Here is a 46824-nt window from a genome sequence, read left to right on the forward strand (position 1 = left end):
CCCCACGCCCCGGTGTTAGAAGACTCCCCAGTGTGGTGTTCGGGGTGGGGGACACACCAACCGCCACATTGGGTGCGTGGGACGCACCGAACGCCACATTGGGTGCGTCTGACGCACCCAATGCCACATTGGGGCGCTGGCCTTGCGCTGTGGACAACCTCAGGCGCCGGCCTGACGCTGTGGACAACTCGCGCCGAGGCTTCCGGAACTGTCGGTGCTCGCCGGTAGCGTGGAATCGGGGGCTGCTCAGCCCGGAAAGCCGTGAAGGCCTCCTTACCGGCCGTAGAAGCCGGTAAGGAGGCCTTCACGGCACTCGGAAGAGCCTCAGGAACCCGGCTTGCTCGCCGTCGGCGACAGCGGCTTCACGCCGTTTCCGTTGCCGTTCGCCGGCTTGGTCGCCGGGCCGTTCTGCTTCGGGGCGTTGGCCGGCTTCGCGGTCTGGGCGGGCTTGGGCGCCGCGGCCTTCACCGCCGGCTTCGCCGAAGCCGGGATCGACGGCTGGACCACCGGCACGACCGGTGCCGACGGCGTCGTGGGGGACTCCGCACCCGAGTCGCCGCCCACCAGCTTGGACGCCTGGGGGATCACCGCTTCCTCCGGCAGCGTCGCGAGCTGCGTCTCGCTGCGGTTGAGGATGTCCTCCGCCGCCGCCAGGCTCTTGCGCGCCTGCTCGCGGATCTCCGCCAGCCGCTCGACCTTGCGGTTCGCCGCCGTCGTGCGCTGGGCCGCCTGGGTCGTCGCCTCGTCGAGCCGGCGACGGGCCTCCGCCGTGGCCTCGTCGAGGCGCCGCTTGGCCTCCGCCGTCGCCTCCGCGAGCCGGCGCTCGGCCTGGTTCTTGCTCGCCGTGCGCTGGTCGGCGACGTGCTTCTCCAGCGCCGCCTTCTGGGCCGCCTGGGATGCGTCGAACTCGCGCTCGAGCTTCCGCCGCTTCCGCTCCGCCTCGTTGTCCAGCAGCTCGCGCCGCTGGGCCGCCTCGACGGTCAGCCGCTGCACCTCCGCGCGCGTCTCGGCGAGCGCGTTCTCGTGCTCCGAGTGCAGCAGGTCGGCCTGCTTGTCCAGCTCCGCGACGAGCTTCGTGTACCGCTCGCGCAGCTTCGTCGACGCCGCGGTCGAGCCCGCCCACGTCTTCTCCGCGGCGGCCTCGGCGCGCTTGATGATCTCGTCCGCACGGGCCTGCGCGAGCGTGACCGTCCGCTGCATCCGCTCGTCGAGGTCCTCGAGCCGCTCCGGCGGCTTCTTCAGCTCCTCGATGCGCGCTTCCAGCGAAGCCACCTGCGAACGGATCGACTCGGCCTCGCGGGTCGCGGCGGCGGCCTGCGCCACCGCGGCGTCACGATCGCTGATCACGCGGCGCAGCTGGGCCTCGACGTGGTCGAGGTACTGCCGGACTTCGTTGCGGTCGAAGCCGTGCCAGGCCTGCGTGTATTCACGACGAAGGGGGAGAAGGCCGTTGAGGGCGGTTGCGGCGGGGTCGCGCTCAGGAACCATGCGCCCGACCGTACCCGGGCACAGTGCGCTTACGCCGGTCGGCTTAACAAATCACCGACACGTGTCGCGACCTCGGCGGCGCGTCGCCGGAATGGCCGCAGCCGGAAAACGCAGAGTCACCAGTGCAGTGTCACCAATGGAAGCCGCGCGAAAGCCGGGCGAGCGCCATCGCCGCGCGCGAGAGGTGTTTCTCGCCACGCCCGATCTTCAACTCGCCCGAACCGCCCGCCGCGGTCGAATCCGGGAAGATCCGGAAACCCTGGTACGCGACGGCGTCGGTGAGGCCCGGCGTGAGCGTGTAGGCCAGCCCGATCGCCTGCCCGGCCGGCGTCCCGATGTGCTTGGGCCGTTCGACGAGCGCCTTCATCACCATGTCCGCGGCCTGTTCCGGCGACTTCGTCGGGAACGCGTCGTAGATCTTCGTCGGGCGGATCATCGGCGTGCGCACGAGCGGCATGTGAATGGTGGTGAACGTGATCCCGTCGCCGTGCGTCTCGGTCGCCGCGATCCGCGAGAAGTAGTCCAGCGCCGCCTTCGACGCCGCGTACGCCGAGAAGCGCGGCGCGATGCCCTGCACGCCGATCGACGACACGTTCACGATGTGCCCGAACTTCCGCTCCGACATGTGCGGCAGCACCGCGAGGATCAGCCGGACCGCGCCGAAGTAGTTGATCGCCATCGCGCGCTCGTAGTCGTGCATCCGGTCGTAGGACAGCTTGATCGACCGGCGGATCGACCGGCCGGCGTTGTTGACCAGCATGTCGATCCGGCCGTGCTCGGCGAGCATCGCGTCGACGGCCTTGTGCACCGAGTCCTCGTCGGTGAGGTCGGCCGGGTACACCGACGCCGTGCCGCCGGCGGCGACGATCTCGTCGCGGACCTCTTCGAGCTCGTGCTGGCGGCGCGCGACGAGCAGCGGGACGCCGCCGGCCGCCGCGACCTTCAGCGCCGTCGCGCGGCCGATGCCCGAGGACGCGCCGGTGATGATCACGCGGCGGCCGTCCAGTTCGCCGCGCGGGCCGTGCTTGCGCGCGCGGAAGGGGTCGAGGTGCTCGCGCCAGTAGCGCCACAGCGTCGGCGCGTACTCCTCCAGCCGCGGCACCTCGACCGTGCCCGCGAGGGCCTTGCGCGTCTCGGCCGAGGAGAACACCGACGGGAACGCCATGGTGTCCAGCAGCACCGGCGGGATGCCGAACCGCTCCATGACGGCGTCGCGGGCGATGGTGACGCCGGGGATGTGCTCGGTCAGCTTGACCAGCCCGACGATCCGCTTGGAGAGGCCTTCGCCGAGCTGCGCGGTGATCGTCGGCGCGCCCGCGGCCTTCGCGAAGGCGTTGTACACGGACACGACCGGCTGCGGTTCGGGGTTGACCAGGTGGAAGGCGTGGCCGTCGAGGCCGGGCTTGACGACCAGTTCGAGCAGCGCCTTGGCGACGTAGTCGACCGGCACGATGTTGGTGTCGCCGAGGTCGGGGCCGACGAGCGGCAGGACGTCCGGCAGCCCGGCGAGCCGGTTGATCGCGGGGAAGAGGTAGTACGGGCCGTCGATCTTGTCCATCTCGCCGGTCTCGGAGTGCCCGACGACGACCGCGGGCCGGTAGACCCGCCACGGCACCTCGTCCTGCTCGCGGACGATCTTCTCGGCCTCGAACTTGGTCCGGTGGTACGGCGTGACCAGCCGCTGCCCGGCGTCGAACATCTCCTCGGTGAACACGCCTTCGTGGTCGCCCGCGACGGCCACCGAAGACACGTGGTGCAGGCACCCGGCGCGCAGGTCCGCGGCGAGGGCCACGACGGCGCGCGTGCCGTCCACATTGGCCTTGATGCTTTCTTCGTCGTCGGCGGTCAGGTCGTAGAGCGCGGCCAGGTGCACGACGTGGTCGACACCGCCGCGCAGTGCGTCGCGGTCCGCTTCGGACACGCCGAGCAGCGGCTCGCCGAGGTCGCCGGTGACCAGCGTGACGCGGTCGGAGTGCGGCCACTGGTCGACCAGCGCGGCCAGCTTCGCCTTCGAGGACGCGCGCACGAGCAGCGCGACGCGGTCGTCGTCGGGGCGGGAGAGCAGCAGCCGGGTGAACTGGCGCCCGATCAGTCCGGTCGCCCCGGTCACCAAGAACGTCGCCATCGTCTTCACACCTCTCGCCCGCATCCCTGACCCTGGGCATTCTGCTGCATCCGGGCGTCAGTGACCACCTTGCGGCGACGTGAAGTTACTCACCGGTAACTTAGGCGGGGTCGGCGACGACGACGCGGTTTTCCTCGTAGCCGTCCGAGCCGCCGACCCAGCGGCCCCCGCACGTCACCAGGACCACGCGGTGCGGGCCGGACTGGCCGAACAGGTCCTCGGCCCGCGCGGGCAGGTCGTCCTTGTGCACCGTGACCAGCTGGGAGATCCGGTAGCGCCGGGGTTTGCCCGCACTGTCCACAATGGTCACGACGGCGCCGATCTCCGCGCTCCAGAGCTCGGCGAACGGCCCGGTGGCGCCCCGCCAGTTCACGTGCCCGGCGAAGACGCTCGCCCCGCCGGCGGCGTCCAGCTCGGCGCCCCACCAGGTCGCTTGGCCCAGGTCGTCGGGGATCGGCAGCTCGCCGCCGGGGCCGAGGTCCTTGCGCACCAGGGTGGCCGTGCCGCCGGCGGGCAGCCGGACGGTGCCGGGTCGCTGCGCAGGCGGTGGCGGTGGTGACGGTGGCGGCGCGGTCGAGGTCTGGGCGGCCGGCGCCGCGCTCGTCGTGACCGGCGGTGGTGGCGCGGGAGTGGACGGACGCGCCGCCGGAGCGGCGGCGCCCGCGGCGGGCAGCGCGGTGCCGGCCACGACGGCGACCGGCGCCGAGGTGACCACGGTGCTGCCGAACTGCACCGCGAGCACCGTGGCCGCGCCGAGTGCGAAACCGGCGATCAAGCGGTTTCGGCCGGCCTTCGACGAGGCTGCCTTCCGGCGGCGGCCGCTCTGCCGGAAGTCGGCGGCTCGCCAGTCGGTGCCCCGCCGGTCGCCGCCGAGCTGCCCGTCGCCGCCGGTTTGCCGGTCACCGCCTCGCCATTCGTCGACGAACCAGCTGTCGTCCTGCCAGTCGTTGCCTGCCATCCCGGACTACCTGCGCGAAGCCCGCCGCGCGGCGAAGCCGGCCAGTCCGGCGCCCACCAGCACCAGCAGGCCGAGCCCGGCCAGGCCCGGCACCGAGTAGCTCGTCTCGACCGCGCCCCGGGCCTGGACGACCGGCGCGCCGCCGGCCGGGATCGCGCGCGGTACCTCGTTCGGCTTGTTCGCCACGGTCAGCGCGAGAGTCTCGCCCGGCTTGACCGTGCCGCACGCCGACGGCGGGTTTTCCGGGTCGTACGCGTTCGTGTACCCCGGCGGCGGGCCGGCCTCCACGACGCAGATGTCCTGCGGAGCGCGCAGGTTCTCGATCGTCACGCCGCCGGTCGTGCCGTCGGTGGTGACCACCGCGGGCTTCCCGTCGGCACCGGTGAGCGGCTTGCCGTCCTGGCCCAGTGCCGCCGACGTCTTGTCCTTGCCGGTGATCCGCAGGACCGTGCCGCCGACGCCCTTGCCCGTGTTCGCGTCGGTCTTGGTCACCTTGACCTGTCCCGGCTTGGTGAGCGCGACGACACCCTGCGCTGTCAGAGCCTTCTCGCCGCCGGTGGAGACGACGCGCTGCTTCGCGGTGTCCACCGGCGCCCGCACGTACGGGCGGTCGGCCGGCGCGGACAGCGACGCCACGAGCTTCGGCCGGTCGCCGGTCGGCGTCAGCTTCACCTGCGCGGTGCCGTCGGCGCCGGTCTCGAGCGTGACGTCCTTCGCGGCGGCCTGCGGGCTCGCGTTCCCCGCGGTGGCGGCGGCGTCCTCGCCGACCGTCGCGGCGGTCGCCGTCAGCTTCACCGGGACGCCCGGGACGCCCTTGCCCTTCGCGTTCTTGACGGTGACCGTCCAGGCGGCGGGTTCGCCGAGGCGCTGGTCGCCTTCGGGGACGGTCACCGACGCCGTCCACGGGCCGCGGTTGGCCGCCGCCTCGGTCTTCAGCGTTTCGACGGCGGCCTGGGCGCCCGCGGGCAGGCCCTTGAGGTGGAACGGGGCGTCGTAGCCGAGCTTCGCGGCGGGCAGCGACGCGTCGAGGTCCGCGGGGGTGCGCGGCGCCGAGGTCCAGGAGTGCAGCAGGTGCGCCAGCGCCGCGGCCTCGTCCGGCTTCTTCGTGTCGCCGTAGCGCAGCAGCAGGTACGAGATGTCGGCCGCCTGGTCGGTGGGGAGCTTCGTGCCCCACTTGGTGAGCAGCTCGTCGCCGGGCCGGTAGACCTCGTCGGTGTCCGGCGCCTTCAGCTGGAAGCTCACGCAGAAGACCTGCTGCCCGCCGACGACGTAGGAACCCAGCCAGTTCCGGCTACCGGTGCCCGCCTGGCCCGGCTCGACCGCGTGGCCGATGCCTTCCCGGCTCGCGGCGGACGCGGCGGGGGCGCCGACGGTCACGGAAAGCGTGCTCAGCACGGCCGCGGCGACCAGGCCGGTGAGCGCGCGGGGGCGTGTCGACCACCTCATGGTGTTTAGGCTCCTTCGTCGGCCGCGCGGCGACGGCACAGGCGTCTCCGCAGGTCACACGATTGATCAGCTCCCCGACGCGCGTACGGTGAACGACCGGGCACGCCAGGTGAGCGTCGCGCCGAGGGGGCCGGACTGTCTACCGCCCTTCGGGTGGCGGTCGCCGAACGGTCGTGATCCCGGTCGCATACCGTGTCTGCCGTGGCCACGGACTCGCCGTCGAGTAAAGTCGTCTTTACTCGACGGGAACCGCACGTACCCGGCGGTCGTTGAACCCGATGCAGCGTCGATCCATGAAGCAGCAGATCCAGGAGGATCAGGTGCGTTCCAGTAGCAACCCGGCGTTCCGCAACCTGCCCCGCGGCGGAACCCAGACTCACGGGCAGTACGGGCCCCCGGTGGGCTTCAACCAGACCCAGGGCGGTGTGCCCGGGTACGGTCCCGGCCAGGTCACCTCCGGCGACGACGACCGGCCGATGACCGTCGACGACGTCGTCGTCAAGACCGGCATGAGCCTCGGCGTCGCGCTGCTCGTCGGGATCGTGACCGCGATCTGGGCCCAGAACCAGCTGGCCGAAACCGGCCGGCTCTCCGGTGCCCTGATCGGCGCGATGATCGGCGGCCTGGTCGTCGGGCTCGTCATCTCGCTGGTGATCATCTTCCGGCAGAAGCCGAGCGGCCCGCTGACGCTGGTGTACTCGGCCGCCGAAGGTCTTTTCCTCGGCGCGCTGAGCGGCGTGTTCGAGGTGATCTACCCGGGCATCGCGCTGCAGGCGATCATCGGCACCGTCGGTGTCTTCATCGGCATGCTGGTGCTCTACAAGACCGGCGCGGTCAAGGTGACGCCGAAGCTGACCAAGTGGATCGTCGGGGCCGTCGTCGGCGTCGCGATCCTGATGCTGTTCAACCTGATCAGCTCGTTCGCCTTCGGGTTCAACCCGCTGCGCGACGGCAGCCCGCTCGCCATCGCCTTCAGCATCCTCTGCATCGGTATCGCGGCCTTCAGCTTCCTGCTCGACTTCGACCAGGCCGACCGGATGATCCGCGAGGGCATGCCGTCGAAGTGGGCCTGGTACACCGCGTTCGGCCTGATGACGACGCTCGTCTGGCTGTACCTGGAGATCCTGCGGTTGCTGTCCTATCTTCGTGAGTAACCTGGCTCACAGTCCTGCAGTGAAGGCGCTCCGTAATCAACGGGGCGCCTTTTCTGTGGGTAATTCGTGCATCGGGGGACCCCGGTGCCGACCGTGCTCACCCTGCGTGTTGGATGGCCCGGTCGGTTCTTCATTTCACATGTGTGAGGTTCACAGTGAGCGTTCCCCCTCCGGCCCCCGGGGGCCAGCAGCCGGTGGGTCAGCCCGATCCCTACGGGCCGCCTCCGGGCGGTCAGCCGCGGCAGCAGTACGGCCAGCAGGGCCAGTACGGCGCGCCCGGCACCCCGCCGCAGGGGCAGCCCGGTCAGTACGGCCCGCCGCCGGGCCAGTACCCACCGCCGCCCGGCCAGCCCGGCTTCCCGCCCGCACCGCCGGCCCCGCCGAAGAAGTCGAAGGCCGGCCGGTTCATCGGCCTCGGCATCGGCCTCGTCGTGCTCATCGGCGTCGTGGTCGCCGGGATCGTGGCGTTCACGAACTCGCCGGCCAGCTCCAACGTCGGTGACTGCCTGACGATCACCCAGTTCACCACCGGCGGCGACGACCCGGTCAAGGCCGACTGCGCCGACGTGAACGCGAACGTGAAGATCGGCGCCAAGCGCGACAACGCGAGCGACGAGTGCCCGGGCGGCGCCGAATCCCCCTACGACACCTACTCGGTCACCGGCCGCAGCTCGTACAAGCTGTGCCTGATGGTCAACGCCAAGCAGGGCGACTGCCTCGCGAACCTCACCTCGAAGACCGAGGGGTACAAGAAGGTGCCCTGCACCGACCCGACCGGCGAAGCCGAGGTCGTGAAGGTCGTCGACGGCCAGGCGGACAAGACCGCGTGCGGGACGGACGAAAACGTCATCGCCGTGGCGTACCCGGAGCCCGCCCGGACGATGTGCTTCAAGGCCAAGAAGTAAGGATCCGCGTCGAACGGCCCCTCGCCCACCGGTGAGGGGCCGTTCGCCGTTCGGGGCAGCCGGACTGCTCCGTTCGTCCCACACCGAGTTCGTCCCACACTGTGCGACGGGCTGCGGCGAAGCGATCATCGGACCTAACTTGGGTCGTCCTTCCCGCGCGAGCCTGGAGTACTGGTGGCGACGACCGAATCCCCCGCCGGCGAAAAGAAGTTCCTCGAGTTCCCCACGTCCTGCGCCGCGCCCGTCCCGCGGCCGGAAGAGCCCGTCCGCGTCGTCCCGCTGGCCGTCGCCGGCGTCCTCGCGGCCGGCCTGACCTGGTACGCCTGGGCGAGCCAGGGCGCCAAGTTCGGCGTTTTGCTGCTGCTCGGCCTGGGCCTCGGGCTGGCGCTGTTCCACTCGCGGTTCGGCTTCACTTCGGCGTGGCGGCAGCTCATCGCCGTCGGCAACGGCCAGGGCCTGCGCGCCCACACCCTCCTGCTCGGCACCGCCGCGACGCTGATCGCGCTGATCGCGGGCACCGGCGCCGGGCTCTTCGGCAGCAAGCCGGCGCTGACGGCCGGCCCGCTCGGGCTCGCCCTCTTCGTCGGCGCCACGCTCTTCGCGATCGGCATGCAGCTCGGCGGCGCGTGCGCGTCCGGCACGTTGTTCGCGGTCGGGTCGGGCCAGTCGACGATCGTCCTGACGCTGGGCGGATTCATCACCGGGTCGGTGCTCTACACGTGGGCGTACCCGGCGCTGAGCGGCTGGCCGGAGCTCAAGGGCGTGCTGCTGGCCGACCACGTCGGCTGGTTCGGTTCGTGGGCGATCACGATCGCCGTGCTCGCCGGGATCGTCCTGGTCACCCGCGCGGTGCAGCGGCGCCGCACGCCACCGCCGGTGGACGTCGTGCCGACCGCGCACGGCTTCGCGCGCGTCTTCCGCGGCTCGTGGCCGATCCTCGTCGGCGCGGTCGTGCTGGGCGTGCTGGCCGGCGCGGTGTTCCTGGTCTCCGGCGGGATCTGGGGCGTCACGAGCGCGTTCTCGTTGTGGGGAGCCAAGATCCTGCAGGTGTTCGGGCTGCACCCGGAGTCCTGGGAGTTCTGGCAGCAGAAGTCCAACGCGACGTCGCTGGCCGGCCCGATCTGGAAGGACAAGAACAGCCTCACCGACATCGGGATCATGATCGGCGCGGCGGTGGCCGCCGCGGCCGCGGGCGCGTGGAAGATCCACAGCTCGATCCCGTGGCGCACGGCGGTCGCCGCCATCCTGGGCGGGATCATGATGGGCGTCGGCGCGCGGATGGCGGGCGGCTGCAACATCGGCGCGTACCTCGGCGGCATCTCGACCGGCAGCCTGCACGGCTGGCTGTGGGGCGTGTTCGCGCTCGGCGGCACGTGGATCGGGCTGAAGCTGCGGCCGCTGTTCGGGCTCGCGAACCCGGTGCCGACCGACAGCATCTGCTGAGTTTTTTGTCGGAGTCCCCCGGTACTCTCGCGGACGAATCCACGAACTGGGGGACTTCTTCCTTATGACTACGCAAAGAACCGGCTCGGCGCCGAACGGTGACGCGCTCGACGCCGGTGTCCTGAAGGTGGCCTCCGTGGTCGTCCTCGGCGCCATCATGGCGATCCTGGACACCACGGTCGTCAACGTCGCGCTGCAGAAGCTGACGATCGAGTTCTCGACGTCGTTCGACGTCATCCAGTGGGTCGCCACGGGCTACCTGCTGGCGCTGGCCACCGTGATCCCGGTCACCGGCTGGGCGTCCGACCGCTTCGGCACCAAGCGGCTCTACATGCTCGCGATCGTGTTGTTCCTGGCCGGGTCGATGCTCGCGGGGGCGGCCTGGAACATCGAAACGCTGATCATCTTCCGCGTCCTGCAGGGCTTCGGCGGCGGCATGCTGATGCCGTGCGGCATGACGATCCTGACCCGCGCGGCCGGCCCGCAGCGGATCGGGCGCGTGATGGCGGTGCTGGGCGTGCCGATGCTGCTCGGCCCGATCGGCGGCCCGATCCTGGGCGGCTGGCTCGTCGACGCGGTGAGCTGGCGCTGGATCTTCTTCATCAACGTGCCGATCGGCGTCGTCACGCTGCTGCTGTCGTGGCGGCTGCTGCCGAAGGACGACCCGGAAGCCACCGGGCGCTTCGACTTCGTGGGCATGCTGATGGTGTCGCCGGGCCTGGCGGCGCTGATCTTCGGCGTCTCGAAGGTCCCGTCCGCGGGCGGGTTCGGCGCGGTCGAGGTGTGGCTGCCGGTGCTGGCCGGAGTGGCGCTGCTGGTCGCTTTCGTGGTGCGCGCGCTGCGCGTGGCCAACCCGCTGGTGGACCTGCGGCTGTTCAAGAACCGGTCGTTCACGATCGCGATGGTGACGATGTCGCTGTTCTTCGTCGCGTTCCTCGGCGGGATGATGCTGCTGCCGACGTACTTCCTGCTGGTGCGCGGCGAAACGACGCTGCACGCGGGCCTGTTGCTGGCCCCGCAGGGCTTCGGCGCGATGCTCATGATGCCGATCACCGGCCGGCTGGCCGACAAGGTGGGCGCGCGCAAGATCGTGCTGCCGGGCATGGTGCTGCTCGTCGGCTCGATGGCGATGCTGACCCAGGTCACCGCGACCACGCCGTATTGGGTCCTGCTGTCGGCGCTGTTCGTGATGGGCCTCGGCATGGGCTGCACGATGATGCCGATCACGACGTCCGCGCTGCAGACGTTGCAGCCGAAGGACATGGCCCGGGCCTCGACGGCGACGAACATCGTCCAGCAGACGGCGGGCGCGATCGGGTCGGCGGTGATGGCGACGATCCTGGCGGCCCTGCTGGCGGGCAAGTTCGGCGTCCCGACGGCCCAGGGCCAGCTGGCGGCGACGGCGGCGATCCTGAACCCGGCATCCCATGAAGCGGCGACCGGCTTGGCGGCGGACGCCTTCTCGACGACGTTCGTGTGGTCGCTGGTCCTGGTGGTGCTGTGCGTGATCCCGGCGTTGTTCCTGCCGAAGTCCCGCCCGGTGGCCCCGGCCCCGTCGGAAGGCGACGAGATCACGCCCCCGGTGATGGTCCACTAGCGCCGAAGCGCCCCAATGTGGCGTTGGTTGCGTCTGACGCACCCAATGTGGCGTTCGGTGCGTCAGACGCACCGAACGCCACATTGGGGCGCATGGGCCGGGGTCTCAGGAGAGGCGCTCGATGATCAGCGCCATGCCCTGGCCGCCGCCCACGCACATCGTCTCCAGGCCGAACTGCTTGTCGTGGTGCTGCAGGGAGTTGATCAGCGTCGACGTGATGCGCGCGCCCGTCATGCCGAACGGGTGGCCGACCGCGATCGCGCCGCCGTTGACGTTCAGGCGGTCCAGGTCGATGCCCAGGTCGCGGTACGACGGGATGACCTGAGCCGCGAACGCCTCGTTGATCTCGACCAGGTCGATGTCGCCGATCGACAGCCCCGCGCGGGACAGCGCCTGCTTGGACGCCTCCACCGGCCCGTAGCCCATGATCTCCGGGGAAAGACCCGTCACGCCGGTCGACACGATCCGCGCCAGCGGCGTCAGGCCCAGCTCGCGCGCCTTCGTGTCGGACATGATGACCAGCGCCGCCGCGCCGTCGTTGAGGGCGCAGCAGTTGCCCGCCGTCACGCGGCCGTCCGGGCGGAACACCGGCTTGAGCCCGGAGACGCCGTCCAGGGTGACGCCGGCGCGCGGGCCGTCGTCCTTGGAGACGACCGTCCCGTCCGGGAGGGTCACCGGGGTGATGTCCTTGGCCCAGAAGCCGTCGGCGATGGCCTTCTCGGCGAGGTTCTGGGAGCGGACGCCGAACTCGTCCATGTCCTCGCGCGTGACGCCCTTCAGCCGCGCGAGGTTCTCCGCGGTCTGGCCCATCGCGATGTAGACGTCCGGGACGTCCCCGGAGGTGCGCGGGTCGGTCCAGCTGTCGGTGCCGGACTCGGCGGTCGCGGCGGTGCGCTTCTCGGCGTCGGCGAACAGCGGGTTGTGCGTGTCCGGCCAGGAGTCCGAGCTGCCCTTGGCGAACCGCGAGACGGTCTCGACGCCGGCCGAGATGAAGACGTCGCCCTCGCCGGCCTTGATCGCGTGGAACGCCATCCGGGTGGTCTGCAAGCTGGACGAGCAGTAGCGGGTGACGGTGCAGCCGGGCAGGTGGTCGTAACCGAGCTCGACGGCGACCGCGCGGCCCATGTTGAACCCGGACTCGCCGCCCGGCAGGCCGCAGCCCAGCATCAGGTCGTCGATGTCGGCGGGGTCGAGCTGCGGCACCTTGGCCAGCGCCGCCTGGACCATCTGCACGGTGAGGTCGTCGGGCCGCATGCTGACCAGCGAGCCCTTCCCGGCGCGGCCGATCGGCGAGCGAGCGGTGGAGACGATGACGGCTTCAGGCATGACGTGACACATCCTCGTATCGCGAGCTAAGCGGCTAAGCGGTTGCTCACTAGTGTGCCGTGAACCACGCTCCGGGCAAAGCCGAACGCGACCAACGCAACAGCCGGCTGGCAGGATCACCCCGTGGGGAACCAGGTGGAGCGAGTGCTGCGGACCAGGACCATCGTGCTGTGAGGAGCCGGGCTGCTGGTGGTCGCCGGGGCCGCGGCCACCCTGCTGCTCACCCTCCTGGGCGGCGGGCACCCCGAGGACTCCGCCTGGCGGCAGCGGTCGGCCGAACTGGATCTCACGCAGAAGGACCACGACGCCACCGAACGCCGGATCACCGAGATCTACGGCAAGGCCGCCGACCAGCTCGGCAGCGACAAGGCGCCGGTCCGGCTCGCCGGGCTGTACTCGCTGGAACGGCTCGCCGGCGGGTACCCGGAGCACCGGCAGACCATCGTCAACGTCCTCTGCCCCTACCTGCGGATGCCGTTCAAGAACAACGCGAAGAACGCGGAGGAGCTGCAGGTCCGCAAGACCGCCCGGACGCATCCTGCACCTGCGTCCGGGCCCCGTCGAACGACCGAACGACGGCTTCTGGCCGGACGCCGACCTCGACTTCTCCGGGGCGACGCTCGTCGGGCTGACCCTCACCCACTGCTCGATCCGGTCGATCGGGTGCTTCGAAACCAGGTTTGTCGAACCCGCTTCCTTTGACGACACCGAATTCCGCACCAAACCGGATTTCAGCCAGGCGCACTTCGCCGGCCGTGCCGATTTCCGCGGAACCGTTTTCGGTGGTCGCAAGGCTGGGAAGAACGCCCGATCCCGACCGGACGGGTGGTCGCAATTGACACGAAAGGCCGATCCGGGGCGACCGGAGGGCCGGTAAGATTGTCGCACCAAAGGAAAGGTCGCCATTCCTCATGCGGCCCTCGGGCCGGTACGAGCAGCTTGGTGGCTGCCGGCGGTCTCCTCCGGGCGGCCCGACCTCGCGGACGCTGCCCGGCATCGCCGACGCGCACCCGGAGGCCCCCGGAGCCGGGGTCTCCCCGCGAGTGGACAACGCCACCGGTCGGCCGTTTAGGCTGGCGGCGTGGAGTACGCAGAGCACATCGCAGACCTCGTGGGCAACACCCCCCTGGTCCAGCTGAACTCGTTGACCAAGGGGCTCAAGCCGCTCGTGCTGGCCAAGGTCGAGTACCTGAACCCGGGTGGCTCGGTCAAGGACCGGATCGCGCTGCGCATGATCGAGGCGGCCGAACGCTCCGGCGAGCTGCGCCCCGGCGGCACGATCGTGGAACCGACGTCCGGCAACACCGGCGTCGGGCTGGCCATGGTCGCGCAGCGCAAGGGCTACCAGTGCGTCTTCGTCTGCCCGGACAAGGTCAGCGAAGACAAGCGCAACGTCCTCAAGGCCTACGGCGCCCGCGTCGTGGTGTGCCCGACCGCGGTGGCGCCCGAGCACCCGGACTCCTACTACAACGTCTCCGACCGCCTGGTCCGCGAGATCGACGGCGCCTGGAAGCCCAACCAGTACGCCAACGCGCAGAACCCGGAGAGCCACTACCTCTCCACCGGCCCCGAGCTGTGGAAGCAGACCGACGGCAAGATCACGCACTTCGTCGCGGGCGTCGGCACCGGCGGCACGATCTCCGGCACCGGCAAGTACCTCAAGGAGGTCAGCGACGGCGCCGTGCAGGTGGTCGGCGCCGACCCGGAAGGCTCGGTCTACTCCGGCGGCAGCGGCCGCCCGTACCTGGTCGAAGGCGTCGGCGAGGACTTCTGGCCGGACACGTACGACCGGAACATCGCCGACGAGATCATTCCGATCTCCGACGCCGACTCGTTCCAGGTCACGCGCCGGCTCGCCCTCGAGGAGGGCCTGCTGGTCGGCGGCTCCTGCGGGATGGCCGTCGCGGCCGCGCTGAAGCTCGCCGAGCGGCTCACCGAGGACGACGTCGTGGTCGTGCTGCTGCCCGACGGCGGCCGCGGCTACCTGACGAAGGTGTTCAACGACACCTGGATGTCCTCCTACGGCTTCCTGCCGCCCGACTCCTCCGGCGCGACGGTCGCCGACGTCCTCACGAAGAAGAGCGGCTCGCTGCCCAACCTCGTCCACTCGCACCCCAACGAGACGGTCGCCGAGGCCATCGCGATCCTGGCCGAGTTCGGCGTCAGCCAGATGCCCGTGGTCAGCGCGGAGCCGCCGGTGATGGCCGCCGAGGTCGTCGGCGCGGTCAACGAGCGTGACCTGCTCGAGGCGCTGTTCACCGGCAAGGCCCAGCTGGCCGACCGGCTCGACCGGCACATGTCGCCGCCGCTGCCGACCATCGGCGGCGGTGAGCAGGTGGGTGCCGCGATGACGGCGCTCGAGGGTGCCGACGGCGCGCTCGTGCTGGTCGACGGCAAGCCGGCCGGGGTCGTCACCCGCCACGACCTGCTGGGCTTCCTCGCCGGTCGCTGAGCGGGAGCTGTGAAAGTACCTGATCGGCGCACCCGGCCGGGGCGTTACGAGCGCCCTGCCGGGTGATCCGATAGCGTGAGCGCAAATAGAACAATTTCGCGTCCTCGTCAAGGGGGTTCAAGACCCACATGAGTGCACCGCAGCCACCGAACCAGCCGTGGGGTGGCGGCCAGCCACCTCAGGGCCCGCCGAGTGGCCCCCAGCCGCAGCAGGACAACCCGTTCGGCAGCCCGGAACCGACCCAGGTCGTGCAGCCCGCCCAGCCCCAGGGCGGTTCCCCGTTCGGGGAGACGCCCGAACCGACGCAGGTCGTCCAGCCGGGCCACCCGGGTGACGGCGGGGCGGGCGCGACCCAGGCGATGCCGCCGGTCGACGCGAACGCGACGCAGTGGGTGAACCCGGCCGGCGGCGACGCCCCGGTCGCGGACTCCACGCAGCTGGTTCCGCCGGGCTCCCAGCCGCCGGCGATCCCGTACACCCCGCCGCCGAGCGCGGCGGACAACCCGGCCGCGGCGTTCGGCCAGCAGCCGGGCGGGTACGGCCAGCAGGGTGGCTTCGGCCAGCCGGGCCAGCAGGGCGGATACGGCCAGCAGCAGCCGGGCTTCGGCCAGCCGGGTCAGCCCGGCCAGCCGCCGCAGGGCTTCGGTGGTCCCGGGTTCGGCGGCCCCCAGCAGCCCGGCTTCGGTGGTCAGCCGCCGCAGTTCGGCGGACCGTCGGCCGGGGGCAACGGCCTGTTCGGCTACATCGCCGGCGGCGTGGTCGCTCTCCTGGGCCTGGTCGCGCTGATCATCGCCTTCAACTACATGGGCGACGCGAGCGACTACTCGTCGCTCGTCGGGGACACTCGGAACCAGGAGCTGATCCAGAAGGCGCTCGACGCCGCCGGGATCGTCGGCCCGGGCCTGGTCTGGTTCTACGTGGTCATGATCCTGCTGGGCGCGCTGATCTCCCTCGCCGGCGGTGTCGGGCTGGCGCTCGTGGGCAAGCTGGGCGGGCTCAAGAAGTTCGTCCCGATCGCGATCGTTGCGGGCGGTGCGCTGCTCGCGATCTTCGCGCTGCTGCTCAAGATCGGCATGACGCCGAACGCCGGTGTGCTCGCCGGGGCCTCCGCGTCCGAGCGGGACACCTTCGGCCTCGGGCTCCCGCCGCTGATCCTCGGCGTGCTGATCCTCATCGTGGGCGTGCTCGGGCTCATCCCGGCGACGCGGCAGTTCGTCGGCCTCGGTGGCGGCGGTGCCGCGCCGGGCGGCCCGCAGGGCTTCGGCGGACCGCCGCAGGGTGGTTTCGGTGGCCCGCAGCAGCCGGGCGGCTTCGGCCAGCCGGGCCAGCAGGGGCAGCCGGGCGGGTTCGGGCAGCAGCCGGGCTACGGCCAGCCGGGACAGCCGCCGCAGGGGTACGGCCAGCAGCCGGGCTACGGCCAGCCGGGCGGGCCGAACCCGTCGAGCGGCGGGTTCCCGCAGCCGTCGAGCGGCGGCTTCCAGCAGCCGGGCCAGCCGCCGCAGCAGAGCGGGTACGGCCAGCAGCAGGGCTACCCGCAGCAGCAGCAGCCGGGGCAGCCGCCGCAGGGCTGGGGCCAGCCCCCTGGCCAGCAGGGACCGCCCAGCGGCGGGTTCGGCCAGCCCGGCCAGCCGCCGCAGCAACAGCAGTGGTGAACTAGTACACCAAAGCGTGCCCCGGAGCCCATTCGGCTCCGGGGCACGCTGCATTCACAGCCCGATGCGCAATTGTCCGAAATGGACAACAGTGCGGTATCGCCGGCCATTCGGATCACGTGACAGCATTTCTGCCGCTACCGCAGGAAAATGATCTTGGGTTCCGCCGTCCGGCCGAATTCCGTTCTCTTCCGGAGTCTCTTCCCCCTTTCCCGACTAGGGTGAACGCCGTAGTCCCGCTCTGCTGATGGGGGAGTTGTGACCGGTCCACGCGGAAATCCGGTGTCGCGTTCGCATTCGTATTCATCGACTCGGCCGTCCGGAGTAACGGCGATCCTCGCCGGCCTGCTCGGACTGGCCGCCGCCGTCGCCGCGGGATATGTACCGGTCCGGATCTTTCTGGACATGCCCGCCGAATTCAGCCTCGGTGCCCTGCCGGGCTGGGTCCTCGTGGACCTCGCCGCCTACCTCGGTGCCGGGCTCGTGCTCCTGCTCGGCGCGTTGACGACGCTGTTCCGCGCGACGGCGGGCGCGATCCTGCTCGGCCTGGGTGCCCTGCTGGCCATCGGGGCGCTGCTGGTGGAGCCGCTGTCGGTGGGCGTGCCGCTGGCGCGGTTCACGGACGCGATGTTCACCCACGGCGGGTTCGCGATGGTCGACCGGGTGGGCCTGGCCGGCTTGGCGGTGCTGGTGCTGGTGCTGGCGTTCCTGCCGCCGACCTTCCGCTACCTGCGCTACCGCACGCCGGCCGTGCCGATGTGGGCCGGCCAGGAGGCCTATTCGACCCGGAGCTGGTGACCCGCGCCGATCACGGACCGTGATCGACCGTATCCTCGGCCACCGTGATCCGAACCGAAGGCCGGACGGCGCTCGCCGCCGCGGTGCTCGCCCTGCTCGGCGGGCTGCTCTACCTGGCCGGGCTCGTGCTGGACGTCGTCGCGCTCGTCCGGTTCCCCGGTGACGCCGGCCGCGTCGCCGTCCACGCCGCGGTCGACGCCGTGCTCGCCTCGACGCTGCTGCCCGGCGGCGTCCTGCTGCTGCGCCGGCAGCCGGCCGGCCGGATCGGCTGCATCGCCGGGAGCTCGGCGGCACTGCTCGCGACGCTGACGTCGGCGGGCCTCACGGCCGCCGGGCTCACCTTCGCCGACTTCGGTGGTCCGGGTTCCCTGGCGATGGGCGGGCTGGCCGCGCTGGCTCTGGTGGCGCCGCCGGCCGTGGTCACGCTGCTGCTCGCGGTGTCGGAGCCTGCGGCCCGGTGGTGCGGTACTGAGATCCGTCCCACCTGACGGGAATGCCGGGGCCGCGCCGTACGCTTACGCCATGGTGGACGACTACTCCGTACTGGGATTCGAGACTCGCGCGATCCACGCCGGTCAGAAGCCAGACCCCCGCACCGGCGCCGTGATCGTGCCGATCTACCAGACCTCGACCTACGCGCAGGACGGCGTGGGCGGGACCCGCGAGGGCGACTACGAGTACTCGCGCACCGCGAACCCGACCCGCTCGGCGCTGGAGGAGGCGCTGGCCTCGCTGGAAGGCGGCCGGCACGCGCTGGCCTACGCGTCCGGCATGGCGGCCTCCGACGTGGTGCTGCGCAGTACCCTGCGCCCCGGCGACCACCTGGTGCTCGGCAACGACGCGTACGGCGGCACGTTCCGCCTGATCGACAAGGTGCTCAGCCTGTGGGGCGTCGAGCACACGGTGGCCAACCTGGCCGACCTCGACGACGTGCGCGCGGCCATCCGGCCCGAAACCAAGCTGATCTGGTGCGAGACGCCGACCAACCCGCTGCTCGGCATCGCCGACATCGCCGCGCTGGCCGGGGTCGCGCACGACGCCGGCGCCCGCCTGGTGGTCGACAACACCTTCGCGACGCCGTACCTGCAGAACCCGCTGTCGCTCGGCGCGGACATCGTCCTGCACTCGACGACGAAGTACCTCGGCGGCCACTCCGACGTCGTCGGCGGCGCGGTGATCACGAACGAGGACGAGCTGCGCGAGCAGCTGTTCTACCTGCGCAACGCCGCGGGCGCGGTGCCCGGGCCGTTCGACGCGTGGCTGACGCTGCGCGGCATCAAGACGCTGGCCCTGCGCATGGAGCGGCACAGCGACAACGCCGAGCTGATCGTGCAGGCGCTGGTCAAGCACCCGAAGGTCGCGAAGGTCTACTACCCGGGCCTGCCGGAGCACCCCGGCCACGAGACGGCGGCGAAGCAGATGCGCCGCTTCGGCGGGATGGTCTCGTTCAGCCACGCGGACGGCGAGCAGGCGGCGCTGGAAGTGGCGTCCCGCACGAAGCTGTTCATCCTGGCGGAGTCGCTGGGCGGCATCGAGTCGCTGATCGAGCACCCGGGCAAGATGACCCACGCGAGCACGGCGGGCTCGACCCTGCAGGTCCCGGCGGACCTGCTGCGCCTGTCGGTCGGCATCGAAGACGGCCGTGACCTGGTCGCGGACCTGCTGACCGCCCTCGGCTGAGTCTCCAGCGCCCCAATGCGGCGTTCGGTGCGTGGGACGCACCGAACGCCACATTGGGTGCGTCTGACGCACCCAATGCCACATTGGGGCGGTTGGGGTGAGGGGCACAGCGAGGTGAGCCGGCCGGTGCGAAGCTCGGCCGGCGGTTGGCGTCGGAGAGCCTGCGGTCAGGGGTTGTAGTTGCCGTGCACGACGCCGCCCGACTTCGGGGTGCCCGTCGCCGGCAGGGTCGCGCCGTCCACGCAGCCGCCCACCAGCTCCACGTGGCTGTCGTGGCGGATGTACTGGGCCGGGGAGCCGCACGAGGCGCTGTCCACCGTGAAGTACGCCGCTCCGGTGAGGGCGGCCGCCGAGGCCACGCCGATCACCAGCGGGAGCAGGCCGGCCGACCGGGTCGCGCGACTCCGCCGGGTGGCGTCCGCGTCGTTCCCCCGTGCCATGGTTGCTCCCTGTTTACCGTGTGTTGACACGCCCAGAGTACCCGGCCTCCGGTCCGGTCAACCTGTGGAGTTCCTGAGTGGCATAACCTCCGGCCATGGAACTCGTGACCATCGAGCGGATCCAGGCCGCCCGGGAACTCTTACGCGGAGTGACCCGGGTGACGCCGATGGAGCACGCGCGCGACCTGCGCAAGCTCCACGGCGGTCCGGTGCACCTGAAGTGCGAAAACCTGCAGCGCACGGGGTCGTTCAAGATCCGCGGCGCCTACACCCGCATCCACGGCCTGAGCCAGGCCGAGCGCGACCGCGGCGTCGTTGCGGCCAGTGCCGGCAACCACGCGCAGGGCGTCGCGCTCGCGTCGTCGTTGCTCGGCGCCCAGTCCACTGTCTTCATGCCGCTGCGGGCGCCACTGCCGAAGCTCGCCGCCACCCGCGGGTACGGCGCCGACGTCCACCTCCACGGCGCGCTGCTGGAAGAGACCCTCGCCGCGGCGATCGAGTTCGGCGAGCGGACCGGGGCGGTGTTCATCCACCCCTTCGACCACGCGGACGTCATCGCCGGCCAGGGCACCGTCGGCCTCGAGATCCTCGAGCAGGTGCCGGGCGTGAAGACGATCCTGGTCGCGACCGGCGGCGGCGGGCTGGTCGGCGGGGTCGCGTCGGCGGTCAAGGCGGTGCGCCCGGACGTCCGCGTCGTCGGCGTGCAGGCCGAAGAGGCGGCCGCGTACCCGCCGTCGCTGGTCCAGGGCGCGCCGGTCCGGCTGAGCTCGACCTCGACGATGGCCGACGGGATCGCGGTCGGCGAGCCGGGCCCGGTCAGTTTCGCGCACGTCGCGTCGCTGGTGGACGACGTCGTGACGGTCTCCGAGCAGTCCCTCTCCCGCGCGGTGCTGCTCTGCCTGGAGCGCCGCAAGCTGGTGGTGGAGCCGGCGGGCGCGGCGACGGTCGCGGCGCTGCTGCAGCACCCCGGCATCTTCGAGCCCCCGGTGGTCGCGATCCTCTCGGGCGGCAACGTCGACCCGGTGCTGCTCCTGCAGATCATCCAGCACGGCATGACGGCGGGCGGCCGCTACCTGCGCCTCCACCTGCGGGTCCCGGACCGCCCGGGGTCGCTGGTCGGGGTGCTGTCCTGCGTGAGCGAACTCGGCGCGAACGTCCTCGACGTCGAGCACTCGCGAATCTCCGGCAGCCTCGACCTCGGCGAGGCGGATGTCGTCCTGGCACTCGAAACCCGCGGACCCGAGCACTGCAAGGACCTCGAGATCGCGCTGACGAACGCCGGCTACACGGTTGTCTGACACTTCTTTCGGGGGTTCCGGATGGCGGAGCCCCCGGCCCGGGGCGAAGCCCCCGATGTCACGGTTGTTCGCCGGTGATGGCCGCGAGGGCCAGGTCCTTCGCCGGCTCGGGCACGTCCGTCGGCGCGGTGAAGCGGCGGGCCCGGATGTGGGCGACCAGGTCCGGGTCCGGCGGCACCCCGTGTTCGCGCAGGTAGTACGCCACCGCGCCGGGCCACGCCCACGCGCCGTCGGTGCGGAAGTTCATCGGCACCGCGTCCGCGCGGTCCGGGGCGAACGCGTCCGGGCCGTTGCTGCGCGAGGCCAGGATGACCGGCGCCGCGTCGAGGTACGCCAGCACCCGCTCGGCCTCGGCCGGGATCAGCTGCTGACGGCGGACGAGCGGCTTGCCCGACGCGTCGACGCCGTCGTAGATCCGGGGCGTGCGGACTTCGCCGCCGGAAACCGGCGGGGTCAGCCCGGCGCGCTCACGCAGCCAGCCGGGGATGCGCTCGTCGGCGCGCGGGAAGAAGCGCAGCTCGTCCTGGAAGCCGAGGGGCGGCGGCTGCTGCCGGAACGGCGGTTCGAGGTCCGGCCGCACGAAGTCGACGTCGGGCGGCTGCCCCGGCGCGAAGACGAAGATCGCGCCGAGCCAGGTGCCGAGCCCGGGCTGGTACATGCCCGACCGCAGCAGCCCGAGCAGGCGCACTGCCTCCGGCGGCGGCTGCACCGGCCGGGGAAGCCCGTCCGGGCCGGTCACCAGCAGCTCGGTTTCGACGTGCCGGCCGGCGGCGCGGTACTCGACGCGCAGCTGCTGCCACCCCGGCGGCACCTGCGCCGTGAGCGCCGCGCCGATCTGCCGGACGAGCTCGTGGCGCTGCTCCGGCCGCAACGGTCCCGGTGGCTGGGTCATGGTCAGGCCCCTTCGGCGCCTTGGCGCAGCCAGTCCGGCGTGCGCCGCTCGGAACGCGGGTAGCGGCGCAGCTCTTCGGCGAACGCCTCGGCCGGCGGCCGCTGCCGGAAGTCCGGCTCCTCGTTCGCGGTGAACTGCGCCTTGACCGACTCGGGGAAGCTCATTTCGTACTTCAGGCTCACCCAGGTGCCCCGGCCGTCGGACAGCGAAGCCGCGCGGTGGCGCCGGAGCAGGTCGATCACCTGCTCCGGTGGGGTCCACGGGTAGACCGTGCCGGTGATCGAGTGGACGACCGCGCCGGACTCCTCGTGGTCGCCGACCGCCCGGTACTGCAGCTGGACGTAGTCCCAGCCCGCGGGCAGGGTGAACTTCAGGTAGTCGGCGACGTTCTTCAGCAGCGCGTTGGGCTCGTCGGGGGTTCGCTTCCCGCCGGTTTCGCCCTTGACGCCCTCGCGGTACCAGGCGGGCGTCCACTCCTCGTCGCGGAAGAAGGCTTCGAAGTCCTCGTCCCAGACGGCGGCGTCGAGCGGCGGGTCCCACAGCGGATCGAGGTCGAAATTGTAGGAGACGCGGTAATCGCCGTCGGGCTCGATGACCAGCCGCAGCGACAGCCAGGTACCGCGATCGCGCATGTACTTCTTGTTCCGCAGCTCGAACAGCAGCGGGCTCACGTCGGGCGGCGGTTCCATGCGCGCCGCGGCGCCGTCCGGCATGACGACGGCCAGCGAGATCTCCTCGGCCGCGGTGGTCAGCCGGACGGTCATGTCGATCCGCCGCCAGCCTTCGGGAGCGGCGTCCATCAGCCAGCCGCCGATCCAGCGGACCACCTGGTCCTCGTCCGCCTCCCGGAGCTCAGGTCCGGGTGGGGGGTACCACGGGGGCTGGGTTCGCGACATTCGGGAAGCTCCTGTAGTTGTAAGTGCGGGTGCCGTCGGGGTGGATTCTCTCGGACATCACGTGCAGCCGGTCGGGAGTCTCCCCGGTCGACGGCGCGTCGGCGTAAACGCGCACCGGGCCGTGGTCCCCGCCGTGGCGTTCGAACGTCTGGCGGTCGATCTCCATCCGCCGCCAGTTGTCCGGGTCCGCGCTCACGCTGTGGTTCTGGTAGTAGTCCTGCGGCACCATGCCCAGCCGTCCCTGCAGGCCGCCCGAGCGGTGGTCGGCGGTGTGGCCGCCGCGGTTCACCGTGCTGGTGGCGTCGTCGGCTTGGCCGATCTTGCCGACCCGGTCCTGTACGTCGGTGTTGACGCGCTTGGTCGCCGGGCTGGTGTAGTCGGGCTCCCACGAGACGGCGGCGTTCCCGTGCTCGTCGGCGTGGTAGTGCATGTCGCCGATCTCGTACTTGGCGCCGCGCACCGGGACGCCTTCGGAGCGGCCCGCGTGCTGGTCGTGCATCGTGTGCTTGTCACCCGTCTCCGGGTTGATCATGCCGCGCTCGTTGTCGTGCCACGTCTTGATGTGCGTGAACTCCGGCGGGTTGTCGCCACTGGTGTAGAAGGTGCCGTGCCACTGGTCGGTGCCGTCGGGTGCCTTCGAGTAGATCTCGTACCGGCTGTTCGGCTTGAGGTCTTCCGGGGGTGTGGCGCCGAAGGGGCCGTCGCCGTTGTGGCTCGGGTCGTACCCGGTGATCCGGCGTTCGACGGGGGGCGGGGTCATCGGCGGGTCGAAGTGGTCGATGTCCAGCTCGGGACGGCCGTCCGCGTCGGTGTGGAACTCGAAGTGCCCTTCGCCGGTGTTGACCCGGTAGTCGACGTCGCCGTGCAGGTGGGTCACGTCCGGGTTGCCGACCTCGACGCTGCTGTTCCCGACGCGGGTGTTCGGCACGTCGGCGTCGACGTGCGTGATCCGCGGCGGCTCGTCCCCGTTCGTGTAGACGCGCGTGAACCGCCCGTCCGGGTCCGTGACCTCGTAGCGCGTGTTCGGTTCGAGGTGCCGGGGGTTCGCCGGGTCGTGGAACCGCTCGTGCCGCCCGAGCGTGACGTCCTCATGGCGCTTGAACTCGGGTTCCTGCCAGCCTTCGTCGAGGTCGTGCATGTCCGGGTGGTCCTTGCCCCGGGCGAGCGCGCTGTCGGCGTCGACGTCGTGCGCGTCGCCGTGGTGGCTGTCCGGGGCGAAGCCGTCGTCGCCGGCGCGGTGGGTCGAACCGTCCGGGTGGTGGGTGTTCCACTCGCCGTCCGGCGGGATGCGCGGGCGCATGCGGCCGTCGGGCCCGATCTCGTAGTCGGAGGAGAAGACGCGGCCGTGCGAGTCGGTCCACGCCGGCTTCGTCGGGGCCATGACCTCGGTGTCGAGCTCGCGCGAAAGCCGGTGCGCGAAGTCGTTCGAGCTCGCGTCGCAGCCGATCAGGCGGACCGGGCGGCCGTCGTAGTCGCCGTTGCGGCGCAGGATGTCCGCGAACTCCTCCGGCGTGTACAGCCGGTCGCCGATGCGGGCGTGGCCGTCCGGCGTGACGTGCACGTCGACGGTGTAGCGGCCGTCCGGGTCGGGCTGCACGCGGTGCGGCAGGTCGCCCATGTCGGGGTCGCCGGCGTGGTACGAGCTGCCCGACGGCGTGCTTTCCGAGTGCCGCGCGTTGACCTCGTCCGGGGTCAGCGGCTCGTCGTGGTGGGGCGGGCCGCCGGCGTCCGGGCCGTTTTCGTGAGGAGCGTTCTCGTGCGGGCGGTGGGCGCCGCCGTCGGGAGTGTGCGGCCGGTTGTCGGGGGCGTGCGTGCCGGGGGCGTAGCCGCGGGCGGCCGGAGCGGGGGCGTCCGGCGTGCGCGGACGGGCCGCGGGCAGGTCGCCGCCGGTGCGGGGAGCGCGGGGCGCGTCGACGTGCGGGGCGTGCGCGCCCGGGCTGCCCGGAGTGCCGGTCCAGCCGGGGCCGCCGCCGGTGCGCGGGCCGCCGCCGCCACCGGGTGCGCCACCACCCGGTGCCCCGCCGGGCGGCATCCCGCCGCCGCCCATCATCGGCGCGCCACCCTGCGGCGGCACGCCGGACGCGGCGCCGTCCCCGCCCCGCGGCGACGGGACCGTGCCCGGGTCGCCGGTTCGCGGAGCGGTGGGCGCGGTGCCGCTGGCGGAGGTGGTGCCGTCGGCGCGGGGCGGTGCGGCGGCGCTGCTCGGGGTGTCGGTGCCGGCGTGCGAGCCGGGCGCGTCGGACCGCGCGGCGGGCGAGGAGCCGGAGTGCGGGGGGGACGGGCTGTTGTCGCCCCCGCGCGAGGGAGAGCTGTCTCCGGCGTGCGAAGGCGTGTTGTCGCCTGCGTGGGAGGGCGTGCCGTCGCTGCCGCGGGTGGGCGACGGGCTGCTGTCTCCTGCGTGGGACGGGGTGCTGTCGGCGCCGCGCGTCGGCGAGGGGCTGCTGTCCCCAGCGTGCGAAGGCGTGCTGTCGGCGCCGCGGGTGGGTGACGGAGAGCTGTCCCTGGTGTGCGAGGGAGTGTTGTCGCCTGCACGGGTGGGCGAGGGGCTGCTGTCGCCTGCGTGCGACGGCGTGCTGTCGGCGCCGCGGGTGGGTGACGGACTGCTGTCACCCGCGTGCGAGGGCGTGCTGTCGCTGCCACGGGTCGGCGATGGGCTCGAATCGCTTGCGTGGGAAGGAGATCGCGTCGGCGAAGGGCTGCCGTCGCCCGCGTGCGACGGGCTCGAGTCCCCGGTGTGGGAAGGCGAGCTTTCACCCGAGCGCACCGCGGAGGGGCTGCTGTCCGGCGAGCCGTCACCACTGTGCGCCGACGGGGCATCGTCTCCGGCGTGCGATGGTGAGCCGTCCGAACGGGTTCCGTCACCGCTCGAACTCCGGCGGGAGGCCGCGTCCGGCGACGAGCCGGTGTTCATCGGGTCGGAGCTCGGCGAGTCGCCGTCCGGCGAACCGTCCCCGTCGCCGGAGTGCGAGCTTTCGCCGTCACCACCGGAAGAACCGTCGCCGTGGGCGCGCGTGTGGACGCCGCCCTCGCCCTTGGGGACCTTGTGGACGAAGCCGCCTTCTTTTACCTTCAACCCATCCAGGCCGCTGACCTTGCCCAGCACCTTGCCGAAGACCTTGGCGATCTTCTCGAAGAGGTCGACCAGCTTCGACAGCAGCGGCGACACCTTGCGGATCGTGTCGGTGAGCTTCTTGAGCAGCTCCCCGATCTTCTTGCCCCACTTGGCGATCGCGGCCGACGCCTGCGCCACCACGACCGGCGTGCCGAAGCCGAGGGAGAAGACCTCCTCCATCACCCAGGCGATCAGCTTGCCGACCAGGTCCGCGATCAGCTGCCGCACGGTCTCGCGCACGAACGAGACGACCTGGCCCATGATCATCGTGACCGTGCTGATCGCGCCGGCCACCGTCGCCGCACCGGAAAGGGCGTCGCTGTGCTCGGCGGCGAACTTGCGGTACGCGTCGGCGCCCTGGCCGGTCCAGCCGGCCGTGCCGTTCTTGACCGCGTTGTCGAAGTCGGTCTTGCGTTCGCCCAACGCCTTCGAGACGTTGCCCCAGGTGTCGGCGTAGGACTGGATCACCGGCGGGTTGCCCGCGACGGAGTCGAGCATGTCCTTCAGCGGCTGGATGTGTTCCATCAGGAACGACGCCACCGACGACATCAGGTAGCCGAACGGGTCGATCGCGGCGCCCGCGATCTCGCCGGCCAGGCTGAGCCCGCCCAGCCCGCCGGAAACCCAGTCGCCGTCCTTGATGCCGTTGAACGCGTCCATCGACGACTCGGCGATGCCGATGCCGCCGGCCCAGCCGTAGTCACCGTTGCCGGCGGTGAACGCGCCGGGCCCGTCCGGGTCCTGCTTGGCGTCGGCGACGAGCGGGTTGCCCTCGGGCATCACGCACCGCCCGCGGACTTGTTCAGGTCGTCGGCCACCCCGGCCTCGTACTTGTGGTAGGCCGCCGCGGCTTCGCGGACCTTGCCGGAGACGGCGGTCATCGCCTGCACGGCGTCCTTGAGCGCGTCGATCCCGTACTGCTCGACCGGGTCGAGCATCATCCGGAACGGCTGGCAGAGGATGCCGTACGCGTCGGTCGGCATGCTGACCTGGTTCGCCGCGTCGACGGCCTGCTGCAGCCCGTCACCGATGGCGTCGAGCTGGTGGGCGTGCGCCGTCAGGTCGGTGCTGAGTTCCACATCCGTCATCGGTTCCCCCTCAGGAAAGAATCGGTCCGCCGAAGTCGTCGTCATCGTCGTCGGCCGGCCGCCGGCGCCGCGGTGGCTGTTGCTGCTGCGGCGGTGCGGGCGGCGGAGTGCGCGGCGGCGGCTGCTCGTCGTTGTCCTCCGGCAGGAACCGGCGGACGCGGTCGGGCTCCGGGAACGCGGGCTCGGACTCCGGTGGCGGTTCCGGGAAGGTGCTCTGCGCCTCGCGGACGATCTCCGCCGCGGCCTGGTCGCCGGTGCCGGTGGTCTCGGTCATGGCCTGCTGCAGCAGTTCCGGGATCCGGGCCTGCGCGCGCTGCACCAGCTGCATCACCTGTGCCGACACCTCGGCCATCCGCTTGCCGGCCGCCGTCTCGGCGATGACGAGGTTCTTCAGCAGGCCGCGCGAATCGACGGTCACCTGGACCGTGCCGTCCTTCGACCGCTCGGTGACCGACTGACCCTGCATGCGATCGGCCAGCGCCTGGTACCGGGCGGCATTCTCCTCGAGCCGCTTGGTCCAGTTGTCGATCATCGCGTCGCTGGCGTCGATGCTGTCCGGCATCCCGGCCCCTTCTCTCTGCTTCCCCACACTGACGGATCCGAGCCGCCCGCGGTTCCGTGCGTCCCGAAAACGCGCCAAAGGCCACCATAGGGGACCCGCAGGTCCGCCATGGTGGCCTTCGCCGTTTCGTGGAACTACAGGTTGCCTCGGCGCTCCTGCTCACGCTCGATCGCCTCGAACAGGGCCTTGAAGTTGCCCTTGCCGAAGCCGAGCGAGCCGTGGCGCTCGATCAGCTCGTAGAAGACGGTCGGGCGGTCGCCGATCGGCTTCGTGAAGATCTGCAGCAGGTAGCCGTCCTCGTCGCGGTCGACCAGGATGCTGTGCTCCTTGAGCGTCTCGATCGACACGCGGACGTTGCCGATGCGGGCGCGCAGTTCGGGGTCGTCGTAGTAGGAGTCCGGCGTGTCGAGGAACTCGACGCCGGCGGCGCGCATCGCGGTGACCGTGGCGATGATGTCGTTGGTGGCCAGCGCGATGTGCTGGCAGCCGGCGCCGCCGTAGAACTCGAGGTACTCGTCGATCTGCGACTTCTTCTTCGCCACGGCGGGCTCGTTCAGCGGGAACTTGACCCGGTGGTTGCCGTTCGAGACGACCTTGCTCATCAGCGCCGAGTACTCGGTCGCGATGTCGTCGCCGACGAACTCCGCCATGTTCACGAAGCCCATGACGCGGTGGTACCAGTCGACCCAGTAGTCCATCTTGCCGAGCTCGACGTTGCCGACGCAGTGGTCGACGGCCTGGAACAGCCGCTTCGGCGCGCCTTCCGGCCGCTTGATCGTGCTCTCGCGCGGCTCGTAGCCGGGCAGGTAGACCCCGGTGTAGCGCGACCGGTCGACCAGCGAGTGGCGGGTTTCGCCGTAGGTCGCGATGGCGGCCATGCGGACGGTGCCGTGCTCGTCGGAGACGTCGTGCGGCTCCTCGAGGATGGTCGCGCCCTGCGCGCGGGCGTGCTCGACGCACTTGTCGACGTCGGTGGTCTCGAGCGCCAGGTCGATGACGCCGTCGCCGTGCTTGCGGTGGTGGTCCAGCAGCGGCGAGTCCGGCCGCACGCCGCCGGTGATGACGAACCGGGCCGAGCCGGACTTGAGGACGTACGACTTGCGCTCGAAGTCGCCGGTCTCGGGGCCCGAGTACGCGACGAGCTGCATCCCGAACGCGATCTGGTAGTACCAGGCGGTCTGGGTGGCGTTGCCGGCGATGAACACCACCGCGTCCATGGCCTTGACCGGGAACGGGTCGGTCGAGGCGTCGTGGTCGACGAGCCCGACGAGCTGACGCAGCTGGTCATAGCTGACGTCGTCGAGCGCGCCCTGAGGTTCGGCAGTCTGGGTCATACCTCGAAGGATCATCCTGTACGGCAAAATGCGCAATAGACTCAGATTTTGCTAAACAATATGCTCGGTGACTGCCGGACATCGGCTGTCATCGTGGACAACTTGTGCAGGGAAGAGGGCAATGTCGGAGAACCTCGACGCACTGGACGCGCGGCTCCTGTTGCTGCTGACGGACTCCCCGCGGCTGGGGGTGCTGGAGAGCGCGCGCCGGCTGGGGGTGGCGCGCGGGACGGTCCAGGCGCGGCTGGACCGCCTGACCGAACGCGGCATCCTCGGCGGCTTCCCGCCGGAGCTCGACCTGGCGGCGATGGGCTACGGCCTGACGGCGTTCGCGGTGCTGGAGATCGCCCAGGGCCGCCGCGCGGAGGTGGCGGAAGCGCTTTCGGCGATCGACGAGGTGTGCGAGGTCCACGCGACGACCGGCGTGGGCGACCTGTTCGTCCGCATGGTGGCGCGGGGCAACGACGACCTGCAGCGGGTGATCGACGAGGTGGTGGGGGTCCCGGACGTGCTGCGGACGTCGACGTCGATCGCCTTGTCGACCCCGGTGCCGCCGCGGGTCCGTCCGCTGCTGGAGCGCACCGCGCGGGGCTAGGACCGAGCTTTCCCTAGGAAAGTGCGCTTTTGTACTCTCGGCGCGAAAGTGGGTTCGCCGCGTTCGGTGGCAGGCCCCGGCGAAGTCGGTGCCGACCCCGCGCCGGCTCGTGGCCGGTGCAGTGAATGACTCATTCCTGGCGCCAGGCGCCAGGAATGAGTCATTCACTGCGTCAAGTTCGGGTTTGTGCGACTGGCCTGGCTCAGGCTTCGTCGATGACCTGGGCCAGGTAGCGCTTCGCCGAGCGCTGGACCACCTCGAAGCCGTCGGTGCGCACGATCGCGTCCCACCAAGCTCCGTAGATCGCCTCGAAGCGGTACCCCGCCAGCAGCTCGGCCGCCCGGCGCACGATGTGCGGGCGCTCGGGAACCAGGTTCGGGTAGCTGTACATGAAGCCCACGTGCGTCCGGTCGGGGATCACCTGCACGATGTCGCCGGACAGCAGCGCGCCGCGGCCCTCCTCGCCGTCCGGCCAGTGCAGGACCGTGCCGCCGGTGAAGTGCACGCCGAGGTTGATCAGGCGCAGGTCGTCCGCGACGTCCAGGGTCGTGCCGGACCACAGCTTGATCGCCGGGTCGGGCCGGCCGATCCACTGCTGGTCGCCTTCGTGCAGGTAGATCGGCACGTCGAACGCGTGCGCCCACTCCACCATCGTCGTGTAGTAGTGCGGGTGGCTGATCGCGATGCCGGTGATCCCGCCCAGGTCGCGAACCTGCTGGACGAGCGTGTCGTCGAGGTAGGCGGCGCAGTCCCAGAGGAAGTTGCCGGACCGCGCCCGCACCAGCAGCGCGCGTTCGCCGATCGCGAAGCCCGGGTTCGAGCCGACGCCGATGATGCCCGGGCCCTGCTCTTCGATCCGCGGCGCGTACGTGCCGCTCTCACGCAGCGAAGCGAGGTTCGTCCACTGCTGCCCGGACTGCGGGACGTATTGGCGTTCGTCCTCGCAGACCGGGCAGTCGTCGCGGGCCACGGCGTACTGCATGCCGCAGGCCAGGCAAATAGGTTCGGTGCTCACGACAATGTCCTCCCAGAATGTGCATCCTGGGAGGACACGCTAGCCGTGACTACTTGGTGTCGGCGTAGGGAACCGCCTTCACGAGGGTGACCTTCTGCAGCTTGCCGTTGGGCAGCTCGTACTCGCGCGACTCGCCCTCCTTGGCGCCGAGCAGGGCCTTGCCCAGCGGCGACTCCGGGGAGTACACGTCGAGCTCGCCCTCAGCACCCTCTTCGCGGGTGGCGAGCAGGAACTTCTCGTCCTCGTCGTCGCCCTCGTAGCGGACGGTGAGGACCTTGCCGGGGCCGGCGGTGCCGTCGTTCGCGGGTGCTTCGCCGACCTTGGCCGAGCGCAGCAGCTCCTGCAGGTGCCGGATGCGCGCCTCGGCCTGGCCCTGTTCCTCACGGGCGGCGTGGTAGCCGCCGTTCTCCTTGAGGTCGCCCTCTTCGCGGCTGTCGTTGATGCGCGCGGCGATGACCGGACGATTCTCGATCATTTCGTCGAGCTCGTGCTTGAGCCGGTCGTAGGCATCCTGGGTCAGCCAGGTCACCTTGGTGTCGCTCACGGTCACCATCTCCTCGTCGGGCCTGCCAGGCTTGCGTGTTCAAGCCGGCCCACACGGGCCTAGGTGCCCGCGTGGCTGAGATAAAGGAAAAACACGGCCCGTCGTGGGCCGTGCTGAGGGGTCAGGCTATCACGGCGCGACAGGTCGACGCCCGTTAATTCCACGCGCCGTGGGCGTTGGGCGCGCGGTTCACCCCGTTGGCCGCTATGGGGTTGACAGGTAGTCTGGTATGTCGTACGAGCAGCCGTACACGTCGGCCGTCACCGGTTCCCCGATGCTCTTGATCGTCGTGGTCATCCTGCTGTACTTCGCGCCGGCGGGGATCAGGAGCTCTTTGCGGCCGCTCTCGGCGCCGGTCTTGTCGCGGACCCGGACGATGCAGACGCCCGGCCGGTTGTCGTCGTCCCGCGTCACGTTGATGGTGATTTGCATCGCGTTGCCCGGTTCGCCGCTGAAGGCGACGCGCTCGGCGTCGATCGGCGTGGACCCGAGGTTGACGTACGCGACCCACGCGATCACGCCGCTGACCAGCAGGGCGATGGCCAGGAAGAGCCACCGGCGCCAGCGCCGGGGCGCCTTCGCCCGCGCGGTGCCATACCGGCCTTCGGGCAGCACGGGCGCTGCCGTTTCCGCCGGTCCGCCTGCCAACGCGGGGCCTCCTGCCCGTTCTTGTCGTACCCGTGGGGACAATGGTGGGGCGGGTACGGCATCGAGTATCCGCCCGCTGGGTGGGCGGCCCGCAGGTGGGTCGCGGAATACGGGTAGAGAAGGAGTCGTTCGCAGCATGGTGGACCAGCTGACGAAGACCGCCAAGCCGCGCCTGCGGATGATGGCCGTGCACGCGCATCCGGACGACGAGTCGAGCAAGGGCGCCGCCACGATGGCGCGCTACGCCGCCGAAGGCCACGAGGTGCTGGTCGTCACGTGCACCGGTGGCGAGGCGGGCAGCATCCTCAACCCGGCCATGGACCGGCCCGAGGTGCTGGCGAACATGAGCGAGATCCGCCGCGAGGAGATGGCCCGCGCGGCCAAGATCCTCGGGGTGAGCCAGCGCTGGCTGGGCTTCGTCGACTCCGGCCTGCCGGAGGGCGACCCGCTGCCGCCGGTGCCCGAGGGCTCGTTCGCGGTGGTGCCGCTCGAGGAGTCGACCGAGGCCCTGGTGCGCGTGATCCGGGAGTTCCGCCCGCACGTCATCACGACGTACGACGAGAACGGCGGCTACCCGCACCCCGACCACATCCGCACGCACGAGGTGTCGATGGCGGCGTGGGACGCGGCGCCGGACCCGAGCCGCTTCCCCGACGCGGGGGAACCGTGGCAGCCGCTGAAGCTGTACTACATGCACGGCTTCTCGAAGGCCCGGATGATGGCCTTCGACGAGGCGCTGAAGGAGGCCGGGCTCGAGTCGCCGTACACCGAGTGGCTGGCGAAGTGGGACCCCGACCGCGCCGATGTGATGGAGCGGGTGACGACCCGCGTCGAGTGCGGTGAATACTTCGAGGTGCGGGACGAGGCGCTGAAGGCGCACGCCACGCAGATCGACCCGAACAGCCGCTGGTTCTTCGTCCCGTTGGAGATCCAGCGCCAGACTTGGCCGACCGAGGAGTACGAGCTGGTCAAGTCGCAGGTCGACAGCACGTTGCCGGAGGACGACCTGTTCGCCGGCATCGGCATCGAGGAGAAGGTGAACACATGAGTCTGACGCTGCCGGCCGGCGTGGCGCTTCCGGTGACCGCGTCGGCCCTGGTCTTGACGCAGCAGCCGGGTGACGGCGACAACGGCGGGCAGGGGGAGGACTTCGGCAAGTCCTCTCCGGTCGGCTTCCTGGTGCTGATCCTGTTCCTCATCGCGGTGGCGTTCCTGGTCCGCTCGATGACGAAGCACCTGAAGCGCGTCCCGGCCAGCTTCGACGACCCGCCCGCGGAGGAGACCGCCGCGGAGCAGCCCGAGGCGAAGGCCGACGAGCCGGCGGCGGCCGAGAAGCCCGCTTCGGCGGACTCCCCGGCCACCAAAGCCGACAGCTAGCTCACAGCGCAACCACGGCCGGCGCCCCAAGGCGGCCTTGGTTGCGTCAGACGCACCGAAGGCGGCCTTGGGTGCGTCTGACGCACCGAAGGCCACATTGGGGCGCTGCTCAGAGCCGCGGGTCCACCGGGTCCGACTCCAGGGCGAGCACCGCGAACACGCACTCGTGCACCCGCCACAGCGGCTCGCCCCGCGCGACGCGCTCCAGGGCCTCCAGCCCCAGCGCGTATTCGCGCAGCGCCAGCATGCGCTTCCGGTTCAGCCCGCGCTTGCGCAGCCGCTCGAGGTTCTCCGGCAGCGTGTAGTCCGGCCCGTAGATGATCCGCAGGTATTCGCGCCCGCGGACCTTCAGCCCCGGCTGGACCAGCCCGCGCGTGCCCAGGGTCAGGTTCGCCGCCGGCTTGACGACCATGCCCTCACCGCCCGACGCCGTCAGCTCCTCCCACCACGCGACCCCCTGGGCCACCGACGCGGCGTCCAGCACGTCCACCGCGAGGGTCCGCGTCCGCTGGAAGCGCGGGCCCGCGAGACGGTCCAGCACCGACAGGTGCCACGAGTGCGGCCGGTCGTGGTAGGTCGCTCCCTCCGACGCCAGCAGCTGGAACGGCGCCAGCCGCACGCCTTCCAGCCCCGACGTCGGCCAGCAGTAACGCCGGTACGCGTCGCGATAGGACTCCACTGTGGACGAGCGGGAAGACGTGCGTGCCAACAGGTCCGAGACGTCGATGCCCCGCGCGGACGCCGTCGTCAACGCCGAAACCGCCGCCGGCAGCACGGCCTCGGCGGCCGCCCCCACCGAGGCGTACTGGGAAGAGATGAGCGAGCCCGCCTTCGCGCTCCACGGCAGCAGCTCGGTGTCGAGCAGCAGCCAGTCCGACTTCAGCTCGTCGAACAGCCCGGCCGCCGCAGTGCGCACGTCGGTCAGAAGCGCATCGTTCTGCGAAGCCGGGAAGAACGGCCGCCCGGTGCGCGTGTACACCGCGCCGCCACCCTCGATGCCGAACCGTGAGACGCCGCTGTCCCGGCACACGAGCACCACGGCCCGCGAGCCCATGTGCTTCTCCTCGCACAGCACCGACTCCACACCCGCCGCGCGGTACTCGGCGAACGCCTCCTCGGGACGCTCCAGGTAGTCGGAGTGCGACGACGTCGAGCACGGCGCCATCGTCGGCGGCAGGTAGGCCAGCCACCGCGGGTCGACCGCGAACCGGCTCATCACCTCCAGCGCCGCCGCCGACTGCTCCGCCGAGACGCCGACGCGGCCGTGGTGCGCGGTCTGCACGATCCGCTTCCCGGTGACGTCGGCCAGCTCCAGCACCGCCGGCTCGCGCCCGCCCAGCGGCCGCGACGCGTCGAGCGGCCGCGCAGGCTCGTACCAGACGCGGTGCGCCCGCACGGAGACGACTTCCCGCTCCGGGTAGCGCAGCGCGGTCAGCTTCCCGCCGAACACGCACCCCGTGTCGAGGCACATCGTGTTGTTGACCCACTCCGGTTCGAGCGTCGGCGTGTGCCCGTAGAGGACCATCGCCGACCCGCGGTAGTCGCGGGCCCACGGCAGCCGCACGGGCAGGCCGTACTCGTCGGTCTCGCCGGTCGTGTCGCCGTAGAGCGCCATGCTCCGGACCCGTCCGGACGCGCGCCCGTGGTACCGCTCGGGCAGCCCGGCGTGCGCGACGACGAGGTTGCCGCCGTCGAGGACGTAGTGCGCGATCAGCCCGTCGCAGAACTCGTGCGCCTGCCGGCGGAACTCCTCCGTCTCGGCGTCGAGCTGCGCCAGCGACTCCGCGAGCCCGTGGGCGGCGTTGACCTTCCGCCCGTGCAGCGCGCGGACCAGCTTCTGCTCGTGGTTGCCGCACACGACCAGCGCGTCGCCAGACGCGGCCATCCCCATCACGCGCCGCAGCACGCCCGGGGTGTCGGGGCCGCGGTCGACGAGGTCGCCGACGAACACCGCGGTCCGCCCGGCCGGGTGGACGCCGTCGACGTACCCCAGCTCGGCCAGCAGCTCCTCGAGCTCGGCCGCGCAGCCGTGGGCGTCGCCGATCACGTCGAACGGCCCGGTCAGCTCGCGCTTGTCGTTGCGCAGCGGCTCGAAGACGATCTCCGCCTCGGCCACTTCGGCCTCGCCGCGCAGCACGTGCACGCGCCGGAAACCCTCGCGCTCCAGGGACTTCAGCGACCGCTGGAGCTCGCCGCGCTGCCGCCGGATCACGTGGTCGCCGAAGTCGCGGTCCGGCCGGGAAGCGTTGCGCGCCGCGCAGACCGCGATCGGCAGGTCGAGCACGATCGCCGTCGGCAGCACGTCGTGCTCCTTCGCGAGCTTCACCAGGGCCGCCCGCGAGGCGCGCTGGACGTTCGTCGCGTCGATGACGGTCGTCCGGCCGGCCGCGAGCCGCTTCGCCGCGACGTAGTGCAATGCGTCGAACGCCTCGGCCGACGCCGACTGGTCGTTTTCGTCGTCGGCGACGAGCCCGCGGAAGAAGTCGCTGGAGAGCACCTGCGTCGGCGCGAAGTGCGTGCGCGCGAACGTCGACTTGCCGGAGCCGGAAGCGCCGACGAGCACGACGAGCGACATGTCGGGAACGGTCAGCTTCACGCGGTCACCTCCTCGTGGGTGGTGAAGACCGCCAGCTGGGTCGGCGGTCCCGATTCCTGGTCCTCCGGTCCGATCGGCACGTACCGGACGTCGTAGCCGCGCCGGGTCGCGACGCCGTCCGCCCAGGCGCGGAACTCGGCTCGCGTCCATTCGAACCGGTGATCGGCGTGCCGGAAATGCCCCATCGGCAGGAACTCGAACAGCCGGTTGTACTCCGCGTTGGGCGTCGTGACGAGCACCGTCCGCGGCGCCGCGACCCCGAACACGGCGTGTTCCAGGGCCGGGAGCCGCTCCACGTCGACGTGTTCGACGACCTCCATCAGCACGGCGGCGTCGTACCCGGCCAGCGCCGGGTCGGCGTAGGTGAGCGCGGACTGCCGCAGCGTGACGCGGGAGCCGCCCTTCAGCCGCTTCTCGGCGATGTCCAGGGCGCTCGCGGAGACGTCGACGCCGACGATCTCGGTGAACGACCGGTCCTGCTCGAGCACGCGCAGCAGCGCGCCGGTCCCGCAGCCGAGGTCGAGCACGCGCCGCGCGCCCGCGGCCCGCAACGCGGCGAGCACGCTGCCGTGGCGCTGCGACGCGAGGCTCTCCGGGTGGTCCGGCACTTCGGTCACCAGCGCCCCGGCTTCCGCCGGGACGTCGTCGGCCTCGGCCAGCCGCGAAAGCGCGTAGTGCACGACCGGGCGGCGCCGCTCCAGGTAGCGGGTGGTGATCAGCGTCCGCTCGGGGTGCCCGGCGAGCCAGCCTTCGCCGGCGCGCAGCAGCTTGTCGGCCTCGTCCTGCCCGACCCAGTAGTGCTTGCCGCCGTCCAGTGCGGGCAGCAGGACGTAGAGGTGGCGCAGCGCGTCGGCGACGCGGTGCGTGCCGGTGAGCGTCAAGTCGACATAGCGGCTCTCGCCCCACTGCGGGAATTCCGGATCGAGCGGGATCGGCGCGGTCGCGACGCGCCAGCCCAGCGGCTCGAACAATTTGCGCACCACTTCGGCGCCGCCCCGCGCAGACAGCGACGGCACCCGGATCTCCAGTTCGAAAAGCTCGTCGACGAGTTCCGGACGCGCGGCGCAGCGGCCCGCGAGCGCCGTCGTGAACGCGCCCCGCAGCGCGACCGCGAGGTACGAGCCACCGGCGTACGGCCGGTCGTTGACGTACTGCGTCAGCGAAGTCCCGCCCCCGCGCACGAGCGCGATCGGGTCGATTTCGACGAACAAGGCGACGGTGCAGCGATCTTCCGACGCCTCCGGGTAGAAAACGTGCGCCGAACCGGCCGACAACGCGACCGACTGCGCTTTCTCCGGGTGCTTGTGCAGGAGAAAACCCAAGTCGGTAGCGGGGTTCCGGGTCGTCGAGATCGTGAGGAGCACGTGCCCAGTGTGGACGATGACCGTCTCCGGCGCGTCCCGTTTTTGGCAGAAACGGACAGTTGACGATTCTTCGGACGTCGGGCAAGCTGGCGTCAGCACTGGGGGAGAGGCCGGGGGGCCAAGTTGACGTTTCTCGAAGAAGTCGCTGCGCTGCTTGAGGAACTGGGGCTGGGGAACTACGAATCCACCGGAACCGGCGGGGACATCTTCCTGCTCGCCATGCCCGCCACCCCGGACGCCGCCCTCGTCCTGAGCCGGCTTCCCGGCGCCGAGTCCGACGCGCGGCTTCCCTACGACGAACCCGTGGTCCAGATCCGCGTGCGCGGCGTCGCGAAGAACGCCGTCGCGGCCGAGGCGAAGGCCCAGGCCGTCTACGACGCCGTGCACGGACTGGGAAACCGGCGGCTGCCCGGGAACACCTGGCTCGTCTCCAGCGTCGGCACGCAGGCCGGCCCGGTCTACGTCGGACGCGACGCGGGCGACCGCGACGAATGGTCGGTCGCGCTGCGGATGGAGCTGCACCGGCCCGTCGGCAACCGAGCCTGAACCTCGCTTTTCCGCATCGCACAAGCAGTATCGAAAAGGGGAGCGTCGATGCCCACTGTCAAGATCAACGCCCGGGACATCATCATCCAGGTCGCCGAGACGAACGGCACCACCTGGACGCCGATCGGGGGTCTCAACTCCGCCGTGCCGAACGCCGGCGAGAACGAAGAAGTCGTCGACACCACGACGTTCGACTCGGCGGGCAACTACGAGCAGGAGGTCATCCAGCGCGGCGCGACGCTCGCCCTGGAAGGGTTCCTGTTGAAGGACCCCGCGAACGGCGCGCAGGACCCGGGGCAGGCGCGCGTCGAGGCGCTGGCCACGCAGGTCGGGTTCGCCAGCGTCGGCAAGATCCGCTTCCGGCACCCGGTGGACACGCAGTGGAAGGTCTGGAACGCGACCTTCAGCCTCGGCGAGCACGGCGGTGGCAACAACGACAAGTACGCCTGGGTCGCCACGGTCACCCGGTCCGGCCCGTCGGCCACCGCGGCCGTCAGCGCGAGTGTCGCGGAGGACGGCGAATGACCGAGCCGACCGGCGTCCCGGACGCCCAGCTCACCGTCGACTACGACTTCGACGAGGCCTGGCGCGAGCGCAAGGCGGCCCGCGTGGCGCCGCGCATCCGCATCCTCGGCAAGGTCTACACGCTGCCGCATTCCTTGCCCGCCAAGCTGATCCTGTTCGCGGTGTCCGCGAAGAAGAACGGCCGGGCGGCCGCGGACGAGGTCAGCGCCGAAGAGGCGTTCGACATGCTTTCCGCGTTGCTGGGCGAGCAGAACCTGGTCGACATCCTCAACCGCGGCCTGGAGATCGACGACCTGCCCGACGTGCTCGGCACCTGCCAGCAGCTCTACCAGAACCGGCAGCAGAACCCGGGAAACGGTCAGGCCCCCGCGCCGAGCGTGACGGGGGCGACGGCGAACACGCCATCCGCCTGATCCTGCGCCACTGGCGGCTGCTCTACGCGGACTGGCTGCGCGAGTACGGCCGCGACCTGATGGCCGACCTCGACGACGGCCTGTCCTGGTGGGAGTTCGCCGCGCTGGTTTCCGGGCTGTCCCCGGAGAGCGTGTGGCGCCAGGTGACCAAGGACGAGCCGGTCGAGGTCGACGGGGAGACGGCCCGCTCGGTGATCGGCAACCTGTAGGGAGGGGGTGTGCGATGGCGTTGACGATCGGTGACTTCACCGCGAACCTGAGCATCAACGACGAGCAGTTCAAGGCCGTGCTCGGCGAAATGCAGAAGAAGTTCGACGAAGCCAAGAACTTGATGCTCAAGAGCGCCGACGACTGGGGCGCGGGCGTATCGCAGCGGCTGAGCGCGGCGCACGGCCCGGTGGTCGGCACCGCGGCGAACATCGGGATCCAGGCCGCGACGGCGCTGGGCGGCGGGCTGCTGTCGATCCTCAGCGGACCCGTGATCGCGTTGCTGGGCCAGGGAATCCAAGCCGGCTTGAACGCGGCGCTCGGCTTCATCTCCCAGAACTTCCAGCCGGCGCTCGCCGCGGTTTCCGGGTTCATCTCCGGCACGGTGGTGCCGGTGTTCCAGGCCCTGGCGAGCTGGATCGAGGCCAACAAGACCCCGATCATGATCGTGGGCGGCGCGCTTCTCACGTTCTTCTTGCCCGCACTCGTCCAAGTCGGGATCCAGGCCGCGATAGCCGCGGCCGGGATGATCGCCTCGTTCGCCACGATGGCCGCTTCGGCGGTGGTCTCGGCGGCCACGACCGTGGCTTCCTGGATCGCCATGTCGACGCAGGCGGCGATCTCCGGCGCGATCTCCCTCGGGACGATGATCCAGCAGGTCTTCCAATGGGGACTGATGGGCTGGGCCGCGCTCGCCACCGCCGCCCAGGTGGTCGGGGCCTGGGTCATGATGGGCGTCGAATCGCTGATCGCCGGGGCCAAGATGGCCGCGGCGTGGCTGCTGGCGATGGGGCCGATCCCGCTCATCATCGCCGCGGTCGTCGCGCTCGTGGCGTTGATCATCGCGAACTGGGACACGATCGTCGCGTGGACGAAGGCCGCGTTCCAGGCCATCTGGGACTTCCTCGTGACGGTGTGGAACGCGATCGTCGCGGCGATCCAGGTCGCGATCAACGGCGTCATCGCCGCGATCGGCTGGCTGGGCCGGCTGCCCGGGATGGTGCTCGGCTGGTTCGGCTCCATCGCCAGCGGCGCCGTCGGGAAGCTCGGCGAGCTGCTGTCGTGGCTCGGCGGCCTGCCCGGGATGATCCTGGGCGCGCTCGGGAACCTGGGGAACCTCCTGGTCGACGTCGGCCGGTCGATCCTCGAGGGACTCTGGAACGGCATCAAGAACGCGGCCACGTGGATCAAGGACAAGATCATCGGGCTGATCAAGGACATCATCCCCGGCCCGATCAAGTCGATCCTCGGCATCAACTCCCCGTCGAAGGTGGCCGCCGAGCTCGGCCGCTGGGTGCCGCTGGGGCTCGCGCAGGGCATCGAGCAGACCAGCGGCGCGGTCGCGCGGGCCTCCACCCAGCTGGCCGGCCTGGTGGCGAGCCGGCTCGGGGACCTCGCGACCGTCCAGCCGCGGGCACTGGCCTTCGCCGGCGCCGGGTTCGCCGCGGACGCGCCGCGGCCGGACCGGGCCGTGGTGCACATCGAGAACTTCTACGCCACACCCAGCCAGACCCCGGCCGACATCGCGGGCGATCTGGACTGGATGTCCCGAGGGGGTGGCTGAGTGAGCGCGGGGGACCTGATCACCGCCGACGGCCAGCTGGAGTGGCGGGGTACGCTGCTCGGCTCGGGCAGCCCGTTCCGGATGAGCAAGCTCGAAGGCTGGCTCGACCTGCCGGAGATGCGCGCCGACAACCCCGACCGGCCCGGCCGCCACGGCGGGTTCCAGGGCAACCAGCTGGCCGGTCAGCGCACGGTCACGTTGTCCTACCTGGTCAAGGGCGTGCCGGCGGCCGAGTTCGGCGCGGTCGTCACGACCCTCCGGACGATCACCGCACCGGCGGAGCGCCCGCTGGAGGAGCCGCTCGTCGTGCGGCTCGACGGCGAGAGCTGGCTGGCGAACGCCCGGTGCGTCCGGCGGACCATCAACGTCGAGAAGTACTACGCGCTCGGCTACACCACCGGCGCGATCCAGTGGCAGGCCACGGATCCGCGGCTGTACTCGGTCGCGGAGCAGCGCGACGTCACCGCGCTGCCGTCGCCCCCGGCCGACGGCCTGCCGTTCCCGCTCACCTTCCGGCTGGTGTTCGGCACCGGCAAGCAGGGCGGCCGGCTGCGCGCGGTCAACGCGGGCGGCGCGGCCAGCTGGCCGGTGTGGGAGATCCGCGGCCCGGTCACCGGCCCGGTGATCGCCAACCGGGACACCGGCGAACGGCTGGTGTTCGACGACACCTTCACCGTCGGGGACGAGCAGGTGCTGACCATCGACACCGACGCGCGGACGGTGCTGCTCAACGGGGTCAACCGGAGCGACCGGCTGCTCACCCGCGGCTGGTTCCCGATCCCCGCGAACGGCGCGGTCCAGGTCGACTTCACCGCCGCGTCCTACGACCCGAAGGCGTCGCTCACCGGGCGCTGGCGGCACGCCATCATCTGACTTGAGGGGGAACACCATGGCCGAGCGCAATTCGTGGGCCGTGTCCGACTCGCCGAACGGCGTCATCACCACCGAAGACGCGCGGCTGGCGCTGAGCGCGGCCCTGCAGCCCGGCCCCGGCCCGGTGCTGGCCCGCAACGGCATCCGGCCCGCCACCGGCGATCCCGGCAAGGTGGCCGCGGCGTCGCCGACGCCGGACGGAACGGTGACCGTCCAGCCGTTCCAGATGTTCATGCGCGCGAGCCGCGGGGTCGGCAGCTACGTGCAGACGCTGGACGCGGTCAAGACGCTCGACCTGCTCAAGGACAACCCGGCGCACTCCTCCAACGCGCGGATCGACCTGATCGTCGCGCAGCAGGCGGACAAGTTCTACGGCGACACGTCCAACGCCTTCGTGGTCCGGCAGATCGTCGGCGAACCGTCGTCGACGCCGGCCGAACCCACGCCCGCCGGCGACCACATGCAGCTGGCCAGGGTGCGCGTCCCGGCCGGGACCAAGGCCATCACGCCGGACCTGGTCGAAGACCGGCGGCCCGGCTGGGTGGTCGGGCTCGGCGGAGTCGTGCCTAGCCGCGGGGTCGGCGAGCGCGACGCCGTCCACGCCTACAACGGCACCACCACCTACCGGCAGGACCGGCGCTGGCTGGAGGTCAACGACGGCGAAAAGTGGCGGGTGCCGAGCCTGCCCGTGTGCACGTCGCTGGCCGACATCCGCGCGATGATCACCGACCCGCTGCCCGGCCAGCTCGTGTTCAGCACGCAGGACAACCTGGTCTACCGGTGGAACGGCGCGGACTGGGTCGGCTCGGTCGCCACGGGCGGCGGCGCGGTCGGCACCACCCCGGCGGCCACCCGGCACGAGGCCCGCTACGAGACGCGCGGCAACGTCCAGACCTTCCCCTCCGGGACGGACACGCGCAGCAGGTTCCCCACCACGGTCTACGCGTCCCCGGACATCACGCCCTCGGCGAACAACGACACCTTCACGCTCAACCGGGCCGGCATCTGGAGCATCGATGCCGCCTTCCGGATGATCGCCCCGATGGGCAGCGGCGAGTACCACACCTACATGGCGATCACCGACGGCGCGAACACGGCGATCCGCTACACGAACACGATGTCGCGCTGGTACGCCACCTCGCCCGCCACGATGAGCTGCGCCACGACGAACTTCTTCCCGGCCGGGACCACGGTGAGCGTGATCTTCTGGACCGACAACGCCGGGCGGGTGCACAGCGGTGAGTGGGCCAACATCAACCACGTCTCGCTGACCTGGCTGCGGGCCTGACATGGCCCAGGACCCGGTCCACACCTACCTGATCTCGGACCTGGTGACGAACCGGACCCTGGCCGAGGTGCCGCTCACCGGCGTCAAGTACTCGAAGAAGCTGGGCGCGTCCGGGACGCTGTCCGCGACGCTGAGCCTGGGCGACGCGCGGATCCGCGCGATCGACCCGTACGACCTGAGCACGCCGGGCCGCCGGGTCGTCTACGTGCTGCGCGACAGCCGCCCGGTGTGGGGCGGGCTGGTGTGGACGCGGAAGTTCGACTCCGAGTCCCAGCAGATCTCCCTGGGGTGCGCGGACTTCTGGTCGTACTTCGAGCACCGCAAGGTGCTGCCGGTGCTCCCGGCGGCCGCGTTCACCGACCCGCACTTCGTCGCGAAGCAGAAGGTCGAGTGGAAGAACACCGACCAGAACACGATCGCGCGCAACCTGGTCGAGCTGGCGCAGTCGCACCCCGGCGGGAACATCGGCGTCACCTTCCCCGACCGCGACCTCTCCGGCATCCGGCTCGACCGGACGTACTTCGGCTACCAGAACGCCAGCGTCGGCGACGCGCTGCGCAAGCTCTCCCAGCTCTACGACGGCCCCGACGTGATGTTCGACGTCGGCCCGCCCGACCGCGACGGCCGCCCGACCCGGCTCATGCGGCTCGGCACCCCGAGGCTCGGGCAGCAGGGCTCCGCGCACGTCTGGGAGTACGGCGGGAACCTGCTCGGGTACGGCTGGCCGTCGGACGGCACCCGGATGGCCACCCGGACGTTCGCCTCCGGCGACGGGATCGAGACCGGCATGCTCGTCGCCGTCGCCGAGGACCGCGTCCGGTACCCCGACGGCTGGCCGCTGCTGGAGACCGAGTACGGCTACAGCTCGGTCACCGACCCGGACCAGCTGGCCTCGCACGCGCGGTCGGACCAGGCGGTGAGCAGGCTGCCCGTCGTGCTGCCGACGCTGACCGTCCACGGTGGACTCCCGCCGACCGTCGCCGAGATCGGGCTGGGCGACGATGCGCGGGTGGTCATCAAGGACGACTTCCACGCCGGCGGGCTCGACACGCTGATGCGGATCGTCGCGCTCGACGTCACCGTCGGCGACGACGGGCGCGAGGGCGTGGTGCTCACCATGAACCCCCTGTTGGAGGACGCGGCCTGATGGCACAGATCAACCAGCCGTCGAACCTGATCGACCAGGTCGTGGCGCTGCGCCGGGAGGTCGACGAGCTGCGCAAGCGCGTCGGCATCGGCAACGCGACCATCTCCGGCGGCACGTTCACCGTGCAGGACAACGGCGTGATCCGGATGGTCGACCAGGACGGGCACCTGATCCTCTACTTCGGGCCGGGCACCGACGGCAAGCAGATCATCCGGATCCGCCGCGACGGCGGCTCGGACGTGATGTACACGTACACGACCGACAGCGGGCGGCAGTTCTGGGCGCTGACCGACGGCGGCAGCGACATCGTCGCCTCCGACGACGCCGTGTCCGGCAGCGGCCTGGCGCGGCCGTGGATTCCGGTGTCGTTCGAGAAGGTGCGGTTCGGCGACTGGCCGAAGATCACCAGCGCCTCGTTCGAAACGGTGTGGGAGGCCAACTTCCAGAAGACGCACCCGTTCATCCAGCTGTTCACCGTCGAAGGGTGCGAAGGCGCGACCAACGGCGAGGGCCAGGTCGTCATCACCGACGCCGCCGGGCAGGCGAGCGTCGCCGAGTCGTGGTCGCTGGGGCCCGGCCTCGGCCGCAACCGGCGGGGCCCGTACGCCCTGCCCGGGCGGCCCTACGCCGGCGAGGTGCGGGTCGCGGTGAACTACCGCCGGACGTCCGGCACCGGCAACGTCGTGGGCGTCGCGATGGACGCCACCCAGCGCCAGACGTGAACCCGGACCTACGCTGGGAGGCATGAACCGTCTCGCCGATGCGACCAGCCCGTACCTGCTCCAGCACGCGGACAACCCGGTCGAGTGGTGGCAGTGGGGGGCCGGCGCGCTCGCCGAGGCGCGGCGGCGGAACGTGCCCATCCTGCTCTCGGTGGGCTACGCGGCGTGCCACTGGTGCCACGTCATGGCGCACGAGTCGTTCGAAGACGCCGAGACCGCGGCGGTGATGAACGAGCACTTCGTCAACATCAAGGTCGACCGCGAAGAGCGGCCGGACATCGACGCCGTGTACATGGCCGCCACGCAGGCGATGACCGGGCAGGGCGGCTGGCCGATGACGTGCTTCCTGACCCCGGACGGCGAGCCGTTCCATTGCGGCACCTACTACCCGCCGTCGCCGCGGCCGGGGATGCCGTCGTTCCGGCAGCTCCTGTCGGCGGTCGCCGGGGCGTGGCGGGAGCGGCCGGACGAGCTGCTCGACGGCGCCAAGCAGATCGTCGCGCACATCGCCGAGCAGACCGGCCCGCTGCAGGAGTCCGTCGTGGACGAAGCCGTGCTCGCCGGTGCGGTGGCGAAGCTGCGGCAGGAGGCGGATCCGGTCAACGGCGGGTTCGGCGGCGCGCCGAAGTTCCCGCCGTCGATGGTGCTGGAGTTCCTGCTGCGGCACCACGAGCGGACGGGCTCGGCCGACGCGCTCTCCCTAGTGGAGTCGACCGCCGAGGCGATGGCCCGGGGCGGTCTCTACGACCAGCTCGCCGGTGGCTTCGCGCGGTACTCCGTGGACGCTTCGTGGATCGTGCCCCACTTCGAGAAGATGCTGTACGACAACGCGTTGCTCCTGCGGTTCTACGCCCACCTCTGGCGGCGCACCGGCTCGGCGACGGCGTTGCGCGTCGCTTCCGGGACCGCGGAGTTCCTGTTCGGGTATCTGCGGACGGCCGAAGGTGGCTTCGCGTCTTCACTGGACGCGGACACCGACGGCGTCGAAGGCCTGACGTACGTGTGGACACCGTCGCAGCTGCGTGAGGTCGTCGGTGACGATTCCGCGGCCGCGCTGTTCGGGGTCACCGAGGAGGGGACGTTCGAGGAGGGCGCGTCGACGCTGCGCCTGTTCGGGGACCTGCCGGAACCCCTTCGGGTCAAGTTGCTGGAGGCACGCGCGAAGCGGCCGCAGCCCGGCCGGGACGACAAGGTGATCGCGTCCTGGAACGGTTTGGCGATCACGGCGCTGGCCGAGGCCGGGGTCGCGCTGGATCGTCCACAGTGGATCGAAGGGGCGGTCTCCGCGGCGGAGTTGCTGCTCCGGGTGCACGTCGTCGACGGCCGGTTGCGGCGCAGTTCGCGCGACGGCGTCGTCGGCGAGTCCGCCGGGGTGCTGGAGGACTACGCCTGCGTCGCCGACGGGTTCCTGGCCCTGCACCAGGCGACCGGCTCGCCGGAGTGGCTCACCGAGGCGACCCGGCTGCTCGACCTGGCGTTGACCCACTTCGCGTCCCCGGACGTCCCGGGCGCGTACTTCGACACCGCCGACGACGCCGAGACGCTGGTCCAGCGTCCGGCCGACCCGGGCGACAACGCGAGCCCGGCCGGAGCGTCGGCGCTGGCCGGGGCGTTGCTGACGGCGTCCGCGCTGGCCGGGCACGCCGACTCGGCGCGGTACCGCGAGGCCGCCGAGCAGGCGCTGAGGCGCGCCGGCGTGCTGGCCGGGCGGGTGCCGCGGTTCGCCGGGCACTGGCTGTCGGTGGCGGAGGCGCTGCAGGCCGGCCCGGTGCAGGTCGCGGTGGTGGGCGCGGACCCGGCGTTGCGCCTGGCGGCGGCGCGGGGCGTGCACGGCGGCGGCATCGTCCTGGCCGGCGAGCCGGACGCCCCGGGCGTCCCGCTGCTGGCGGAGCGCCCGTTGGTGGACGGGTCGCCCGCGGCTTACGTCTGCCGCGGGTACGTCTGCGACCGGCCGGTGACGACGGCCGAGGAGCTGGCCGCCCAGCTCTGATCGCCCTGGGTGAACGCGGTGCTCTTCCGCGGGGATTCGGCGTAGCGTCAGCAGCGTTGTAATCATGTAATCGCGGAGGTGGAGTCATGGGACGAGGCTGGAAGGGCAGCCGAGGCTGGCAGCAGGCCGAAGTGCCCCCGGCGGACGACGCGGCGGCCTGGTTCGGCGGGCGGCTGCCCGACGGGTGGTTCACCGGCGCGCCGGAGGTGACGGCCGACCGCGAAGAGATCATCGTGGTGGGCGAGCTGCCCGCGTTGACGGAGGAGTACGCGGACGACGCGGCCCGCGCGGCGGCGGAGGAGGGCCGGATCAGCCGCTACCGCGAGGAGACGCGCGACGAGCGCATCGAGATCGCGCGCCAGGCGGAGCACCGCTACCAGCGCAAGGTGTCGTGGGGCGCGCGCCTGGGCGGGACGACGGCGCTGTTCACGACGCATTCGGCCCCGGTGATGACCCGGCTGCGCCAGCCGGAGCGGCTGGTGCTGGACACGCTGGTGGACGCGGGAGTGGCGCGGTCCCGTTCGGACGCGCTGGCGTGGGCGGTGCGGCTGGTCGGCGAGCACGCGGACAGCTGGCTGGGCGAGCTGCGGGAAGCGATGACCAAGGTCGACGACCTGCGCGCGAAGGGCCCCGACCTCGCCTGAACGCGGCAGGGGGGGGGGGGGGGGGGGAGGGGGGGGGAGGGGAGTTCGCCCCCTCACCCCGCCCCCCCCCACCCCCACCTCCCCCCCCCCCCCGCGCCACACCACTCCCCCCCCCCCCAA

Annotated in this window: 42 protein-coding genes; 25 read left to right on the forward strand and 17 right to left on the reverse strand. The window is 71.3% G+C overall.

All coding sequences use genetic code 11. The annotated features are described in order from the left end of the window. Nucleotides 1-324: 324 nt before the first annotated feature. The 4 genes from ACZ4TR_RS07520 to ACZ4TR_RS07535 form a co-directional block, all read right to left on the reverse strand. The gene (locus ACZ4TR_RS07520; RefSeq protein WP_465286197.1) at nt 325-1488 is read right to left on the reverse strand and encodes a cell division protein DivIVA; all 1164 of its coding nucleotides are present in this window, start codon (nt 1486-1488) and stop codon (nt 325-327) included. Nucleotides 1489-1618: 130 nt separating this feature from the next. Further along, nucleotides 1619-3613, reverse strand: coding sequence for an SDR family oxidoreductase (locus tag ACZ4TR_RS07525; RefSeq protein WP_364528150.1), 1995 nt, complete (start codon nt 3611-3613; stop codon nt 1619-1621). A 100-nt stretch (nt 3614-3713) separates the two neighbouring features. Beyond that, nucleotides 3714-4571 (reverse strand): class F sortase, encoded by an 858-nt coding sequence (locus ACZ4TR_RS07530; protein WP_465286198.1) that lies wholly within the window; start codon nt 4569-4571, stop codon nt 3714-3716. A gap of 6 nt (nt 4572-4577) precedes the next feature. Further along, nucleotides 4578-6017 (reverse strand): hypothetical protein, encoded by a 1440-nt coding sequence (locus ACZ4TR_RS07535; RefSeq protein ID WP_465286199.1) that lies wholly within the window; start codon nt 6015-6017, stop codon nt 4578-4580. A 320-nt stretch (nt 6018-6337) separates the two neighbouring features. On the opposite strand from ACZ4TR_RS07535, the gene ACZ4TR_RS07540 reads away from it, so the two are divergent. The 4 genes from ACZ4TR_RS07540 to ACZ4TR_RS07555 all read left to right on the forward strand — a co-directional run bounded on the left by ACZ4TR_RS07540 (nt 6338) and on the right by ACZ4TR_RS07555 (nt 11116). Then, nucleotides 6338-7171, forward strand: a complete 834-nt coding sequence (locus tag ACZ4TR_RS07540) for a Bax inhibitor-1/YccA family protein (RefSeq protein ID WP_465286316.1) — start codon at nt 6338-6340, stop codon at nt 7169-7171. A 155-nt stretch (nt 7172-7326) separates the two neighbouring features. Further along, nucleotides 7327-8076 carry an LppU/SCO3897 family protein gene (locus tag ACZ4TR_RS07545; protein ID WP_465286200.1) on the forward strand — a complete coding sequence of 250 codons (750 nt, stop codon included), beginning with the start codon at nt 7327-7329 and terminating at the stop codon, nt 8074-8076. Between the two features lie 174 nt (nt 8077-8250). Then, complete coding sequence (locus tag ACZ4TR_RS07550) at nt 8251-9519, forward strand: YeeE/YedE family protein (RefSeq protein WP_465286201.1); 1269 nt, start codon at nt 8251-8253, stop codon at nt 9517-9519. A 64-nt stretch (nt 9520-9583) separates the two neighbouring features. Next, on the forward strand, nt 9584-11116 hold the full coding sequence (locus ACZ4TR_RS07555; RefSeq protein ID WP_465286202.1) for a DHA2 family efflux MFS transporter permease subunit: 1533 nt from the start codon (nt 9584-9586) through the stop codon (nt 11114-11116). A 105-nt stretch (nt 11117-11221) separates the two neighbouring features. On the opposite strand, the gene ACZ4TR_RS07560 is transcribed toward ACZ4TR_RS07555, so the two are convergent. After that, on the reverse strand, nt 11222-12442 hold the full coding sequence (locus tag ACZ4TR_RS07560; protein ID WP_465286203.1) for an acetyl-CoA C-acetyltransferase: 1221 nt from the start codon (nt 12440-12442) through the stop codon (nt 11222-11224). Nucleotides 12443-12631: 189 nt separating this feature from the next. On the opposite strand from ACZ4TR_RS07560, the gene ACZ4TR_RS07565 reads away from it, so the two are divergent. From ACZ4TR_RS07565 to ACZ4TR_RS07590, 6 genes are all read left to right on the forward strand, one after another. Further along, complete coding sequence (locus ACZ4TR_RS07565) at nt 12632-13144, forward strand: hypothetical protein (RefSeq protein ID WP_465286204.1); 513 nt, start codon at nt 12632-12634, stop codon at nt 13142-13144. A 379-nt stretch (nt 13145-13523) separates the two neighbouring features. Further along, nucleotides 13524-14894: a cystathionine beta-synthase gene (locus ACZ4TR_RS07570; protein ID WP_465286205.1), complete on the forward strand. Its 1371-nt coding sequence runs from the start codon at nt 13524-13526 to the stop codon at nt 14892-14894. 128 nt (nt 14895-15022) lie between these two features. Then, nucleotides 15023-16546, forward strand: coding sequence for a hypothetical protein (locus tag ACZ4TR_RS07575; protein ID WP_465286206.1), 1524 nt, complete (start codon nt 15023-15025; stop codon nt 16544-16546). Between the two features lie 405 nt (nt 16547-16951). After that, nucleotides 16952-17344, forward strand: coding sequence for a hypothetical protein (locus ACZ4TR_RS07580; RefSeq protein WP_465286207.1), 393 nt, complete (start codon nt 16952-16954; stop codon nt 17342-17344). A gap of 44 nt (nt 17345-17388) precedes the next feature. Next, a complete protein-coding gene (locus tag ACZ4TR_RS07585; RefSeq protein ID WP_465286208.1) occupies nt 17389-17832 on the forward strand; it encodes a hypothetical protein in 444 nt (147 codons plus the stop codon). Nucleotides 17833-17866: 34 nt separating this feature from the next. Further along, complete coding sequence (locus ACZ4TR_RS07590; protein ID WP_364529230.1) at nt 17867-19024, forward strand: cystathionine gamma-synthase; 1158 nt, start codon at nt 17867-17869, stop codon at nt 19022-19024. 167 nt (nt 19025-19191) lie between these two features. On the opposite strand, the gene ACZ4TR_RS07595 is transcribed toward ACZ4TR_RS07590, so the two are convergent. Next, nucleotides 19192-19464, reverse strand: coding sequence for a hypothetical protein (locus ACZ4TR_RS07595; RefSeq protein WP_364523876.1), 273 nt, complete (start codon nt 19462-19464; stop codon nt 19192-19194). 95 nt (nt 19465-19559) lie between these two features. Between ACZ4TR_RS07595 and ilvA the strand changes: the two genes are divergently transcribed. Next, nucleotides 19560-20762: a threonine ammonia-lyase gene (gene ilvA / locus ACZ4TR_RS07600; protein WP_465286209.1), complete on the forward strand. Its 1203-nt coding sequence runs from the start codon at nt 19560-19562 to the stop codon at nt 20760-20762. A gap of 58 nt (nt 20763-20820) precedes the next feature. Here ilvA and ACZ4TR_RS07605 read toward each other — a convergent pair whose 3' ends face one another. The 6 genes from ACZ4TR_RS07605 to hppD all read right to left on the reverse strand — a co-directional run bounded on the left by ACZ4TR_RS07605 (nt 20821) and on the right by hppD (nt 28646). Continuing rightward, nucleotides 20821-21654, reverse strand: a complete 834-nt coding sequence (locus tag ACZ4TR_RS07605) for a ferredoxin (protein WP_465286210.1) — start codon at nt 21652-21654, stop codon at nt 20821-20823. Nucleotides 21655-21656: 2 nt separating this feature from the next. After that, complete coding sequence (locus ACZ4TR_RS07610) at nt 21657-22481, reverse strand: hypothetical protein (protein WP_465286211.1); 825 nt, start codon at nt 22479-22481, stop codon at nt 21657-21659. Between the two features lie 25 nt (nt 22482-22506). After that, nucleotides 22507-26442, reverse strand: a complete 3936-nt coding sequence (locus ACZ4TR_RS07615) for a WXG100 family type VII secretion target (RefSeq protein ID WP_465286212.1) — start codon at nt 26440-26442, stop codon at nt 22507-22509. Continuing rightward, nucleotides 26442-26750: a type VII secretion target gene (locus ACZ4TR_RS07620; protein WP_086679876.1), complete on the reverse strand. Its 309-nt coding sequence runs from the start codon at nt 26748-26750 to the stop codon at nt 26442-26444. Before ACZ4TR_RS07620 ends, ACZ4TR_RS07615 begins: the two co-directional genes overlap by 1 nt. 10 nt (nt 26751-26760) lie before the next feature. Continuing rightward, complete coding sequence (locus tag ACZ4TR_RS07625) at nt 26761-27312, reverse strand: YbaB/EbfC family nucleoid-associated protein (protein ID WP_465286213.1); 552 nt, start codon at nt 27310-27312, stop codon at nt 26761-26763. 134 nt (nt 27313-27446) lie between these two features. Then, nucleotides 27447-28646, reverse strand: coding sequence for a 4-hydroxyphenylpyruvate dioxygenase (gene hppD / locus ACZ4TR_RS07630; RefSeq protein ID WP_285476518.1), 1200 nt, complete (start codon nt 28644-28646; stop codon nt 27447-27449). Between the two features lie 121 nt (nt 28647-28767). On the opposite strand from hppD, the gene ACZ4TR_RS07635 reads away from it, so the two are divergent. Further along, on the forward strand, nt 28768-29241 hold the full coding sequence (locus tag ACZ4TR_RS07635) for an Lrp/AsnC family transcriptional regulator (RefSeq protein ID WP_465286214.1): 474 nt from the start codon (nt 28768-28770) through the stop codon (nt 29239-29241). Between the two features lie 202 nt (nt 29242-29443). On the opposite strand, the gene ACZ4TR_RS07640 is transcribed toward ACZ4TR_RS07635, so the two are convergent. The 3 genes from ACZ4TR_RS07640 to ACZ4TR_RS07650 all read right to left on the reverse strand — a co-directional run bounded on the left by ACZ4TR_RS07640 (nt 29444) and on the right by ACZ4TR_RS07650 (nt 31448). Continuing rightward, nucleotides 29444-30256, reverse strand: a complete 813-nt coding sequence (locus ACZ4TR_RS07640; RefSeq protein WP_465286215.1) for an MBL fold metallo-hydrolase — start codon at nt 30254-30256, stop codon at nt 29444-29446. A 49-nt stretch (nt 30257-30305) separates the two neighbouring features. Beyond that, a complete protein-coding gene (greA, locus tag ACZ4TR_RS07645) occupies nt 30306-30809 on the reverse strand; it encodes a transcription elongation factor GreA (protein ID WP_020641255.1) in 504 nt (167 codons plus the stop codon). Nucleotides 30810-31004: 195 nt separating this feature from the next. Further along, nucleotides 31005-31448 carry a DUF4307 domain-containing protein gene (locus ACZ4TR_RS07650; protein ID WP_364523857.1) on the reverse strand — a complete coding sequence of 148 codons (444 nt, stop codon included), beginning with the start codon at nt 31446-31448 and terminating at the stop codon, nt 31005-31007. Between the two features lie 136 nt (nt 31449-31584). Here ACZ4TR_RS07650 and mca point away from each other — a divergent pair, with 136 nt between their 5' ends. Together mca and ACZ4TR_RS07660 are read left to right on the forward strand one after the other, a co-directional pair. Next, entirely contained in the window at nt 31585-32496 is a 912-nt protein-coding gene (mca, locus tag ACZ4TR_RS07655; protein ID WP_364523855.1) for a mycothiol conjugate amidase Mca, read from the forward strand. Beyond that, the gene (locus ACZ4TR_RS07660; protein ID WP_364523853.1) at nt 32493-32825 is read left to right on the forward strand and encodes a hypothetical protein; all 333 of its coding nucleotides are present in this window, start codon (nt 32493-32495) and stop codon (nt 32823-32825) included. The genes mca and ACZ4TR_RS07660 overlap by 4 nt, the downstream gene beginning before the upstream one ends. Nucleotides 32826-32934: 109 nt before the next feature. Here the strand turns inward: ACZ4TR_RS07660 and ACZ4TR_RS07665 are convergent, their stop codons facing one another. After that, nucleotides 32935-35421: a polynucleotide kinase-phosphatase gene (locus tag ACZ4TR_RS07665; RefSeq protein ID WP_465286216.1), complete on the reverse strand. Its 2487-nt coding sequence runs from the start codon at nt 35419-35421 to the stop codon at nt 32935-32937. Then, nucleotides 35418-36785: a 3' terminal RNA ribose 2'-O-methyltransferase Hen1 gene (locus tag ACZ4TR_RS07670; RefSeq protein WP_465286217.1), complete on the reverse strand. Its 1368-nt coding sequence runs from the start codon at nt 36783-36785 to the stop codon at nt 35418-35420. The genes ACZ4TR_RS07665 and ACZ4TR_RS07670 overlap by 4 nt, the downstream gene beginning before the upstream one ends. A gap of 123 nt (nt 36786-36908) precedes the next feature. Between ACZ4TR_RS07670 and ACZ4TR_RS07675 the strand changes: the two genes are divergently transcribed. From ACZ4TR_RS07675 to ACZ4TR_RS07725, 11 genes are all read left to right on the forward strand, one after another. After that, nucleotides 36909-37331, forward strand: coding sequence for a minor capsid protein (locus ACZ4TR_RS07675; RefSeq protein WP_364523847.1), 423 nt, complete (start codon nt 36909-36911; stop codon nt 37329-37331). A gap of 48 nt (nt 37332-37379) precedes the next feature. Beyond that, nucleotides 37380-37856 (forward strand): phage tail tube protein, encoded by a 477-nt coding sequence (locus tag ACZ4TR_RS07680; RefSeq protein WP_465286218.1) that lies wholly within the window; start codon nt 37380-37382, stop codon nt 37854-37856. Further along, on the forward strand, nt 37853-38269 hold the full coding sequence (locus ACZ4TR_RS07685) for a hypothetical protein (protein ID WP_364523843.1): 417 nt from the start codon (nt 37853-37855) through the stop codon (nt 38267-38269). The genes ACZ4TR_RS07680 and ACZ4TR_RS07685 overlap by 4 nt, the downstream gene beginning before the upstream one ends. 59 nt (nt 38270-38328) lie before the next feature. Then, nucleotides 38329-38478, forward strand: coding sequence for a hypothetical protein (locus ACZ4TR_RS07690; protein ID WP_284750608.1), 150 nt, complete (start codon nt 38329-38331; stop codon nt 38476-38478). A gap of 14 nt (nt 38479-38492) precedes the next feature. Then, the gene (locus ACZ4TR_RS07695) at nt 38493-40040 is read left to right on the forward strand and encodes a phage tail protein (protein WP_465286219.1); all 1548 of its coding nucleotides are present in this window, start codon (nt 38493-38495) and stop codon (nt 40038-40040) included. Further along, the gene (locus tag ACZ4TR_RS07700; RefSeq protein WP_364523839.1) at nt 40041-40913 is read left to right on the forward strand and encodes a phage distal tail protein; all 873 of its coding nucleotides are present in this window, start codon (nt 40041-40043) and stop codon (nt 40911-40913) included. A 16-nt stretch (nt 40914-40929) separates the two neighbouring features. Further along, nucleotides 40930-42201, forward strand: coding sequence for a hypothetical protein (locus ACZ4TR_RS07705; RefSeq protein WP_465286220.1), 1272 nt, complete (start codon nt 40930-40932; stop codon nt 42199-42201). A 1-nt stretch (nt 42202) separates the two neighbouring features. Next, on the forward strand, nt 42203-43348 hold the full coding sequence (locus tag ACZ4TR_RS07710) for a hypothetical protein (protein WP_465286221.1): 1146 nt from the start codon (nt 42203-42205) through the stop codon (nt 43346-43348). After that, nucleotides 43348-44070, forward strand: coding sequence for a hypothetical protein (locus tag ACZ4TR_RS07715; RefSeq protein WP_364523832.1), 723 nt, complete (start codon nt 43348-43350; stop codon nt 44068-44070). Before ACZ4TR_RS07710 ends, ACZ4TR_RS07715 begins: the two co-directional genes overlap by 1 nt. A gap of 22 nt (nt 44071-44092) precedes the next feature. Then, nucleotides 44093-46060 carry a thioredoxin domain-containing protein gene (locus ACZ4TR_RS07720; RefSeq protein ID WP_465286222.1) on the forward strand — a complete coding sequence of 656 codons (1968 nt, stop codon included), beginning with the start codon at nt 44093-44095 and terminating at the stop codon, nt 46058-46060. Between the two features lie 86 nt (nt 46061-46146). Further along, a complete protein-coding gene (locus ACZ4TR_RS07725; protein WP_465286223.1) occupies nt 46147-46704 on the forward strand; it encodes a hypothetical protein in 558 nt (185 codons plus the stop codon). The last annotated feature ends 120 nt before the right edge of the window (nt 46705-46824 follow it).

The sequence above is a fragment of the Amycolatopsis sp. NPDC028719 genome (assembly GCF_055565395.1).

Bases quoted from the DNA above. Each gene is read 5' to 3' on its own strand.
- ACZ4TR_RS07520 (WP_465286197.1), bottom strand. From the start codon at position 1,488: ATGGTTCCTGAGCGCGACCCCGCCGCAACCGCCCTCAACGGCCTTCTC.
- ACZ4TR_RS07525 (WP_364528150.1), bottom strand. From the start codon at position 3,613: ATGGCGACGTTCTTGGTGACCGGGGCGACCGGACTGATCGGGCGCCAG.
- ACZ4TR_RS07530 (WP_465286198.1), bottom strand. From the start codon at position 4,571: ATGGCAGGCAACGACTGGCAGGACGACAGCTGGTTCGTCGACGAATGG.
- ACZ4TR_RS07535 (WP_465286199.1), bottom strand. From the start codon at position 6,017: ATGAGGTGGTCGACACGCCCCCGCGCGCTCACCGGCCTGGTCGCCGCG.
- ACZ4TR_RS07555 (WP_465286202.1), top strand. From the start codon at position 9,584: ATGACTACGCAAAGAACCGGCTCGGCGCCGAACGGTGACGCGCTCGAC.
- ACZ4TR_RS07560 (WP_465286203.1), bottom strand. From the start codon at position 12,442: ATGCCTGAAGCCGTCATCGTCTCCACCGCTCGCTCGCCGATCGGCCGC.
- ACZ4TR_RS07575 (WP_465286206.1), top strand. From the start codon at position 15,023: ATGAGTGCACCGCAGCCACCGAACCAGCCGTGGGGTGGCGGCCAGCCA.
- ACZ4TR_RS07580 (WP_465286207.1), top strand. From the start codon at position 16,952: ATGCCCGCCGAATTCAGCCTCGGTGCCCTGCCGGGCTGGGTCCTCGTG.
- ACZ4TR_RS07590 (WP_364529230.1), top strand. From the start codon at position 17,867: ATGGTGGACGACTACTCCGTACTGGGATTCGAGACTCGCGCGATCCAC.
- ACZ4TR_RS07595 (WP_364523876.1), bottom strand. From the start codon at position 19,464: ATGGCACGGGGGAACGACGCGGACGCCACCCGGCGGAGTCGCGCGACC.
- ilvA (WP_465286209.1), top strand. From the start codon at position 19,560: ATGGAACTCGTGACCATCGAGCGGATCCAGGCCGCCCGGGAACTCTTA.
- ACZ4TR_RS07605 (WP_465286210.1), bottom strand. From the start codon at position 21,654: ATGACCCAGCCACCGGGACCGTTGCGGCCGGAGCAGCGCCACGAGCTC.
- ACZ4TR_RS07615 (WP_465286212.1), bottom strand. From the start codon at position 26,442: ATGCCCGAGGGCAACCCGCTCGTCGCCGACGCCAAGCAGGACCCGGAC.
- ACZ4TR_RS07620 (WP_086679876.1), bottom strand. From the start codon at position 26,750: ATGACGGATGTGGAACTCAGCACCGACCTGACGGCGCACGCCCACCAG.
- ACZ4TR_RS07625 (WP_465286213.1), bottom strand. From the start codon at position 27,312: ATGCCGGACAGCATCGACGCCAGCGACGCGATGATCGACAACTGGACC.
- hppD (WP_285476518.1), bottom strand. From the start codon at position 28,646: ATGACCCAGACTGCCGAACCTCAGGGCGCGCTCGACGACGTCAGCTAT.
- ACZ4TR_RS07635 (WP_465286214.1), top strand. From the start codon at position 28,768: ATGTCGGAGAACCTCGACGCACTGGACGCGCGGCTCCTGTTGCTGCTG.
- greA (WP_020641255.1), bottom strand. From the start codon at position 30,809: ATGGTGACCGTGAGCGACACCAAGGTGACCTGGCTGACCCAGGATGCC.
- mca (WP_364523855.1), top strand. From the start codon at position 31,585: ATGGTGGACCAGCTGACGAAGACCGCCAAGCCGCGCCTGCGGATGATG.
- ACZ4TR_RS07660 (WP_364523853.1), top strand. From the start codon at position 32,493: ATGAGTCTGACGCTGCCGGCCGGCGTGGCGCTTCCGGTGACCGCGTCG.
- ACZ4TR_RS07680 (WP_465286218.1), top strand. From the start codon at position 37,380: ATGCCCACTGTCAAGATCAACGCCCGGGACATCATCATCCAGGTCGCC.
- ACZ4TR_RS07685 (WP_364523843.1), top strand. From the start codon at position 37,853: ATGACCGAGCCGACCGGCGTCCCGGACGCCCAGCTCACCGTCGACTAC.
- ACZ4TR_RS07690 (WP_284750608.1), top strand. From the start codon at position 38,329: ATGGCCGACCTCGACGACGGCCTGTCCTGGTGGGAGTTCGCCGCGCTG.
- ACZ4TR_RS07695 (WP_465286219.1), top strand. From the start codon at position 38,493: ATGGCGTTGACGATCGGTGACTTCACCGCGAACCTGAGCATCAACGAC.
- ACZ4TR_RS07705 (WP_465286220.1), top strand. From the start codon at position 40,930: ATGGCCGAGCGCAATTCGTGGGCCGTGTCCGACTCGCCGAACGGCGTC.
- ACZ4TR_RS07710 (WP_465286221.1), top strand. From the start codon at position 42,203: ATGGCCCAGGACCCGGTCCACACCTACCTGATCTCGGACCTGGTGACG.
- ACZ4TR_RS07715 (WP_364523832.1), top strand. From the start codon at position 43,348: ATGGCACAGATCAACCAGCCGTCGAACCTGATCGACCAGGTCGTGGCG.
- ACZ4TR_RS07720 (WP_465286222.1), top strand. From the start codon at position 44,093: ATGAACCGTCTCGCCGATGCGACCAGCCCGTACCTGCTCCAGCACGCG.
- ACZ4TR_RS07725 (WP_465286223.1), top strand. From the start codon at position 46,147: ATGGGACGAGGCTGGAAGGGCAGCCGAGGCTGGCAGCAGGCCGAAGTG.